The 41454-nt window shown below is 55.6% G+C and carries 33 protein-coding genes and 1 pseudogene; 19 read left to right on the forward strand and 15 right to left on the reverse strand.

The window, feature by feature from the left end; genetic code table 11:
* Window positions 1-279: 279 nt before the first annotated feature.
* The 5 genes and pseudogenes from AFL22_RS19430 to AFL22_RS24300 all read right to left on the reverse strand — a co-directional run.
* Window positions 280-1074, reverse strand: coding sequence for a hypothetical protein (locus AFL22_RS19430; RefSeq protein WP_052271965.1), 795 nt, complete (start codon window positions 1072-1074; stop codon window positions 280-282).
* A 3-nt stretch (window positions 1075-1077) separates the two neighbouring features.
* Window positions 1078-1278, reverse strand: a complete 201-nt coding sequence (locus tag AFL22_RS19435) for a hypothetical protein (RefSeq protein ID WP_031291987.1) — start codon at window positions 1276-1278, stop codon at window positions 1078-1080.
* A gap of 237 nt (window positions 1279-1515) precedes the next feature.
* Window positions 1516-1755, reverse strand: a complete 240-nt coding sequence (locus tag AFL22_RS19440) for a DinI-like family protein (RefSeq protein ID WP_052271966.1) — start codon at window positions 1753-1755, stop codon at window positions 1516-1518.
* An 8-nt stretch (window positions 1756-1763) separates the two neighbouring features.
* Complete coding sequence (locus tag AFL22_RS19445) at window positions 1764-1949, reverse strand: hypothetical protein (RefSeq protein ID WP_052271967.1); 186 nt, start codon at window positions 1947-1949, stop codon at window positions 1764-1766.
* Between the two features lie 198 nt (window positions 1950-2147).
* Window positions 2148-2899: pseudogene (locus AFL22_RS24300) on the reverse strand (replication endonuclease); the annotation flags it as partial.
* Between the two features lie 299 nt (window positions 2900-3198).
* Between AFL22_RS24300 and AFL22_RS19460 the strand changes: the two are divergent.
* Window positions 3199-3471 carry a hypothetical protein gene (locus tag AFL22_RS19460; protein ID WP_235194758.1) on the forward strand — a complete coding sequence of 91 codons (273 nt, stop codon included), beginning with the start codon at window positions 3199-3201 and terminating at the stop codon, window positions 3469-3471.
* A 118-nt stretch (window positions 3472-3589) separates the two neighbouring features.
* On the opposite strand, the gene AFL22_RS24685 is transcribed toward AFL22_RS19460, so the two are convergent.
* Window positions 3590-3745, reverse strand: coding sequence for a YnfU family zinc-binding protein (locus tag AFL22_RS24685; RefSeq protein ID WP_216844881.1), 156 nt, complete (start codon window positions 3743-3745; stop codon window positions 3590-3592).
* A 301-nt stretch (window positions 3746-4046) separates the two neighbouring features.
* Here AFL22_RS24685 and AFL22_RS19465 point away from each other — a divergent pair, with 301 nt between their 5' ends.
* Together AFL22_RS19465 and ddlA are read left to right on the forward strand one after the other, a co-directional pair.
* Entirely contained in the window at window positions 4047-12638 is an 8592-nt protein-coding gene (locus AFL22_RS19465) for a glucoamylase family protein (protein WP_241773200.1), read from the forward strand.
* A gap of 225 nt (window positions 12639-12863) precedes the next feature.
* The gene (gene ddlA, locus AFL22_RS19470) at window positions 12864-13961 is read left to right on the forward strand and encodes a D-alanine--D-alanine ligase (protein WP_052271970.1); all 1098 of its coding nucleotides are present in this window, start codon (window positions 12864-12866) and stop codon (window positions 13959-13961) included.
* 20 nt (window positions 13962-13981) lie between these two features.
* Here ddlA and AFL22_RS19475 read toward each other — a convergent pair whose 3' ends face one another.
* From AFL22_RS19475 to AFL22_RS19490, 4 genes are all read right to left on the reverse strand, one after another.
* Window positions 13982-15403: a GGDEF domain-containing protein gene (locus tag AFL22_RS19475; protein ID WP_022623912.1), complete on the reverse strand. Its 1422-nt coding sequence runs from the start codon at window positions 15401-15403 to the stop codon at window positions 13982-13984.
* 269 nt (window positions 15404-15672) lie between these two features.
* Window positions 15673-17148: a SulP family inorganic anion transporter gene (locus AFL22_RS19480; protein WP_052271971.1), complete on the reverse strand. Its 1476-nt coding sequence runs from the start codon at window positions 17146-17148 to the stop codon at window positions 15673-15675.
* On the reverse strand, window positions 17145-17780 hold the full coding sequence (locus AFL22_RS19485) for a carbonic anhydrase (protein ID WP_029519418.1): 636 nt from the start codon (window positions 17778-17780) through the stop codon (window positions 17145-17147). The genes AFL22_RS19480 and AFL22_RS19485 overlap by 4 nt, the downstream gene beginning before the upstream one ends.
* Window positions 17781-18360: 580 nt before the next feature.
* Complete coding sequence (locus AFL22_RS19490) at window positions 18361-19170, reverse strand: 5'-nucleotidase, lipoprotein e(P4) family (protein WP_052271972.1); 810 nt, start codon at window positions 19168-19170, stop codon at window positions 18361-18363.
* A 106-nt stretch (window positions 19171-19276) separates the two neighbouring features.
* Between AFL22_RS19490 and AFL22_RS19495 the strand changes: the two genes are divergently transcribed.
* Both AFL22_RS19495 and AFL22_RS19500 read left to right on the forward strand, forming a co-directional pair.
* The gene (locus AFL22_RS19495; RefSeq protein ID WP_052271973.1) at window positions 19277-19984 is read left to right on the forward strand and encodes a polyphenol oxidase family protein; all 708 of its coding nucleotides are present in this window, start codon (window positions 19277-19279) and stop codon (window positions 19982-19984) included.
* Window positions 19985-20251: 267 nt separating this feature from the next.
* On the forward strand, window positions 20252-22270 hold the full coding sequence (locus AFL22_RS19500) for an NADPH-dependent 2,4-dienoyl-CoA reductase (RefSeq protein WP_052271974.1): 2019 nt from the start codon (window positions 20252-20254) through the stop codon (window positions 22268-22270).
* On the opposite strand, the gene rlmG is transcribed toward AFL22_RS19500, so the two are convergent.
* Window positions 22271-23389, reverse strand: coding sequence for a 23S rRNA (guanine(1835)-N(2))-methyltransferase RlmG (rlmG, locus tag AFL22_RS19505; RefSeq protein ID WP_052271975.1), 1119 nt, complete (start codon window positions 23387-23389; stop codon window positions 22271-22273).
* Between the two features lie 83 nt (window positions 23390-23472).
* On the opposite strand from rlmG, the gene AFL22_RS19510 reads away from it, so the two are divergent.
* On the forward strand, window positions 23473-23976 hold the full coding sequence (locus tag AFL22_RS19510; RefSeq protein ID WP_052271976.1) for a M48 family metallopeptidase: 504 nt from the start codon (window positions 23473-23475) through the stop codon (window positions 23974-23976).
* Here AFL22_RS19510 and AFL22_RS19515 read toward each other — a convergent pair.
* A complete protein-coding gene (locus AFL22_RS19515) occupies window positions 23973-25661 on the reverse strand; it encodes a chloride channel protein (RefSeq protein WP_022623916.1) in 1689 nt (562 codons plus the stop codon). The genes AFL22_RS19510 and AFL22_RS19515 overlap by 4 nt on opposite strands.
* 146 nt (window positions 25662-25807) lie before the next feature.
* On the opposite strand from AFL22_RS19515, the gene AFL22_RS19520 reads away from it, so the two are divergent.
* The 3 genes from AFL22_RS19520 to sstT all read left to right on the forward strand — a co-directional run bounded on the left by AFL22_RS19520 (window position 25808) and on the right by sstT (window position 29486).
* The gene (locus tag AFL22_RS19520) at window positions 25808-26794 is read left to right on the forward strand and encodes a Gfo/Idh/MocA family oxidoreductase (protein ID WP_033769826.1); all 987 of its coding nucleotides are present in this window, start codon (window positions 25808-25810) and stop codon (window positions 26792-26794) included.
* A 255-nt stretch (window positions 26795-27049) separates the two neighbouring features.
* The gene (locus AFL22_RS19525; protein WP_010256559.1) at window positions 27050-28018 is read left to right on the forward strand and encodes a TerC family protein; all 969 of its coding nucleotides are present in this window, start codon (window positions 27050-27052) and stop codon (window positions 28016-28018) included.
* 235 nt (window positions 28019-28253) lie between these two features.
* A complete protein-coding gene (gene sstT / locus AFL22_RS19530; RefSeq protein ID WP_010256557.1) occupies window positions 28254-29486 on the forward strand; it encodes a serine/threonine transporter SstT in 1233 nt (410 codons plus the stop codon).
* A 295-nt stretch (window positions 29487-29781) separates the two neighbouring features.
* Here the strand turns inward: sstT and AFL22_RS19535 are convergent, their stop codons facing one another.
* From AFL22_RS19535 to uxaC, 3 genes are read right to left on the reverse strand one after another with little or no spacing between them, the layout of a single operon-like run.
* Entirely contained in the window at window positions 29782-31272 is a 1491-nt protein-coding gene (locus AFL22_RS19535) for an altronate dehydratase family protein (protein ID WP_052271977.1), read from the reverse strand.
* Between the two features lie 4 nt (window positions 31273-31276).
* On the reverse strand, window positions 31277-32725 hold the full coding sequence (locus AFL22_RS19540) for a tagaturonate reductase (RefSeq protein ID WP_052271978.1): 1449 nt from the start codon (window positions 32723-32725) through the stop codon (window positions 31277-31279).
* 2 nt (window positions 32726-32727) lie between these two features.
* Window positions 32728-34143: a glucuronate isomerase gene (uxaC, locus tag AFL22_RS19545; RefSeq protein WP_052271979.1), complete on the reverse strand. Its 1416-nt coding sequence runs from the start codon at window positions 34141-34143 to the stop codon at window positions 32728-32730.
* A 399-nt stretch (window positions 34144-34542) separates the two neighbouring features.
* Between uxaC and AFL22_RS19550 the strand changes: the two genes are divergently transcribed.
* The 10 genes from AFL22_RS19550 to AFL22_RS19595 all read left to right on the forward strand — a co-directional run bounded on the left by AFL22_RS19550 (window position 34543) and on the right by AFL22_RS19595 (window position 41315).
* Window positions 34543-35847, forward strand: a complete 1305-nt coding sequence (locus AFL22_RS19550; RefSeq protein WP_010699779.1) for an MFS transporter — start codon at window positions 34543-34545, stop codon at window positions 35845-35847.
* Window positions 35848-35933: 86 nt separating this feature from the next.
* A complete protein-coding gene (exuR, locus tag AFL22_RS19555; protein WP_022623920.1) occupies window positions 35934-36710 on the forward strand; it encodes a transcriptional regulator ExuR in 777 nt (258 codons plus the stop codon).
* 324 nt (window positions 36711-37034) lie between these two features.
* On the forward strand, window positions 37035-37709 hold the full coding sequence (locus tag AFL22_RS19560) for a DedA family protein (RefSeq protein WP_010256544.1): 675 nt from the start codon (window positions 37035-37037) through the stop codon (window positions 37707-37709).
* The gene (gene mzrA / locus AFL22_RS19565; protein WP_010256540.1) at window positions 37709-38056 is read left to right on the forward strand and encodes an EnvZ/OmpR regulon moderator MzrA; all 348 of its coding nucleotides are present in this window, start codon (window positions 37709-37711) and stop codon (window positions 38054-38056) included. Before AFL22_RS19560 ends, mzrA begins: the two co-directional genes overlap by 1 nt.
* A gap of 194 nt (window positions 38057-38250) precedes the next feature.
* Entirely contained in the window at window positions 38251-38625 is a 375-nt protein-coding gene (locus tag AFL22_RS19570; protein WP_010256536.1) for a DUF1090 domain-containing protein, read from the forward strand.
* 35 nt (window positions 38626-38660) lie between these two features.
* Window positions 38661-38966 (forward strand): YqjD family protein, encoded by a 306-nt coding sequence (locus AFL22_RS19575; RefSeq protein ID WP_010256532.1) that lies wholly within the window; start codon window positions 38661-38663, stop codon window positions 38964-38966.
* Window positions 38967-38968: 2 nt separating this feature from the next.
* Window positions 38969-39364: a phage holin family protein gene (locus AFL22_RS19580; RefSeq protein WP_010256529.1), complete on the forward strand. Its 396-nt coding sequence runs from the start codon at window positions 38969-38971 to the stop codon at window positions 39362-39364.
* Window positions 39364-39648, forward strand: coding sequence for a YqjK-like family protein (locus AFL22_RS19585; RefSeq protein ID WP_010256526.1), 285 nt, complete (start codon window positions 39364-39366; stop codon window positions 39646-39648). Before AFL22_RS19580 ends, AFL22_RS19585 begins: the two co-directional genes overlap by 1 nt.
* 202 nt (window positions 39649-39850) lie before the next feature.
* Window positions 39851-40264 carry a DoxX family protein gene (locus tag AFL22_RS19590; RefSeq protein WP_010256522.1) on the forward strand — a complete coding sequence of 138 codons (414 nt, stop codon included), beginning with the start codon at window positions 39851-39853 and terminating at the stop codon, window positions 40262-40264.
* Between the two features lie 76 nt (window positions 40265-40340).
* Window positions 40341-41315 (forward strand): glutathione S-transferase family protein, encoded by a 975-nt coding sequence (locus tag AFL22_RS19595; protein WP_052271980.1) that lies wholly within the window; start codon window positions 40341-40343, stop codon window positions 41313-41315.
* Window positions 41316-41454: the final 139 nt, after the last annotated feature.

Raw genomic sequence — 41454 nt, forward strand, 5'->3', positions numbered from 1 at the left:
GGCGAAGTGCGTGTCTTTCGCAACCCTGATATAGACAATAAATTAGAGCCTGGCTAACCGCCCGGCTGGAACCAATGTTCCCACGCTAAAGAGCTCTTGAAGTCTAATGAAGTTACTATTAGATAGCAAGCAACAAGCGCGCGCTCGTAGCCCCGCCACGCCTGCCCGCTTTATGCAGTGGTTTTCATGCACCTGCATGACATAAACAAAAGCCCGCCAGTATTGGCGGGCCGGGGCATAAACGATCCTTTTGGGATCATGCGATTTCATGCAGCATAGTCATGCACTGCCGGGATTGTCTTCCTTCGCCGGTTCAGGCGTTGAAAAATCATCGAACGACTTGTAGGTTTCAGTATCGAAAAGTGAAACCCCCTCAACCTGATCCATCGGCATTACGTGCCGAAAATGGCCAAAGTTAAGTGGCACAGAATCAGCTGTAATGTCCTGACTCAGATAAAGCTCAAAATATCTATGCTGTTCGTGATAGCGCAACGTGTCTTTATCACGGTAGCCGCTGATGTAAGGGATAATGGCAAGGTGTTGTGTATCGTGATGCTCCATACGAGGCGCTGCAACATAACCGATATAAACTTTACGTGACTTCAGGGTAACAAAAATGAGCTTCCCTTCATCAATCGCTTGGACCAGTAATGACTCGATACCATCCTGTGCTGCCATTTCCCGATACGCCTGCTGTCTGTCTTCGTCGTTCTCCAGCGCCCGCTTCGCACTGTTTCCCTGCTCAACAGCAAGCCATACAGCCATCGCCATTGAAAGAACGAAGAAAAGCGGATAAGACATGACCTTAATGTCAGTCAGCCATGAGTAATAATCAGCGTGGAGGCTGGGCCATATCATACCCAGAATGTTGACTACGGTACTAAGGAGAAGAAGTAAAACAAAAAGAGCGGTGACAACACCAAAGCCCTGAATAGCGAACTTACATCCATGCATAGCTACATAAAAGTAAGCATTCCAGCCATCACTTCGGGCTAACTTTATGCGGGATTGGTAGTGATTCTGTGTGTACCAAAACCCGCATACCAGAACAACCATAATGATCAGCGGACCCATCAACTATCCCTGTCGTTTAGCAGCCAGCTCTTCCATACGCGCACGCATTGAGTCACGCACCTGCTGATTTTTCATGTTAACCGTCGCTGAGCCGTTCAGGTCGGTGATAATTTTACCGCTTCCGGAATTACTGACATCATGACGGATAGCTTCCTGCATGATCTTACCCGGTGCGGATAACATCTTTCTAAGAAGTTCGGTCATATAACCTCCTGATGACACAAACGCCGCTGGCAGCGGCGCTTACTGTGTTTTGCTACCTAACTATAGGACAGCTGAAAATAAACATAATTCGGCGAGAGCTACTTCTTAACCTACCTGGCAGTCCCAGGCAACCGTTTTTAGTTGAAATGTTTATGACCAGACAGAGCCTAACGCCTCGCAGTGCTCGTTGTTCAACCTTGCCAGCGCCAAAAATAAATTTTGTCGCCAGCAACGTTATCAGTGCTGGTACTGCCAGCTGTCGTCTTCCCATACTGCCTGCAGGATATCCATAACATTCTTTTTATCATCATCCTGCCTGACGCCGCTCAGCACAACGCCGTTTGCAGAGCGTTTGCGGATGCGAATGCTGGTATCAGGATAAATCGGTAGAAAATTCTTATAAAGTTCGGCCTCAAGTGCTGAGAGAGTTTCCGGGCTGATTTTTTGCTCTTTGTTAATCATGATCTCGATGCGCATAACATTCTCTATTCTACAGCGTAAAAGATTTCATCATCAGAGACATTCTTACTGCTCGAGTGCGCTAACTCAGCGATGATACTCATCGCCAATTTCATATCAGATTTCTTGCAATTTGCTATAAGCGAAACCTCAGCAATGAACTGAACGCAAGCCATCTTACGGTTTATCGGTGCCAAATCTTGAGTGTCCATCTAACCCTCCCTTAACCCTAAAGGCTGTATAAGCATACAGTAGTAGATGCGTTACGAAATGTGAAATGTTTTTTCATTCAATCGGACCTAATCTGAAAATGAAATGTAAGGTTTTCAGTGGTTCCAACCTGTTATTTTGATTAGACAAAGCCTTACTTGCCCCTGACTAGCGGCTTCGCTTATAGCAACTTTGTTAGTTCAGTTCCATTGACGCCATTTATCATCTTCCTGCAGCCGTCCGTTCTTATAGAAAATGCGCATCCCCGCGGCTGAATTGAGACTGCCACCGGCCAGAAGCAGGTTTGTTTCATTCTCTTGACTGGTAAAACCTCTCACTAGCAACTCTGCAACCAGAAGCGCCCGCTGATCGTCATCAATTTGCTGCTTGTAACCCTTTTTCTGACGCGGTTTCACTACCCGGAGACGCGCCAGCAGATCCCGGCGCTGTTTTCTGGTCATATTGTCGAAGTCTGCCGGGCCATAAAGAGGCGTTTCACCCGGTTCTATAGGTTCAACAGTACCGGATTGCCCCCTGAAGAGTTCAGTTTTTCATCAGGGGGACAGTTATTGCCACGAGTCCAAGGGGCGCTGGCGCCCTGGTCGGCTGTCGCCTCCTGAACGTCAACGGCCTTACGGACCATCTTCCACTTTGTTGCATGCGTGCAGATACGGCCCGCCACTAACGGGGACCAGATGCCATAAATGCGGGTGCCGTGATCTCCGTATGGGGTCGGCTCGTCGTTAAGTTCATAGGCTGTTCTGACTATGTGATGCTTGCGCGGAACCAGTACGCCGCCCTGTTTCGTAATGTAGGTAGCAAAGCAGCCTGCATCTGCAGCGGCCAGTACCGCGTCCAGCTGCACGTTTTCAAGCACCGGCGCACCGGCTTTTTTATCGGCCTGATTTCTCAGCTCCTGACCGGCAAGCAGGCGCAGTTCCCGGTAACCTCGGCTAAGGTTACACCTCACCCTTTCCCTGATTAACCTCACACTCTCATACCCACCATTTTCCCTGTAAAAGACGCCACTCATGCTCATTCTGATAACCCGACAGATACCCCGGAGTCACTTTTTAACCCTGCAGAGGGTGTATCAGATTATTTTCATAAACCCGCTATATTTACGGATATGAACAAATGCAGTCCAGACGGGCCAATTGAAATCTGCACAACGTGTGCGCTGAGGTCAGATTCACAATGCTGCAGATTAATTTATTGAACAGAAGAGTATGAATAGATTAGAGGTTTATCATGAAAAGTTCATCGAGTGCTGAACTCTGCTGCCGGGTAATTCGTGGAAGAACCATCATGCCGCTGAAGAAAGTTGCGTTGTATCAGGTCGAATTTAAAAATGGCAGATTTGCTGTGTTACGCATTAATAACCTTCTGACGCTTCAGGAAGGCGATATTATCTCAAGAGTTAATGAAGTGTGGTCTGCAGGACCAGATATTATTCAACTTTCACCATTCGAATTTCTCGACCAGGGTGAATCACAACGTTATTTCACCGAGTACGAAAGATAATGCAGAGTTATCAGCACATTGAAATTAATGTTACGAAGATATTGCCTCAATGAGGGATAAGGTTAAACAGTATGACTTGCTGCTGCCTGGTGATCGCAACATAAAAAGACGACGGACTTTATATAACATACAATGACTTACAGTGAGGGCATAAGACTGCCTGTCCTTTATTCTTTTTAGCTACAGACTGTCTGGAAAACTTTTTACACACCGGACACTGTGTATTGGTTTCGCTGCTGTGTAGCGCGTCGAAGAGAAAGCTCAACCAGGTCATGTCGTTATCCTCTGAAATGTTGCCATTAGCGTAACACAGTGCAGGTAAATTAATTTTTTTATCTGTCGGCTCTGATGTTAAACAGGGCTAAGGTGAGGAGAAGGCAGCTGTTTATTTTTTTAACTTTATTTTATCGCCATAAGAGAACGCCAGCCGGTTAATCAGGATAGCTACGAATAACGGAAACAGGACTATAATCAATATCATCTATACCTGTTTATCACCTCCAGCCCTTCTTTTGGCTCCTTTTTTGTCATCCTTTCTTTTTTTCCGGATCCATCTGCTGCGTAAGCGCAAGGAAATGAGTGTGAAAATAAAACTGACGACGTGGTTCAGCCGGGAAAGTGAATTACCCGATGAGCATTTTCCTTTGTTCCCGACTGAAGGTATTTATCAGGCCCACCGGCCAGATATTTTTTCGGCTGAACAAATGGATAACTACGGCGAAAAATTAGCGAAAACGCATACTCTGTCGGGTGGAAAATGGTCCTACCGACTGTTGCAGCAGCTGGCAGATAATGAACTGTCATTGACGCGCAGCGCAGAGATCCTGAGTGAAGGTGATAAACGCAGCCAGACACCGGCGGCCGTCTGGATACTGGATAATTTTTACATCATTGAAGAGCAGATCCGCCTGGTCCGGCACCTGTTACCGGCCAAATTCGGTAAAGGACTGCCCATGCTGGAGGAGTCGGCTCATTACCTGCGCATCCAGGCTATCGCCGAGGAGATGATTAAGCACAGTGATGGCAGACTGGAAACCAGCGTCCTGCATCCTTTTATCGCTGCCTACCAGCGCGTTACGCCCCTGCTGCTCGGCGAACTGTGGGCCCTGCCTGCCATGTTACGTTTTGCGCTTATCAACAATCTGTCCCGGATTGCGGCTGACGTGGCCAGGGTACATCAGGAACGTAATAAAGCGGAGCAGTGGATCAGCGATATCCTCTCCACTGCCGCCGAAGATGCGTCAAAAGTTATTCTGGTCATCGCTGATATGGCCCGCCAGAACCCGCAGGTTTCCGGCGCTTTCGTTGCTGAACTTGAACGGCGCTTAAGTGGCCAGAACAATACTCTGGCGTTAACCTGGGTCGAACAACAGCTGGAAAATACCGGCCGGAAAACCTCGGAAGTCATTGAGCAGTTCAACCGGCAGCTGGCCCTGAGTCAGCTCTCTGTCAGCAACAGTATTACCGGCCTGCGGCAACTCGGCGAAATTGACTGGCAGGCTTTTGTCGAATCCGTCAGCCTGGTTGAGAAAGTCCTGCAGCAGGATCCCACCGGGACATACCCGCTGATGCATTTTGACAGTCGCGATGACTACCGCCACGTGATTGAACGTCTGGCACGGCACAGTCGCTTTGATGAACGTGAAGTCGCCCAGGCTGTGCTGACGCTGGCCAGCCAGCCTGATCTTCCCCTGCGTCAGCAGCATGTCGGCTATTACCTGCTGGATAAAGGATTTCAGCAACTGGAACAGCAGCTTGACGTTAAAGTAACGTGGCTGAACAGGAGCCGGCAGCATCTGAGCCAGACTCCTTTACTCTCCTGGTTAGGCAGCCTTTTACTGCTGACAACCGCGTTTACCGCCGAGATGCTCTACAGCACCCATCAGGCGGGCATGGCGTCATTACTCTGGTTGCTGGTGCTGCCCGCCATCATTGTCAGCAGCCAGCTAGCCTTGCAGTTGCTGAGCGAGTTAACCACCCGCAGCCGCCATCCCCTTCCCCTGCCCCGACTCGATTATTCTCTGGCGGTACCGGAGCATGACCGCACACTGGTAGTTATCCCCTGTTTACTCAGCAGCAATGAGGGAACAGACGCCCTGTTGCGCTCTCTGGAAATCTGCTATCTCGGTAACGCCTTAACGAATATCAGTTTTGCGTTACTGACCGACTTTACCGATAGCGCCGAACAGGATCATCATCATGACGCCGCGCTTATCCGTTACGCCGTGCTGAAAACGGAAGCGCTGAATCGGCGCTACAGCGGGGGTAAATCGGACATTGCGCTCTTCTCCCTGTTACACCGTGACCGCACCCATAATATTTCTCAGGGCGTCTGGATGGGGTATGAACGCAAGCGCGGTAAGATCCATGCCCTGAATCGCTGGCTTCAGGGTGAAGAAAACGCCTTCAGCGTCACGGTAGGTGCCACGCAGACGCAGCTGCACAGCGTTAAATATGTGATTACTCTCGACAGCGACACAATACTGCCGCGTGAGACTGCGCATAAGCTGATTGGCGTCATGGCCCACCCACTCAATGCACCGGTGTTCGACGATGTCAAAAATCGGGTAGTTGAAGGCTATGCCATCCTGCAGCCTCGTCTGGCTGAAGAGATACCGGTTAACGGTCAGAGCCGCTATGCCCGGCTGTGCAGCAGCATTCCGGGGAATGATGCTTACTCCTCACTCTCATCCGATATTTATCAGGATCTGTTTGGTGAAGGCTCATTTGTCGGCAAGGGTATTTACGATGTCGCTGCCTTTAGCCGGGCGATACGCAATACCTGTCCGGAAAATCTGGTGCTGAGCCATGACCTGCTTGAGGGGTGCTATGCCCGCTCCGGTGTGGTCAGTAACGTCGTCCTGTATGAACAATATCCGGATAGTTATCTGAGCGATGTTGCCCGACGATTTCGCTGGGTGCGGGGCGACTGGCAGCTCCTTAACTGGCTACGGTTGCAGGTGCGGCAGGAAGATTGCAGTCGTCAAAAGAACCCGCTCAGTGCGCTTTCCCGCTGGAAATTAACAGACAACCTGCGCCGCAGCCTGGTGGCGCCTGCCCTGCTGATGCTGGTGTTTATGCTGTGCACGATAGTACCGAACCCGGCATTCTGGGTCGGATGCATCATGCTCTTTCTGCTGCTTCCGGGACTGCCAGCGTTGGTAATCGACGGGGTGACGAAAAGTAAAAAGCGTGCCTGGCGGCAGCATTTATCCATGCTGGTCACCGATGCCTTTAACCGCCTCTCCCGCGCTGGCCTGGCGCTGGCCATCCTGCCTCACGAGAGTTACTGGTCGCTGAAGGCGATTATCGTAACCTTATGGCGCCTGACTATCAGCCACCGCTTTCTGAACGAGTGGAAAAGCGCTTCATCACAGAAACCTGTCGAGCCTGATGTGCGCCATTTCTACCGCCGCATGTGGATTAATCCGGTAGCAGGCGCGGCTCTGGTATTCCTGACCAGCCTGAGCATGCCGTTGATGACGCATGTCGCACTGGCGCTCGCTTTATTGTGGGCGGTCGCCCCCGCGTTACTGAGCCGCATGAGCCAGCCTAAACGCGCTCAGCCAGGCAGCCTTTCAGCGGAACAGCGCATCTTTTTGCGTCGCACCGCGCGTAGAACCTGGGCCTGGTTTAACGAATTTGCCAGCAGTGATAACAACCATTTGCCGCCGGATAATCTGCAGGAGATTCCGGAGTCGCGGGTGGCCCACCGGACCTCACCGACCAACATTGGCCTGTCGCTGCTGGCAAACCTGACGGCCTGGGATTTTGGTTATATCAGCCAGAATCGGGTCATCAGCCGGACGCTCGACACCCTCGATACCCTTGATCGAATGGAGCATTTCAGAGGACATCTTTATAACTGGTATGACACCCAGACGTTAAAACCGCTGAACCCACGCTACGTCTCAACGGTAGACAGCGGTAATATGGCGGCTCACCTTGTGACCCTTCAGGCTGGCCTGGCGCAGTGGAAATACCAGCCGGTGATGTCTCTCCCCTGTATCCTGGAAGGTCTCTCCGATACCTTCTCACTGCTTAAAGACCAACTGAGCGACACCCGCAGCGACATTGTGGAACAAATCGCAGCTAAGCTAAGCCTGATGCAGCGCGCTTCACCCGCCGATTTTCACGCCGGGATGCAGGCTCTGCTGGCATTAAGCGTGGTAGCAGAACAGGCTTATCTTCCGACAACGCGGTTAAACTGGCCGGCGCTTTTCCACCAGCAGCTGGTCGATTTCACTCAGGAGTGGGCCCTCCTTTTCAGCTGGGTTACCCCGGATGCGCCACTGCCTGCCGACATTCCGTCATTGCTGTGGCTCGCTGAGTTGAACCTGAACCGCCCCGGGCTCCCGGAAAAACAGGCAGAGACTGCGATATGGGCCGCCCGCGAACGGATGGCTGCCCTGCTGGAGCTGGACAGCCGCCTCAGCGATCACGCCAGTATGGACTTCCGCTTTCTCTATTATCCGGCCACATCTTTACTCAGCGTGGGCTATAACATGGACAGCGGTCTGCTGGACGCCAGCAAATATGACCTTTTCCCTTCAGAAGTCCGCCTGACGCACTACTTTGCTATCTCCACCAGCCAGCTTCCGGCCAAGAGCTGGTTTGTACTGGGTCGCTTATTTACTCAGCTGAATAACCAGCCCGCCGTGATGTCATGGAGCGGCTCAATGTTTGAATACCTGATGCCGCACCTGGTCATGCCGGTTTACCCCGACACGCTACTGGAAAAGATGGCGTTATCGGCGGTCAGGCAACAGATTGTCTCGGGTAACAGCACCAATACGCCCTGGGGCGTTTCGGAATCGGGTTACGCTGCGTTTGACGTCAATCATAACTACCAGTATCGGGCATTTGGTACGCCGGAACTGGGTCTGAAACGCGGCCTGAATGACAATCATGTTGTTGCGCCCTATGCGACGCTGCTGGCGCTGATGGTGCTGCCGCAGGAGGCGACAGCTAATCTGATAAGACTTAAAAAAATGGGTGCCAGCGGTGACTACGGTTATTACGAAGCGCTGGATTTCACAGCGGATCGACTGGCTCCCGGTCAGCCATTTGCGATCGTCAAATCGTATATGGCCCATCACCAGGCAATGGGATTGCTTGCGCTCTCTCACCAGCTGCTGGATGCGCCCATGGTCGCGCGCTTTATGTCCAGCGCACTGTTTCAGTCTTCGCGTTTGCTGCTTCAGGAAAAAGTGCCTGATGATATTGAGCTCTATACCCCACGCCGCAGTTTTGTCGAAAACAGTGACCCTAAACAGCAGCGCAGCATTCCCGACCAGCGTGAATTCAGTGGTTCAGATCCGCGTCAGCCACAACTTCAGCTGCTTTCCAATGCAGATTATCATCTGATGGTGACGCACGCGGGGACAGGCTACAGCCAGTGGAAGGGGCTGGCACTCACCCGCTGGCGTGCGGATAGCACCAGCAACAACTACGGAACGTTCTGTTACGTTACCGATCAGCAATCCGCCGAAGTGATTGCTCACAGCTATCAGCCGACCTGCTGCGAGCGTCCGCATTATAAAACCCGTTTCAATGATGCCGGGATTGAGTTTGACGCTTCAAGCACCACCTTCAGCATTCACACGCATATCGTGGTCTCCCCGGAAGATGATGTGGAGATCAGACGCATCACGGTCACTAACCGTTCCCGTCAGACCCGCCCGTTTGATATCACCAGCTACACCGAAGTGGTACTGGCACCAGCAGCCAGCGATATGGCCCACCCTGCGTTCAGTAATCTGTTCGTCCAGACTGAGATCGTTGACAGGCTGGAAGCGATTCTGGCTCACCGTCGGCCACGTGAAGAGAAAGAAGTGACGGCATGGATGTTTCACGCGATGGCGATACATGGCAATACCGGCCGCCAGACCTCTTTTGAAACCGACCGGGCTCGTTTTCTCGGGCGCGGCAGGACGCCAGCCGATGCTCAGGCGCTGATGCCGGGCAGTGAATTAACGGGTCAGCAGGGAGCGGTGTTAGATCCCGTGTTATCAATTCGCCAGTCAGTGACGTTAAAAGCGGGAGAGGCCGTCACCATCGATATGCTTTACGGTGTGACACTTCAGCGTGACACCACTATTGCGCTGATTGAGAAGTACCGTAACCACATCAGCGCCGATCGGGTGTTTGAACTGGCGTGGTCCCACAGTCAGGTCGCCTTGCGTCAGTTGAATATCCGCACCGAAGATACCAGCCTGTTTAATCAGCTGGCCAGTGCCGTACTGTTTTCCAGCGCCGAAATGCGTGGCGAATCAGACGCGCTGATGCAGAACCGGCTGGGCCAGGAGTCATTGTGGCGCCATGCGATTTCGGGTGATCTGCCGATTCTTTTGGTTCGGATAGAAAACATTAATCAACTCGACCTGGTCACCACGCTCATTCAGGCGCACCAGTACTGGCGACAAAAAGGACTGACGGTCGATCTGCTCATCCTGAACAGCGACCAGGGCGGGTACCAGCAGAACCTGTTCAATCAGCTCACGACCCTGATCCCTGCCGGAGATGAACGGCAGCAGGCGGACAAACCTGGCGGCATATTTATCCGCAAAAGCGAAAGTTTTTCCGCTGACGATCTGCAACTGTTGCTGAGCGTCGTGGCGGTCGTGCTGGAAGGCCGGAACGGCAGCCTCGCCGATCAGCTCAGCACGCTGTTAAAACCGGTGCGCACCCCGCCTGCATTTGCGTTTCCATCGATCAGTAAGACGCCGCCGCCTGCAGCCGTCACCTTTTCGCCGGAGCGGTTGCAGTTTTTTAATGGCACCGGTGGCTTCAACGAAGACGGCAGCGAATATCACATCATTCTTTCCGGCCAGCAGCAGACGCCTGCGCCGTGGTGCAATGTGCTGGCCAACAGCCAGTTGGGCACCGTCATTTCCGAGAGTGGCCAGGGCTATAGCTGGTATGAAAACGCGCATGAATATCGTCTGACGCCCTGGCACAACGATCCCGTCAGTGACAGCTCTGGCGAAGCGCTTTATCTGCGTGATGAAGAGACGGGTGATGTCTGGTCGCCCACGCCGCTTCCGGTTCGCGGCAAGGGGGATTATCTGACCCGTCATGGCTTCGGTTACAGCACGTTTGAACACACGGAGTATGGCATCAGCAGCTCGTTAACGGTGTTCGTGGCAGAGGAGGCGCCGGTCAGACTTTCCCTGCTGACGCTGAGTAACCTCTCTGGCAAAACGCGTAATCTTTCGATTACCGGATACGTCGAATGGGTTCTGGGTGAGCTGGCGAGCCGCTCCGCAAGGCATGTGGTGACGTCCCCTGCCGCTATCGCCACAGGCAGCGCGGTTCTGGCCAGAAACTTTTATAACAGCACGGGCTCTGCGCGGACCGCTTTTTTTGCCGTCACAGGTACCCGGATTGCGCACAGCGGCAACCGGCTTGAGTGTCTGGGTCGTAACGGCACCACACGGCAGCCCGCGATGATGAATGTTCGTGGTCTGTCAGGTAACACCGGGGCAGGAATGGATCCCTGCGCCGCGCTGCAGACGCTGACGACACTGATTGACGGCGACAGCCGCAGCTTTGTTTTTGCCCTCGGCGTGGGGGAAGATGAGGGTGCAGTGACCGCGCTGATGCAGCAGTTCCTCTCCACCGGGGAGGCACAGAACGAGCTGGCCAGGGTTAAACAGCACTGGCACCAGCTACTGACTAAAGTGCAAATCCAGACACCGGCAACGGAGGTCGATTTACTGGCAAACGGCTGGCTGCTTTACCAGACGCTGGCCAGCCGTTTGCTGGCGCGCAGCGGATATTACCAATCCGGTGGTGCCTTTGGTTTCCGCGATCAGTTACAGGATACGCTGGCGCTGACCCACGCTGCCCCGCAGCGGCTGCGCGATCAGCTGTTGTTGTGTGCATCCCGCCAGTTTATTGAGGGAGATGTACAGCACTGGTGGCATCCGCCTGCTGGCCGTGGCGTCAGAACCCGCTGCTCCGACGACTACCTGTGGCTGCCCTATGCGCTGTGCCGCTATGTGCAGGCAACCGATGATATGGCGCTGCTGTCACAGCCCGTCAGCTACCTTGAAGGTCGCCTGCTGGCAGAGGACGAAGAGTCTGTCTATGAGCTTCCGGGCGTCAGTAAGATTAATGAACCGCTATGGCAGCACTGCGTTCGCGCGGTTAACCACGCCCTTAATTACGGTCAGCACGGCCTTCCGCTGATGGGCTCCGGGGACTGGAACGATGGTATGAGTACCGTCGGGATTGCCGGCAAGGGTGAAAGCGTCTGGCTCGGCTTCTTCCTCTATACGGTTCTGGACCGCTTTGCCGCGCTGGCTTTGCGGTTCGGCGATACCGATACCGCCCGCCACTGTCAGGAGCACGCGCAGACGCTCAAAACCGCGCTTAACCATGCGGCCTGGGATGGCGAATGGTATCTGCGCGGCTTTTTTGACAGTGGCCAGACGCTCGGTTCACATGCTGACAGTGAGTGCCGGATAGACGCCATTGCCCAGAGCTGGTCGGTACTCTCTGGCGCAGGCGAGGACGCCAGATGCCGGTCAGCGATGGAGGCGCTTTATCAGCATCTGGTTGATAAGGATAACCGGCTGATTAAATTGCTCACTCCGCCTTTCGATGGTGCAGGGCCAAATCCGGGCTACATTCGCGGTTATTTACCGGGTGTCAGGGAAAATGGCGGTCAGTACACCCATGGGGCTCTGTGGGCGATTATGGCCTTTGCGGCGATGGGTGAAACAGAGCGCGCCTGGTCCCTGCTCTCTATGATTAATCCGGTTAATCATAGTGGCAATCAACAGGATATGGCGATCTACAAAGCGGAGCCTTATGTGATGGCTGCGGATGTGTATGCGGCCGAAGGCCACAGCGGGCGGGGTGGCTGGACCTGGTATACCGGTTCGTCAGGCTGGACCTATCAGCTTATCAGTGAGAGTCTGCTTGGGATAACCCGGCGCGGCAACGCGCTGTCTGTCCGGCCACAGCTTCCCGCTGACTGGTCAGAGATAAAAATTGTCTACCGTGATGGGGAAGGGATCTACAACATCCGGGTCACTCGCGGTGACAGCATTTATCAGCTGTGGCTGGATGGCAAACGGTGTGACGGTGACGAAATAGCGCTGGAAAGCCATCGCCAGGAACATCAGGTTGAAGTCTGGCTGGGCTCTGCGTCAGATTAAGTTAAACCCGACAACCCTTCTGCATCAGCTTAAAGAGGAGATTCAGTGACCTTTGCGAGCGGGCCGTTGAGCTGCCACCCGCGTCAGCACGGGCAGCTCAACGGCAGCGTTCTGTTGAATGGCGAGGGTTAATCGCCTGCTCACAATTATCTGTCGCCCTGCCCTGTTTTCCCTCGCGAAGCCCATGCTATCTTGTGGTTTTGATTTTTTCAGTGGGCAAAATTGATGACAAAGTTGCGGGTAGGGATCGTGTTTGGCGGGAAATCGGCTGAGCATGAGGTGTCGTTACAGTCGGCCAAAAATATCCTTGAGGCGATCGACAAAACCAGGTTTGACGTGGTGCTGCTGGGCATTGATAAGCAGGGACACTGGCGTCTTAACGATGCTTCAAACTTCTTACTGAACGCTGAAAATCCGGCGCTGATCGCGCTGAATCACGCCGCTGAAGATGTGGCGCTGGTGCCCGGCACGACTCAGCAGCAGATTATCACCCGTCATAACGCCCATCCACTGTCGCAGATCGACGTTATCTTCCCTATCGTGCACGGTACGCTGGGTGAAGATGGCTCCCTGCAGGGCCTGTTGCGTATGGCCTCGTTACCTTTTGTCGGTTCCGACGTGCTGGGCTCTGCGGTCAGCATGGATAAAGATTTTACCAAACGCCTGCTGCGCGACGCCGGCCTCAACGTCGCGCCGTGGGTGAGCGTCACCCAGGCCCAGCGTGCACAGCTGGACGCCAGCGCAGTCATTGCCCGCTTTGGCCTGCCGCTGTTTATCAAACCCGCCAACCAGGGTTCATCGGTGGGCGTCAGCAAAGTGGACAGCATTGAAGAATTTGATGCCGCGCTGGCGCTGGCCTTCTCCTTTGACCGCAAGGTGCTGATTGAGCAGGGTATCAAAGGTCGCGAGATCGAGTGTGCGGTGCTGGGCAACGATGCCCCCGAAGCCAGTCCCTGCGGTGAAGTGGTGGTGCATGACGCCTTCTACTCGTATGACACCAAATATATCTCTGAGAGCGGTGCGCAGACGGTGGTCCCGGCAGCCATTTCACCGGAAACCAGCGATGCAATACGTGAGGTCGCCATCAAGGCCTTTACCGCGCTGGAGTGCTTTGGCATGGCGCGCGTCGATGTATTTTTAACTGCCGATGGCGAAATTATCGTCAACGAAGTGAATACCCTGCCCGGCTTCACCAATATCAGCATGTATCCGAAACTGTGGCAGGCAGCCGGCCTCAGCTATCAGGATCTGAGCAGTCGCCTGATCGACCTGGCGATTGAACGCCACCAGCAGGCCAGTACCCTGAAAAGCAGCGTCAGCTGACAGAACCCGGCGGCGTGGCGTTATGCCACGTCGCTGGTGATGGCACGGTAGTTAACCGGCGAGGTCTGATTGCGGCCATTGCGTTTCGACAGATAGAGGTTTTTATCGGCTGCGGAAATCAGCCGGTTGATGACGCGGTGCCACTCCGTCGCCTCACCGGCACTGCCATGCGCCAGCCCCAGACTGACAGTGACCGTGGCCGTACTGCCCTGCAGCCAGAATTTCTCTTTCGCCATCTTCTGCCGGATGCTCTCAGCAAGAAAGTAGAGCTTTTCCGGATTCTGGTCGAACAGCACCACCGCAAACTCTTCGCCGCCAAAACGGCAGATGCGCCCCTCTTTACCCACAACGCGCTGCATACGGCGGGCGATCTCTTCCAGCACGCTGTCACCCGCATCATGACCAAAATTGTCGTTAATCGCTTTGAAGTAGTCGACATCCAGCAGGATCACGCCCGCCCGGCGGTCCGGGAAGATCGGCTCAGCACGCAGACTTTCATAGAGGCCGGAACGCGACAGTAGCCGGGTCAGGAAGTCATAGTTGGCGCGCAGCGCCAGACGCTGGTTGAGCTGGCGAATCGCATCCATGCTCACCGCCACAATCAGCGGGCTGATCGCAATGGTCGCCACGCCCAGCCGTGCCGAGGTCAGATGGGTGATCGGCAGCATATTGTCATCGCCCTGGATATTCATCACGCCGTGCGAAACCAGAATGATTTCGCTAATGCCGGTGAGCAAAATCACCAGACTGGTGAGCGGCATCGGCAGCACGATGGCGCACCAGACCAGCGCCGGAACCGGGAACGTCAGGCTGCCTGCGCCGCCCATCATCGCGCCAATCATCAGCGAAAAAATCACGGCGACAACCGGTGCCAGCTTGCGCATCTGCATAAACTGCCGGGGCGACAGCGACGCCCAGTCGCGCGTCAGCAAAAAGGGCAGCAGCATCAGCCCGGTTGAGAACTGTTCGCTGAACCATTCGCCCCAGGCCGTCACCAGCCCGCTGTTAAAATCGGCCTGCTGCGCCAGCGCCCCCCAGCTGGCGCAGGCCAGTCCGGCCAGCAGACAGGCCGGAAAAATGCGCAGCACGCTGGTTATACGCTCGCTGCCGGAGTCGTGCTGAAGATGTTTTACCAGCAGCGTCACCGCCACCAGCACAAACAGAAGATTCGCCATGTTGAGGGTAAAAGCAGAGAGCGCCCAGCCTGAAAAAACGATGTCGTTAAACACCATCGCAGCAAAGGTAGCCAGGTAATAGCGGGTCTGATGCAGAAAAGGATTCCGGACGATCACGCCAGTGACGATCGCGTTGACCGGCCAGAACAGCGACAGCTCCTGTGGAAAGCGCAGGTGTCCGCCGATAAAGCAAAACAGCAACGTGATTAAAAACAGTGAAAATGCGTTCTTCTTAACGTTGTGCTCTTCAAACAGCTGTATGCGCATACATCCGGACCTTGTCACAGAGAGGCTGGCTGTCCACGCCAGCCTGGACAGGCGCGTGGTGTCAGAATGATTAAATCCTGAATATCCTCAATGTCATCCGGCGATAAAACCGCGTTTCATGGGCTAACTCAGAAAAGTTACCGTTTTGAGGCTAAACCCATCAGATGACAGCAAAAACTGGGGCTCTATTATGCATCGTAAATAAAAAAATCGGATATCCGAGATATCCGATTTTTGCTGTTCTGACGACTTTACCGTTGCGCTAAACGCTATTTTACGGCAACCGGCCACTGACTCAGGCGAATGCCGCGTTTGTCGGCGTTATCGCCAAAATCTTTCAGCACCGCTTTAACGTCGGGATCGATATATTCCGCATTGTCGTTATCGACGATGACTACGCTGTTCTCCGGGATCTCATCCAGCAATCCCTGCAGCTTTGGATTGTGCATAAAGGTCAGGTTCTGCTGAAAGCGCAGCACGTAGTGGTCGTCATAGCGGGTGAGCTGCAGCGCGTTGCGATGGCTCTTATAGATGCTATAGAGGATCTGCGTGGCGATGCCGATACCAATCCCGACCAGCATGCCCAGCGTGATAATACCGACGATGGTGGCCAGAAACGGCACGTACTGCTGCGCGCCCATCCGGAACTGCTCAATAAACAGTTTGGGTGTCGCCAGCTTGTAGCCGGTATAGAGCAGCACGGCAGCGAGGCTGGCCAGCGGAATGGCGTTCAGCATCTCACTGAACCACATACCGCAAATCAGCAGCAGCACACCGTGAATGAAGATCGACAGTTTGGTCTGCGCGCCCGCACTGACGTTAACCGAACTGCGCACGATCACCGCCGTTATCGGCATCGCGCCAAGAAAACCGGCCGCCAGGTTACCGATGCCCTGCGCGAACATCTCTTTGTTGGGCGACGGCGCGGGCGTCTGAGGACGCAGTTTTTTCAGCGCCTCCTGACTCAGCAGCGTTTCCAGACTGGCGACCAGGGCTAAGGTCACCGCAACGACCCAGACCTGCGGATTCTGCCAGGCCATCCAGTCGGGCGTTTCCAGCTCTGCTACCAGCGCGGAAATGCTGTCAAAAGCGGGCAACGAAATGCGCGCCAGACCGCTGGTCATCTCCGGGAACAGCCGTCCACCCAAGACGGTAGCAAGGCAGCCTATCAGCACGGCAATCAGCGGCCCAGGGATCCATGCCAGCGCTTTGATCCGCTTCACCGGTGCGGTGGTCCAGAGACATAAAATGGCCAGGCCGACACCCGCTACCGCTACCGCAGGCAGCGAGAAGGTCATCTCACCGGTCACCAGTGAAACCAGCTCCGCATCGCCCGCGGCACCCAGCGCCACCGGGATCTGCTGCATGATCAGCAGCAAACCGATCGCCGCCAGCATCCCTTTAATGACGCTGCCCGGCACCAGCGAAATAAACCGTCCGGCACGCAGCAGACCAAACAGGCATTGCAGTGCTCCGGCGATAATCAGCGCGGTGAGAAAGGCGGAAAAACTGCCCAGAGACGCCATTGAGGCGACGACGATGGTGACCAGGCCTGCCGCCGGGCCGCTGACGGCAAACCGGGACGGACTCAGTGATGTGACCACCAGGCCGCCAATCACACCGGTCAGCAGACCGGCAAACGGCGGTAATCCGCTGGCCTGTGCGATGCCAAGACAGAGCGGTAAGGCGACCAGAAACACCACCAGACCCGCAGGAATGTCGCGACGCAGGGTATCGAGGTTCATAATGAAGGTTCCTCTGCAGATTGATGAATCAGCTCTTTAAGATGGCCGGAGCGCAGGTCATACACACAACCAAACACCTCCAGTTCCTGGCCCGATTGCCAGATTTGCCGGACCGGTTCAGATTTCACCAGTCTGGCGAATTGCGCCTTAACGTTGGCCTCAACCAGCCGATCGAGCTGTTCACCCGGCTCCGCGTCTGAAGGGGGGCTTTCCGCCAGGCCATGCTGAATGTCATGACGCAACGTCTGAATGCGTCTCGCCAGCGCGCTCTCCTGCCCGTCCAGCACGCTGCCCGGCAGATTCTGCGCGGCTTCCACCCCACCGCAGCCATAGTGGCCGCTTAATACAATGCGTTTTACACCGAGAAAGAAGAGCGCGTATTGCAGCACGCTCAGTAAATTGTCATCGTCCTCAATCACCATGTTGGCGATATTACGATGCACAAAGAGTTCGCCAGGATGGGAGCCGGTTAAGACTTCTGCCGGAACGCGACTATCAGAACAACCTATCCAGAGTGAGTGCGGCTTTTGCTGATGAAGGAATTTTTTAAAGTAGTCTGGATTACGCTGGCGGCGCTGTAATGCCCAACTGCGATTTTTCGCTAATAAGGGTTTAAGTGTCGTCACAATCATCTTCTCTCTACTATCGGGATGTCGCATCCTGGCTAACCACAAAGTGTATCGGCTCACAAATAAAGCGTGAGCCGCCAGGTAAATAAGAACTGAGTCACAGAAAAAGGTTATAGCCGCTAACCATTACCAATGCACGAGCAATATTTCACAGCACTTTAACATCATGCTATTTGTCAATCTGGCGTCAGTAAGAGTCAGGGGTAAGTAAATTTAATTAAGCAGCAGAGAAGTGAAATAATTAGCGGAAACCATTTTAAGATCAGTAATATCAATAGATTAAAATATAAAAGATAATAAACTAAAGTTATTGCTGACAAAAAAATACAATCATTAACCAAGGGGATATTCACTGCCATACCAACCGGCCTGCTTTTTACCAGGAATACTCTTAATTAAAAAATTAACCATTAGCACGATCAACCGGCTTAATTGCTGATAGCCAGTCAGATATGCCTGATTTTAGATAAGAATGAAGCAAGAGATAATTAATTTAATTTGCAGCAAAATAGTGACGGGAGAAAGTAAATCAGGACCATGTTTTAACAGAGCCTGACACGGTCAGGCTCTTTTTCTTGACGAATTATTTACCGTTCCAGCTTTGCAAGCGCGATTCCCGCACAGACAGCTGCTGTTCCGGTGTCAGTTTATTGTAGTTTTCCGCCATTCCGCTCTCCCAGTCGCCGTAGAGCGGATTCGGCAGCACGATGAACTGCGTTCCAAACTGCTGATGGTTAAGATTCACAAAATCACGACGCGTCTGATTACCCTGATGCCAGGTCGCGCCACCAAAATCGTTGAGGTTATCGCCAACGTAGAGCACCACGTTATAGCCGGCATTTTTAATGGCATCGAAACGTGCCTGCTTATTGGAGCTGTCAGTATTCAGACGTACCGTTTTATCGCTGACGTTGGGGAAACCGAGCCGCTGCATGTTAGCGACCGTGGCCGCGTAATCTTTCTGATCGCGGTTCGACACATAGAACAGCGTGCCGCCATTCTGTGTGACATGACGCGCAAACTCTATCGCGCCCGGCACCGCTTTCGCCTGCCGCGCCTGTGTCCAGGCTGACCAGGTTTTGCTGCTGAACGGCTGGCCGTTCTTCGCCTGCCACGCGCTGTAGGCACTGTTATCCAGCATCGTCTCATCCAGATCGACAATCACCGCTTTGGGTTTGCCAGTCAGCGAGGGGGCCTGATCAAACGCCATACGCGCGGTATTAAATGCCTGCCAGGTCAGCGCCTGATATTCACCAGACTGCTGGAACCAGTTTACCGCCAGCACCGATTGCTGGCCGAGTTGCTGTTGCGCGGTCTGATGTGTCGACGAGGCGCAGCCGGTAAGCAGCAGCGCGACCAGTCCGGATGCAGCCAGTTTTGCGGAGGTTTTCATCATTTCATCCTTAAGGTGAGAAAGGTCTGAGGAGAAGCTTCAAAAATGTAGCAGTTAACGTAAGCTGTGGGCAGCCCAACGCACGCTGTTATAACAGGAGATTCCTATGGCCGTGATCCCGCGCTCGCCATTGCTCGATTCGCTGGAGTGGCTCGAATATGCGTTTCAGCCAGCCGGTGAGCCACCACCCGCTGATGCAGCCTATGGACATCAGCGCCACAGCGCGACCGTGGTCACCGATATCGAGAACATCCCACCCAAAAGCTGCGAGTCTGACGGCGTGATCGGCAGCGGGACGCGCCCGGTGGCGGTCTACACCGCCGACTGCCTGCCAGTGCTGTTCGCCGATCGCCAGCAGCGGATCGTGGCCGCGGTTCATGCCGGACTCAAAGGTACGCTGGCGGGTGTGCTGACCCGCGCGGTTGAAAAACTGTGCGAGCAGGGCTGCGAGCCGCAGAACCTGATGGTGGCGATCGGTCCGGCGATGGGCCCCTGCTGTTATGAACTGGCCGAACCGCAGCTGGCGGAGATTGCGCAGAACCCGGCATTGGCCAGCGGGCTGCGCTGGCACCAGAACCAGCCGGTTAATCCTCTGGCGCAACGTCCACAGGCCGCTGCCCGCCAGCAGGGTGTCTGGTTCGATCTGCCTGCGCTGGCAACGCATTTACTGGTGCAGGCGGGTGTGCCGGCTGCGCAGATCGATAACGTCAATGTCTGCACCTACTGCATGGCCGAAAGCGGTTCAAGCTACCGCTTCAATACCCACCACGGCAGCGGCTATCACTCCCGCTATTCGTGGATCCGTCGACGTTAATGGGTTTTCTGGCACCGCGCTGACAGCATGTAGCGGAACCTGAACAGCGACGGGCGCTGACGCCTGTCGCGAAGCTACGCGGGCCACGGATGACGGTCTTAACCTCTTTGCGCAAGGCACGGGCGACCTCCGCCCACTCTTTGTTACTCACCTCACTCCCCTGCCGTTGTTTATGATTTCACTCACACCCTGACATTCTTTCACTTTTTTTTAACGCAGAAGTGGCTAGAGTGAACTCATCCGACCACTTTACCGTGAGTGACTATCATGTCCGTCAATCCTGACTATCCTGCGCTGTTTACGCCGCTGGACCTTGGCTTTACCCGACTGAAAAACCGCTTTCTGATGGGGTCAATGCACACCGGACTGGAAGAGCATCCGGATGGCGCAGCCCGGCTGGCGGCTTTTTACGGCGAGCGGGCGCGTGAAGGCGTCGCGCTGATCGTCACCGGCGGCATCGCCCCCAATGCCCAGGGTGTCACCACCGCGCATGGCGCGATGCTCACCGACGAGACGCAATGTGACTGGCACCGGCAGATTACGGAGGCGGTACATCAGCATCAGGGCAAAATCGCCCTGCAGATCCTGCATACCGGTCGTTACAGCTATCAGCCCGATCTGGTTGCGCCCTCGGCACGCCAGGCGCCAATTAACCCGTTTACGCCACAGGCGATGAGCGAGGCGGCGATTGAACAGACCATTGATGACTTTGCCCGCTGCGCCCGACTGGCACAGCAGGCGGGCTACGATGGCGTGGAGATCATGGGTTCCGAAGGCTACCTGATTAATCAGTTTCTGGTGAAGCACACCAATCAGCGCACCGATCGCTGGGGTGGCGACTTCCGGCAGCGGATGCAATTCGCACTGGCGATTACCCGCGCCGTTCGCGCCGCGACCGGTGACGCCTTTATCATCATCTTCCGGTTGTCGATGCTCGACCTGATCGAAGAGGGCAGTACGCTGGAGGAGACGCTGTTGCTGGCGGGCGAGCTGGAGCAGTGCGGCGTCACGCTGTTTAATACCGGTATTGGCTGGCATGAGGCGCGCATCCCGACCATCGCCACCTGCGTGCCGCGCGCGGCCTTTGCGTGGGTGACGCAGCGCCTGCGTGAACAGGTGAAGGTGCCGGTCATCGCAACCAATCGCATCAACCATCCCGCCGTCGCCGAGCAGCTGTTGCAGTCCGGCTGCGCCGATATGGTGTCGATGGCGCGCCCTTTTCTCGCCGATCCCGCCTTTGTCACTAAAGCACAGCGTGGTGAACCGGACAGCATCAACACCTGCATTGCCTGTAATCAGGCCTGCCTCGATCAGGTGTTCGCCGGTAAAATCACCTCCTGCCTGGTCAATCCGCGCGCCTGCCATGAGTCGCTTATGCCGGTCATCGCCAGCACCGCCCCGCGCAGGCTGGCCGTAGTGGGCGCCGGTCCGGCCGGCATGGCGTTTGCGCTGCAGGCGGCGCAGCGCGGCCATCAGGTAACCCTCTATGAGGCCGCGCCGGAGATAGGCGGCCAGTTCAATCTTGCACGGCTGATCCCTGGCAAATCAGAGTTCAGCGAAACGCTGCGCTATTTCCGGCATGAGCTGGCGGCCGCAGGCGTGACGGTTCAGACAGGCAGTCGGGTGACGGCGGATCAGTTGAGTGACGCCGATGAAGTGGTGCTGGCGACCGGCATTCAGCCGCGTACGCCCGATATTCCGGGCATCGACCACCCCAGCGTGCTGAGCTATCTGGAGGTGCTGCGCGATAAGCGCCCGGTAGGTAAACGGGTAGCGATTATCGGCGCAGGCGGTATTGGCTTTGATGTGGCGGAGTATCTGTCACAGCCATCCCATGACGAAGATCTGGCGGCGTTTTATGCCGAATGGGGCATCGACCACAGCCTGACGCAGCGTGGCGGCGTGATGAAACCCGAGCCGCCTGCTGCGTTACGGCAAATCTGGCTGCTGCAACGCCGATCGGGAAAACCGGGTGCCGGGCTGGCAAAGACCACCGGCTGGATCCATCGCGCCAGTCTGCAGGCGCAGGGCGTTGAGATGTGGGGCGGCGTTGAGTATCTGGCGATTGATGACAGCGGCCTGCATCTGCGGCGCAACGGCGAAACGCTGTTGCTGGAGGTCGATAATGTGATTATCTGTGCCGGACAGGAGCCGCAGCGCGAACTGGAAGCCGCGCTGCGTGCAAAAGGACAGAGGGTGACAGTCATCGGCGGTGCAGATGTGGCGCAGGAGCTGGATGCGCGCCGTGCGATTGCGCAGGCGACGCAGCTGGCATTAACCGTCTGACTAGCGCATTTTCACCGCGCGCAGCACCACGAACTTCTGGTTAGAGGCGATCAGCGTACAGTTACCAAACAGCTTCTTCAGCTTGTGGTGATAATCGAGGTGGCGGTTGCCGACAATACGCAACTCGCCGCCATACTGAAGGCAGCGTTTGGCATCGCGGAACATCTGCCATGCCAGGTGATCGGTCACCGCGTGCTGCTGGTGGAACGGCGGGTTGCACAGCACCGCGTGCAGCCGATCTGACGGATAGCCACTCAGCACGTTGTTCACCAGGAACTGACAGCGTGACAGATCCTCTGGACGGTTCACTTCCACGTTAAGCTTGCTGGAAGCGACCGCCATGTAAGACTCATCAAGGAAATGCACCTCGGCCTGCGGGTTCTGCTCCAGCGCCACCAGTCCCACCACGCCGTTACCACAGCCGAGATCGACAATCTCGCCCTCAATGTTTTCCGGCAGATGCTGCACAAAGAGCCGTGCGCCGATATCCAGCGAAGCGCGCGAGAAGACGTTGGCGTAGTTGTGAATCTGATAAGGGGTACCATCCAGCGGCCAGACCAGCGTCGGCGTGGCCTCACGCAGTTCAGGCTTGCTGAACTGGCTGTAGATCAGACGCGCTTTTTTCCACGCCAGTGAGGTTCTGGTTTCACCAATGATCTGTTCGAACAGCTGCAGGGTAGAGTTATGGATCTCTTTGGCGCGCGCCGCCGCCAGAATCACCGTATCAGGCGTGACGACTTCGCGAATGGCGCGCAGCTGGTGCTCCAGCAGCGCCAGGGTTTTAGGCACCTTAATCAGCACAGCCGCAGGTGAAGCAGGCAGTTCCGCCAGGCTATCAACAAAGTGAACGTCGCTGTCATCCAGCCCATTAAAGGTCAGGTTCTGACGGGCGGCCTGCTGGCTCAGCCAGGAGTCGCTGACGTGCCAGACGGTACGCGAATTCAGGGCGCAGGTTAAGGCCCCGAAACTGTCGTTGAAGACCAGCACCGGCCCCTCTGGCAGCGCCTGCTGTAACAGATATTCATCAGCCGCATCCCAGGCTTGTAATGGACTTTCGTCACGCATCTGCGGGAAGCGATGCAGGATCAGTGTGCGATCGTTCAGTTCAAGTTGGCTCATGAATTCTCCGGCGTGGTACACTTTGGTTGATTTTCGCCCCAAAATCGGGGGCGCAGTATACTGTCTTTCGCCTGGAATCCCTAATGTCCTCACTGATCTACCTTCAGGGTTATCCTGCCCCCCTTCTTGAGCAGGTTCAGTCGCTGATCGCCCATCAGCGCTTAGGTGCGTTCCTGCAGGAACGTTATCCCGACACCCACGCCGTGATGAGTGATAAAGCGCTGTATGACTACACGCAGGCGCTGAAAAATCGCTATATGCGCAATGCGCCGCCGATCAGCAAAGTGATGTGGGATAACAAGATTAAGGTGATGAAGCATGCACTCGGGCTGCACACTGCCATCTCGCGGATTCAGGGCGGTAAGCTTAAGGCGAAAGCGGAAATCCGTATCTCGACCTTTTTCCGCCTCGCGCCAGAGCCGTTTCTGCGGATGATCGTGGTGCATGAGCTGGCACACCTTAAAGAGAAAGATCACGATAAGGCGTTCTACCAGCTCTGCTGCCATATGGAGCCGGATTATCACCAGCTCGAATTTGATGCGCGACTGTGGATGACGGACCAGGCGATGCGCGGCAACGCGGCTTAAAGAAACTCCTGCGCTTTCTGAATCAGACTGGTTTTGGTCAGCGCCCCCAGAAAGCGCCGTTCCTGCGGATTGTTGAGCACCGGCAACCGCTCCAGCGTCACCGCCGCAAAGGCTTCCCATCCCTCACGCATACTCTGATTCTGATACACCACCGGGAAATCCTGATCCATCACGCACTGCACCGGTGAGTCGAGGGTGATCTCCTGGGCCAGCACCCGGCGCGAAATTTCATGAATCGAGACCACACCGAGGAAAGCGCCCGCGGCGTTGATCACATAAACATAGCGTTCACGCTTCAGGGAGCTGACCGCCAGCGCCTGCCCCACCGACTCCTCCGGCTGCAACGCCGCACCTGCAATAATCAGCTCAGCAATGCGCATGTTATCGAAATCATATTTCGCTTCTGAACGGCTGAAGTGATGACTTACGACCGGATAAGTACTGGCGGATTGCAGGCGATAGACCACCATCGACGCCAGCACGGTAGCGATCATCAGCGGAAACAGCAGGCTGCTGTTGAGCGTCATCTCCAGCACCATCAGCATCGCCATCAACGGCGCCTGACTGACCGCCGCCAGCACCGCCGCCATACCAATCGCGGCATAGAGCAGCACATTGCCGAGCGGCAGATGCAACGCCGCCCCCACCGTCGCGATGATCACCCCCAGCAGCGCGCCAATCAGCAGCGAAGGGGTAAAGAGTCCGCCGACGGCGTTCGAGCCTACCGACAGGCTGGTAGCAAGGGTTTTCAGCACCAGCAGCAGCAGCAGACCCGGCAGCAGGTAGTGCCCTGCCATCACTTTGACGATCACCTCGTAGCCGTTGCCGAGGATATCAGTGGAGATCAGCGCCAGTAAGCCGACCGCAAAACCGCCCGCCCCGAGGCGCAGCGGCAGGGAGGCGACCCGGCTGAACAGCACTTTGCTGCGGGCGATGCATTTAATCACGATCCAGCCCGCCAGACCGGCGCACAGACCAATCACCACCGTCATCAGCAGGCTGCTGAGATCCATGGCGAAGTTCGCGTCTGCCAGCGGATAGAGCGCGCTGCGAAAACCCAGCGTCCACATGGTCATCACCGCCGTGGCGGCAGCGATGATCAGGGGGATCAGCCGCTGCAACGCAGAAATGCCGAAGGCGATTTCCGCCACAAAAATCGCCGACGCCAGTGGCGCATGGTAAACCGACGCGAGGCCCGCCGCCGCGGCCATCGCCACCACGTCACTGTTTTTCAGGTTAAGTGAGGCCGGTAACAGGCGACCAATCGCACTGCCGCACAGTGCCGAGAGCTGCACCATCGGCCCCTCTTTACCTATCGAGGCGCCGCTGCCGATACTGGCAATCGACGATAAGGCGCGGAACAGTGAGGTCCGGGTCGGCACCGCATCGAGCCGGGCGTTGATCACTTCAAGGTAATCCGTTTTCACCGTCTGCTGCTGCTCGATGGCAACGGCATAACGCAGAAAATAGCCCGCCAGTACGCCGCCCGCCCCCACCAGCAGCGGCCAGAAGATCCACGGCCAGAGATGCAGGGATTCGGTTATTTCGCCACTGCGGGCAAACAGCAGATGGTTGATCAGTTCAATCACGCCGCGGAAAGCCAGCGTCACCAGCGACGCCGCACACCCGACCGGAATGGCGATCAGAAGTGTGGTCCAGTTTAATGCGTGCTTACTTGCTTTCACCTGCGCTCCCTGGTTGGTACATAAACATCATCGCTTCCGCATATTATTGGAATGCGGATCGCAGGATCAATCCCTGCCCGCCCGGCACCATTGCACAGCGTGGGTGAGATGTTACTCTGCCGCTTTACAGCTGCTGGAGAGATGACGTGATTCGTTTTGCCATTGTGGGAACAAACTGGATTACACGCCAGTTTATTGATGCCGCTCATGAAACCGGAGCGATGAAGCTCTGTGCGGTCTATTCACGCAGTCAGCAGCAGGCTGAGGCCTTTATCGCCGATTATCCCTGCAAACAGACCTTTACCTCACTGGAAGCGCTGGCCGCCAGCCCGGAGATCGATGCGGTCTATCTGGCCAGCCCCAACGCCCTGCACTGCCAGCAGGCGCTGCTGTTTATGTCGCACGGCAAGCATGTGATTTGCGAAAAACCGCTGGCCTCTAACCTGGCAGAAGTGGAACAGATGATCGCCTGCGCCCGTGAGCATCAGGTGGTGCTGTTTGAGGCGTTTAAAACTGCCAGCCTGCCTAATTTCCTGCGGCTGCAGCAGGCACTGCCTGACGTGGGTAAACTGCGAAAAGCGCTGCTGAATTACTGCCAGTACTCCTCACGCTACCCGCGCTATCTCAACGGTGAGAACCCCAATACCTTTGATCCGCGCTGGTCGAATGGCTCAATTATGGATATCGGTTATTACTGCCTGGCCTCGGCAGTGACGCTGTGGGGCGAGCCAGATCGCGTGCAGGCCAGGGCGACTTTGCTTGCGAGCGGCGTGGACGCGCACGGCGTGGTGGTGCTGAGTTACGGTGATTTCGATGTGACGATTCTGCATTCGAAGGTGAGTGATTCCAGCCTGCCCAGCGAGATTCAGGGTGAAGCGGGCGCGCTGGTGATAGAGAAGTTATCGGAGTGCCAGCAGCTGACTTTTGTGCCGCGGGGCGCGGAAAAGCAGACGCTGAGTCAGCCGCAGCATATCAACACCATGCTGTATGAGGCCGCCGCTTTTGCCCGGCTGGTTGAGCAGCGCCAGGTGGACCACCCTTCGCTTGAGGTTTCGCGGATTACTGCATCGCTGCTGACTGAGATACGCCGCCAGACCGGCGTGATCTTCCCGGCCGACCAGGCTGCTGTGTAAATATTTCTAAATATGTCTGAGAGGTGTTGCTTCCTGTGCGGCTAAACCGTAACTTACCCTCCTGCAAAGGGGAGTAACTTGTAAGCTGATTGATCGTCATTACGATGCGAAAGCATCCGGTCATCAGGCAACCCGGAATCAATTTCTGTGTTGTAAGTGAGACCTTGCCGGAAGGCGAGGTTTGCTTACACAAAAATAAGCGGCTGACGTCTTCTGACTTCAGCCGTTTTTTTATTTTTCGGACAGGATACGAATATGCAAACTGTGGGTACGCCTTTACTGTGGGGCAGCTTTGCGGTTGTGGTGCTTATCATGCTGGCTATCGACCTGCTGTTGCAGGGACGCCGTGGCGCGCAGACCATGTCTTTCAAACAGGCGGCCGTCTGGTCGCTGATCTGGGTTTCAGTCTCACTGCTGTTCAGCGCCGCCTTCTGGTGGTATCTGGAGGGCAGCGCGGGACGTGAAGTCGCTAACACGCAGACGCTCGCCTTCCTGACCGGTTACGTGCTGGAAAAAGCGCTGGCGGTGGATAACGTCTTCGTCTGGCTGATGCTGTTCAGTTACTTCTCTATTCCGGCCAATCTGCAGCGCCGGGTGCTGATCTATGGGGTATTAGGCGCTATCGTGCTGCGTACCATCATGATCTTCGCCGGTAGCTGGCTGGTCACGCAGTTCAGCTGGATCCTCTATGTGTTCGGTGCCTTCCTGCTGTTCACCGGTGTGAAAATGGCGCTGGCGAAAGAGGATGACAGCGCGGTGGGCGAAAAACCTGTGGTGCGCTGGCTGCGTAAGCATCTGCGCATGACTGACGATCTCGACGGCGAGAAGTTCTTCACCCGCAAAAACGGCGTGCTGTTTGCGACGCCACTGCTGCTGGTGCTGATCATGGTAGAAATCAGCGACGTGATCTTTGCGGTCGACAGTATCCCGGCGATCTTCGCCGTGACCACTGACCCGTTTATCGTACTGACCTCAAACCTGTTCGCTATCCTGGGTTTGCGTGCCATGTACTTCCTGCTGGCAAACGTGGCGGAACGGTTCTCGATGCTGAAGTATGGCCTGGCGATTGTGCTGGTGTTCATCGGCTTTAAGATGCTGATTGTCGACATCTACCATATCCCGGTCGGTATCTCGCTGGGTGTGGTCGGTGCCATTCTGGCATCAACCCTGCTGATTAATGCCTGGGTTAACCGCAAAAGAGACCAGAAAAAGCTCGCACCATAATTACCTGCAGGGGCAGCCGATGCCCCTGTTTTATTTTGTGGCAGCCTGTCACGCCATTTCATCCCTCTGTCACACTTCCACTATCCAGCATAATAAAAATCTGACCTGCTCCACAGTGACAGAACTTTCTCTTTTCACGTCCGATCTTTTCCTTATACTCCGCCGGGCAAACCGTTTTAGCCGATGCAAAACATCGCGTCTGAAACTACATCCGCGACAAAATATAGAAAATATTATGCAGAAAACTCTCTCCGCACGTCTGGGCACGCTGCTCGCCGGAAGCCTGGTGAAGCAAATCATGATTGGGCTGATCGCCGGTGTGGCGCTCGCCTGGATTTCACACGATGCCGCTATCGCGGTCGGTCTGCTGGGTGAACTGTTTGTCAGTGCGCTGAAAGCAGTCGCGCCATTGCTGGTACTGATGCTGGTGATCGCCTCGATTGCCAACCACCAGCAGGGCCAGAAGAGCAATATCCGGCCGATTATTATGCTTTATCTGCTGAGCACCTTTTTCGCGGCGGTGGTCGCGGTGGTCTTCAGCCATCTGATCCCGCAGACGCTGACGCTGGCGGTGGGCACCACGGAAATCACACCACCATCCGGCATTACCGAAGTGCTACGCGGACTGCTGATGAGCATGGTGTCGAATCCAATCACGGCCCTGATGAACGCCAACTACATCGGCATTCTGGTGTGGGCAATTGGTCTCGGGCTGGCGTTCCGTCATAGCAGTGACACTACCCGCGCCTTTCTCAATGATGCCTCTCATGCGGTGACCTGGCTGGTACGCTGCGTGATTCGCTGCGCGCCGATTGGTATTTTCGGTCTGGTGGCCTCGATCCTCGCGTCCACCGGCTTTGGCGCGCTGTGGCAATATGCGCATCTGCTGGCGCTACTGATCGGCTGTATGCTGCTGATGGCGCTGGTGGTGAACCCGCTGCTGGTGTTCTATAAAATCCGTCGCAACCCCTATCCACTGGTCTTCACCTGCCTGCGCGAAAGCGGCGTGACCGCCTTCTTTACCCGCAGTTCTGCCGCCAACATTCCGGTGAATATGGCGCTGGCGAAACGTCTGGATCTGGATGAGGATACCTATTCGGTGTCGATTCCGCTGGGCGCAACCATCAGTATGGCGGGGGCATCGATTACCATTACCGTGCTGACGCTGGCGGCGGTGCATACGCTGGGGATCAGCATTGATGTGCCGACGGCGATTCTGCTGAGTCTGGTGGCGTCACTCTGTGCCTGTGGTGCATCTGGCGTGGCGGGCGGTTCGCTGCTGCTGATCCCGGTGGCCTGTAACATGTTCGGCATTCCGAATGATCTGGCAATGCAGGTGGTGGCGGTCGGCTTTATTATCGGCGTCCTGCAGGATTCGGCGGAAACCGCACTGAACTCTTCAACCGATATTCTGTTTACCGCCGCCGTCTGTCAGGCTGAAGCGGAGCGCGAAACCAGCCGGGCCTGATTCAGTTAACATAAAAAAGGCGACCCGTATGAATAATTACGGATTGCTTAAGACTGCTGCTATGCCCACATCAGGGTTAATCCAGCCGCGACGGATAAACTCAACGCGCAGGGAACACGGGCAGAAGAGGAAAGCGTCCCGCGCCAGGGATGGCGCGGGCCGAGCGTGTCATGGATGACGGCCTTTGCGACTTTCCGATCTGACCGTGTTCCCTTCGCAGGCTCGGTCTCACCGCCACAGAGCTGGACTTTATCAACGATCTCAAGCGACCCGCACTTTAGCGGGTCGTTTTTGTTTAAAGCGTCACACCACTTTTGAAAATCGCCAGCTCGCGGAAATCGTTCTTCTCGTTGTTGGTCGGCTGACCGCTGGCAATCGCCACAATGCTGTCGACAAAGTCTTCCAGCATCGCATCCATACTCATTCCCTCGATCAACCGTCCGGCATTAAAGTCGATCCAGTGCGGTTTCTTCTCCGCCAGCGGCGTATTGGTGGCCAGCTTCACCGTCGGCACAAAACCGCCATAAGGTGTGCCGCGTCCGGTACTGAACAGCACCATGTGGCAACCAGCTCCCGCTAGCGCACTGGTGGCGACCGCATCATTGCCCGGCGCACTCAGCAGATTCAGCCCCGGCGTTTTTAACCGTTCGCCATACTTCAGCACATCGACCACCTGGCTCTGCCCCGCTTTCTGGGTACAGCCCAGCGACTTCTCCTCCAGCGTGGTGATACCGCCCGCTTTGTTGCCTGGTGACGGGTTTTCGTAGATCGGCTGCTGGTGATCGATAAAATACTGTTTGAAATCGTTGATCATCGCCACCGTTTTGCTGAAGGTCTCCTCGTCGCGACAGCGACTCATCAGAATCCGTTCTGCGCCAAACATTTCCGGTACTTCGGTCAGTACGGTCGTGCCGCCATTGGCGATCATCTGGTCCGAGAAACGTCCCAGCAACGGATTGGCGGTGATGCCAGACAAACCATCTGAACCGCCGCACTCCAGACCAAACTTCAGCTCGCTGAGTTTGCCCGGCTCGCGCTGGTCGTGACGCATTTTTTCATACAATGCGTGCAGCCGCTCCAGCCCGGCTTCCACCTCATCGTCATGCTGCTGGCACACCATAAACTCGACCCGGTCGCTTTCAAACGCGCCGAGGGTGTCACGGAAGGCATCAACCTGATTGTTTTCGCAGCCGAGACCAATCACCAGCACCGCGCCAGCATTAGGATGGCGCACCATGTTCTGCAGCATGGTGCGGGTGTTTTCGTGATCCTGCCCCAGCTGCGAACAACCGAAGGTATGGCTGAACAGGAACGCGCCATCGATATCTTCTGCCTCCTGCGTCTCTTTCAAGAAACGCTGCAGGATCTGACGCGCAATGCCGTTGACGCAGCCGACGGTTGGCAGGATCCACAGCTCATTGCGGATGCCGACCTCGCCGTTAGCACGACGGTAGATCTGCACCTCACGGTCACCCGGCTGCTGCGGCAGCGTCATAAACTCGGGCTGATACGCATACTGATCCAGATCGCTGAGATTGGTGCGGGCGTTCTGCGAATGGATTAACTCACCGGCGGCCACAGGCTGCGTGGCATGGGCAATCGGCAGCCCATATTTGATCACCAGCTCATCCTGCGCGATAGGCTGCAGGGCAAATTTATGCCCGCGTCCGACCGCCTGTTGCACCGCCACACTCAGTGGCGGCAGCTCTATCATGGCGCCCGCGTCTAAATCACGTAACGCCACGGCGACATTGTCGCGGGGATCAATTTTAATTGCGTCTTGCATAGCGTTATCTCAGTTGGCTCAGCGCCTCACGCATTCCGTGGGCGATGATATTTTGCAGGTGTTGGGTGACAGCCGCAGCCAGTCCGGGCTGACGGGTTAAATCTTCACCCCAGTGTTGCGCGTCGCTGAGTACGCCGTTCACCAGCTGTTGCGGTGACAGCTGATCCGCATCAAGTGCTTTCCAGGCGTCGGCGTAGCGCTGTAACCACTGCGGCTCGTCCTGCAATGGCCAGCTTTTGCCGGCTGACTCGCCGCGATAAAAAGCGATCAGCGCGGCCAGCGCAAAAGTGATGTGTGTCGGCCACTCGCCGGTTTGCTGATGCGCGGCAAGGAGTGGGGTCAGCAGACGGGTGCGGAATTTGGTCATGCCATTAAGGGCAATCGACAGCAGCGCGTGGCGAATAAACGGATTGCGGAAACGACGCTGTACCGCATCGGCAAACGCGTGCAGTTCATCGGCAGGCAGGTCCAGCGTCGGGATCACTTCGTGACGCAGCAGGTTATCCACAAATCCGGCGATAGCCGGATCGGCCATCGCCTCTCCTACGCTCTCAATACCGGCCAGAAACGCGACCGGCACCATTGCAGTGTGCGCGCCATTGAGAATGGCCACTTTCTGCGCTTTATAGGGCGCAATGTCATCCACATGCCGAACCTGCGGCGACAGCGCCGCCAGCTTCAGTTCATTAAACAGCGCCGACGGCCCCTGAATCACAAACTGATAGTAGACTTCGCCCGCCACCAGATAGCGATCTTCATAACCCAGCTCGCGTTGCAGCGGCTCGCTTTCCGCCGGGAAGCCGGTGACGATGCGGTCGACCAGGGTGTTATAGAACGCGCAGTGCTGATGAACCCAGGTTTTAAATTCGGAGGGCAGATGCCACTGATCGGCGTAGCGCAGCACCAGATCGCGCAGCGTGTCGCCGTTATGGTCAATCAGCTCGCACGGCACCACCAGCCAGCCCCGGTCGCTGGCGCCGTTGAAGTGGGAATAGCGCGCCCACAGCAGCTGCGTCAGTTTGCCGGGGAAACTGCTGGCGGGCTGATCGGTGAGCTGATCCGTGCCGACAAAGGCGATGCCCGCTTCGGTGGTATTGGAGAAGACCATGCGCAGATCAGGATTACGGGCCAGCGCCATAAATTCGCCGAACTGCTGCCAGGGCTGGATTTCACGGTTGAGGCTGCGGATCAGCCGGGTTTCGCTGACCTGCTCGCCCTGATCGTTCAGCCCGCGGATCAGCGTGGTATAGAGACCATCCTGCTGATTCAGGCTGTCGCTGACTTCACGGTTGCGCGGCCGCACCACCACGATCCCGGCATCGGTGCCCTGATGTTCATTCAGCCAGTCGATCTGCCAGTCAATAAAGGCGCGCAGGAAGTTGCCTTCGCCGAACTGGATCACCCGGTCGCGATAGACGGCGCCCGGAAAGTCGTGACGGTTTAGCCTTTTCATTATCAGGCTCCCAGCTCGATGCCGAAGTAATCGCGGGCATTGTTGAAGCAGATGTTCTGTACCATCTGACCTAACAGTGCTTCATCGGCTGGCGCTTCACCCTGCTCCACCCAGCGGCCTATCATCTGGCACAGCAAGCGGCGGAAATATTCGTGGCGGGTGTAGGAGAGGAAGCTGCGGCTATCGGTCAGCATGCCGACGAAACGGCTCAGCAGACCAATCTGCGCCAGCTGTGTCATCTGACGCTGCATACCATCCAGCTGATCGTTGAACCACCAGGCTGAACCAAACTGCATTTTGCCCGCCTGACCTTCGCCCTGAAAGTTGCCCGCCATAGTGGCCAGCACTTCGTTGTCGCGCGGGTTCAGGCAGTAGAGAATGGTTTTAGGCAGCGCATTATTAAGATTCTGCGCGCCCAGCAGGCGTGCCAGCGGTTCGGCCAGCGGCTGGTCGTTGATCGAATCGAAGCCGACATCAGGCCCCAGCAGCTGGTACTGGCGCGGATTGGTGTTGCGTAGTGCGCCAATGTGATACTGCTGCACCCAGCCACGGCGGGCATATTCGCTGCCCAGCCAGACCAGCACCGCCGTTTTAAACTGTGCCGTTTCCTGCGGGTTGGGCGCGGCACCGCTGCGGCGACGCGCCAGAATCGCATCCAGCGTGGCGTCATCCGCCTCGGCGTAGCAGACCACATCCAGTGCGTGATCGGAGACTTTACAGCCGTGCGCCGCGAAGTGATCCAGCCGCTGATGCAGTGCGCTACGCAGATCGTCAAAACGCTGCACGCTGATGTCCGTCAGCTGCTCCAGCGTCTCGATCCACGGCAGGAAGGTTTCCGCTTCGATATTAAACGCTTTGTCCGGACGCCAGCTCGGCAGCACTTTAACGCTGAAGCTGGCATCGTCTGCCAGCGCGCGGTGATGGCGCAGGTCATCCAGCGGATCGTCAGTGGTGCCCACCATCTTCACCTTCATCTGCTGCATGATGCCGCGCGTGGTAAAGCTATCCTGCGCCAGCAGTTCATTGCAGCGATGCCAGATGCTGTCAGCCGTTTTCTCAGAAAGCAGCGTATCGGTAATACCGAAAGGCCGGCGTAACTCCAGGTGGGTCCAGTGATAGAGCGGGTTGCCGATAGTTTGCGGCACGGTGCGCGCCCAGGCGTCAAATTTTTCACGATCGCTGGCGTTACCGGTACAGAACGCCTCAGCCACACCGTTGGCGCGCATGGCCCGCCACTTATAGTGATCGCCCTTCAGCCAGATGTCATAAAGGTTGGCGAAGCGATAATTTTCGGCAATCTGCTGCGGCGGCAAGTGGCAGTGATAGTCGAAAATCGGCTGATCCTTTGCATAGTCGTGATAGAGACGACGGGCGAATTCGGTATCCAGCAAAAAATCTTCGGTCATGAAACGTGACATACATGCTTCCTCATCGACTGAACCACTGATGGCCCAAAGTTATCATACCAATTTTAGTCCGTTACGGATTTATTTGCGATCCTGCTCGCATAAACGGCGGTGGCTGGCTGCCGTTATGGACGTTTTTGTCGCCCGTATCGCGCTAAATGGCTGTCATTACGCAGGTTTCCAGTATCCCACAGTGCAGAAAGGTTTTTTGTGATGGCTCTCAACTTTTAAAGTTGTATAACAAGTTAGGCTCTCGCCCCATCGTGAGGTCGTTAGCGACTCACAAATGGCAAGGTCATAACAGGGTTGCTCATACAGAACCTGCGGGCGTGAGCAGAGCTGCATCACGTGCTGTCCCGCTCCAGATAACAACAGCGGCAAGACCGCATACAGAACTGGAAGAGGTAGAGGATGCGTAAGATCAAAGGGTTACGCTGGTACATGATTGGACTGGTGACGCTCGGTACGGTGTTGGGGTATCTGACCCGTAACACCATTGCCGTGGCGGCCCCGACATTAATGTCAGAGCTGCATATCACCACGCAGCAGTACTCCTACATAATTGCGGCCTATTCAGCCTGCTACACGCTGATGCAACCGGTGGCAGGTTATGTACTGGATCTGCTCGGCACCAAAGTCGGCTACGCGGTGTTTGCTATTATGTGGGCGATTTTCTGTGCCGCTACGGCGATGGCGGGCAGCTGGGGCGGACTGGCGCTGGCACGTGGCGCAGTCGGTGCGGCTGAAGCGGCGATGATCCCGGCCGGACTGAAAGCGAGCAGCGAATGGTTCCCGGCTAAAGAGCGTTCGGTCGCCGTGGGCTACTTTAACGTGGGTTCGTCTATCGGTGCGATGCTGGCTCCGCCGCTGGTGGTCTGGGCGATCGTGGCGCACAGCTGGCAGATGGCATTTATCATGACCGGTGTGCTGAGCATGGCCTGGGCACTCAGCTGGCTGGTGTTTTACAAGCACCCGAAACAGCAGAAGAAGCTGAGCGATGAAGAGCGCGACTACATTATCTCCGGCCAGGAAGCGCAGCATCAGACCGGCAACACCCGCAAAATGTCAGCACTGGAGATTATCCGTAACCGCCAGTTCTGGGGTATTGCCCTGCCGCGCTTTCTGGCAGAACCGGCATGGGGAACGTTCAACGCCTGGATTCCGCTGTTTATGTTTAAGGTTTACGGCTTCAATCTGAAAGAGATTGCGATGTTCGCCTGGATGCCGATGCTGTTCGCGGACTTCGGCTGCATCCTCGGTGGCTATCTGCCGCCGCTGTTTCAGCGCTGGTTCGGCGTTAACCTGATCGTCTCCCGCAAGATGGTCGTGACGATGGGTGCGGTGTTAATGATTGCGCCGGGCACCATCGGCCTGTTCACCAGCCCCTACGTCGCCATTGGTCTGCTGTGCATCGGCGGGTTTGCGCATCAGGCCCTCTCTGGCGCGCTAATCACCCTCTCCTCAGACGTTTTCGGCCGCAATGAAGTTGCCACGGCTAACGGCCTGACCGGCATGGCAGCCTGGACCGCCAGCACCATGTTTGCGCTGGTGGTCGGTGCACTGGCTGATACGCTGGGCTTCAGCCCGCTGTTTGCCGCGCTGGCGGTGTTTGATCTGCTGGGTGCCGTCGTTATCTGGACGGTTCTGAAAAATAAACCCATTTCAGAGCTGAATGCTGAAGCCGTTATTCCGCAGGCCAGCGCTGTTCGCAGTTAATCTGCCGGGCTGGCGCAAGCCAGCCCATTTCCTCGCACCTCCTGAAGTGGTATAACAACTTATCTGTCTGCTACCAGGATTGTGCTATGGACTTCACTGAATCCCGTCGACTTTATCAACAGCTGGCCAGCGAGCTGAAAAGCCGCATTGAAACCGGGATCTATCCGGTGGGTGACAAACTGCCTGCTGAGCGCCTGATTGCCGAAGAGATGGAAGTGAGCCGCACCGTCGTACGTGAAGCGATCATCATGCTGGAAGTTGAAGGCTATGTTGAGGTCCGCAAAGGCTCGGGCATCCACGTCATTGCCAGCCAGCAGCAGAACCGCATCGCTTCCACCAGCAGTCAGCTGGAGTTCGCCACGTTTGGCCCCTTCGAACTGCTCCAGGCTCGTCAGCTGATTGAGAGTAATGTGGCCGAGTTCGCTGCGACGCAGGTAACGCGTCAGGACATTATCGACCTGATGGCGATTCAGGAAAAAGCCCGCCAGGAGGATCACTTCCGCGACTCCGAGTGGGATATGCAGTTTCATGTACGTATCGCGCAATCCACCCAGAACAGTGCCTTAGCCGCCATCGTTGAAAAAATGTGGCTGCATCGCCTGCACAATCCCTACTGGCTCAAACTTCACGAACACATCGACCAGCGCAGCATTCTCAGCTGGTGCGACGACCACGATCAGATTCTTAAAGCTCTGATGCGCAAAGATCCCGCCGCCAGCAAACTGGCGATGTGGCAACATCTGGAAAATACTAAACAGATGCTGTTTAACGCGACGGCGGATGATTTTGAATTTAACGTGGATCGATACATGTTTGGTGAGAATCCGGTCATCCTGCCTGATGGGTCCAATAACGCCCGCTAAAAGTGCCTGAAAATGCCCTGAGATGGTCAGTTAATCTGCAATAGTGTCAGGTCATGTAAAGCTCCTTTTTACACGCCGTTTCACAAGGTAAAACTCCTGTTCGCCAGAGAGTTTTCCTGTCTCAGACAGGCGATTTTTGTTACAGTTATCGCCCTTTTATTACCCTTTGCGACTGGGGGTTATAAAGTCGCTGATTTAACAATCAATTCTGGAAGGATCCGGAAAATCCCGCCCAGGCTGCGCTCCTAAAATTTATAACGAAATGCCGGTCTGCGTTTAAGTCCCTGTGGGACATGTTTAACAATGATGTTCAGGAATGAATTGATGGATATTTTGCAATCGTTGCTGCATGCCCTCTGGCAGCAGGACTACGAAACCCTCTCCGATCCCACGCTGGTATGGGCCATTTACGGCGTGCTGTTTATGATTTTGTTTTTAGAAAATGGCCTTCTTCCCGCTGCATTTCTGCCGGGTGACAGTCTGCTGATTCTGGTCGGCGTACTGATTGCTAAAGGCACCATGAGCTTCCCTCTGACGATTCTGGTGTTAACGACCGGTGCCAGTCTTGGCTGCTGGGTAAGCTACTTACAGGGCCGCTGGCTGGGTAACACGCCCACGGTACAGAAATGGCTCTCCCATCTTCCCGCCCAGTATCATCTGCGCGCGCACAGCATGTTCCATCGTCACGGCTTATCTGCCCTGCTGATTGGTCGCTTTATCGCGTTTGTGCGTACTCTGCTGCCTACCATCGCCGGATTATCAGGCCTCAGTAATGCCCGCTTTCAGTTCTTCAACTGGGTAAGTGCGTTCCTGTGGGTGGTGATTCTGACCGTTATCGGCTTCGCGCTGGGTAAAACCCCGATTTTCCGTCGTTATGAAGATGAGATGATGTTCTTCCTGATGATGCTGCCGCTGGTGCTGCTGGTGTTTGGTCTGGTGGGATCGCTGGTGGTCATATGGCGTAAGCGTCAGGCGAATCAGAACGGGAAAGCCGAGTAATGAAACTGCTGCAGGCTATTCCTAAACGGTGGTTACCGTGGTTGATCGCTGGCGTCTTTGCGCTGGTCGCGCTTTGTGTGGTCCCCGGTCTGATGAAGCACGAGACGGTGGTGCAGATTCGGGTTTCCCATGCTGGCGCCACCCTGCCCGATGGTTTTTATCTCTACCAGCAATTAAGTGCGCAGGGTATTCGTATCAAAAGCATTACGCCTGCGGGTGATGCACTGATTATCCATTTTGATAGCGAAGAGCAGAGCCTGGCGGCCCAGAAGGTGTTACGCCGTCTGCTGCCACAGGGCTTTATTGTGGCGCAGCACGATCACTCTCAGCACCTCTCACTGGCGTAATCCCCCGACTCCCCTCTCCTTTTCAGACCGTCGCGCCATCGCTCGGCGGTCTGAAAGGCGCTCTATCTCCCGGTCTTCTTTGAACTTTTTACTATGGGTGTCTATGCTTAAGCGAGAGTCGATTCTTAGCACCCGCAGCCATATGATTACGCGGGTGATGACGGATCAGGTCGCAATGGAAGGGTCCAGGACCAATGAAATATCAAGTATTACTGGGAGTCGCGCTGTTTTCGCTGTCGGGATCGCTGCTGGCGGCAGAATCGCTGTGTGAGCAGAAAGAGCAGGATATTCAGCGTGAAATCGGGATGGCGCAGAAGCATAACAACCAGCGCCGGGTTAACGGTCTGGAGCGCGCGCTGACCGAAGTCCGGGCCGATTGCAGCGACAAAAAGCTCGAGGCCGCCCATCTGGAAAGAATTAACGCTCAGAAGCAGAAAGTTGCTGAGCGTGAGCACGCACTCAGGGAAGAGCGTGAAGAGGGCCATGACAAGGAGAAGATTGCTAAGCGACAACAAAAACTGGATGAAGCGCGCCGGGAGCTGAAAAAGTTACAGGCGGAGCCCTATTAATCGGAACTAACCAACTGATGTTAAAGGAGTATTTTATGTCTAAAGACACATCATCGGAACATTTGCGTGCTGAACTGAAAAACCTGGCCGATACCCTGGAAGAGGTGCTGAGCAGCAGCACTGAAAAATCCAAAGGCGAGCTGGATAAACTTCGCAATAAAGCGCGTGTGGCGCTGGATAGCTCACGTGAACGTCTGGGCGAATCAAGCGAGCGCATTGCTGCGACCACCCGCGAAGCGGCGCAAAAAGCCGAAGGCTACGTGCGTGAAAATCCATGGCATGGTGTGGGTATCGGTGCAGCGATTGGCGTCGCACTGGGCATGCTCATTTCGCGTCGATAATTATGGCTGACTCACAGCATAACCACGGCCCGGCTAAAGGGGTCATTAACATCGGCCAGCGCATTGTTACCACGCTGGTTGGCATGGTCGAGACACGCGTTCGTCTGGCAGTGGTGGAACTGGAGCACGAGAAAGCTAACCTGATTCAGCTGCTGTTGATGGTTGGCCTGACAATGCTGTTCACTGCATTTGGTCTGATGAGCCTGATGGTTCTGATTATCTGGGCAGTGGATGCGCAGTACCGTCTGATGGCCATTGGCATCACGACCGGCACGCTGCTATTGCTGGCGGTTATTCTGGGGCTCTGGACGCTTCACAAATCACGTCAGTCCACGCTGTTGCGCCACACGCGCAAGGAGCTGGAAACAGACCGGGATTTACTTGAGGACCAGCGCTGATGAGCCGCCGCGAGCGTGAAGAACGCATCCATGAACTGCTTAAGCATGTGCAGCAGCAGCGGCTGGATTTAAGCGCTGCGCGGCGTGACTGGCTGGAAGGCACCGCCCATTACGATCGCGGCTGGTTCACCTTCCTCAGCTTGCGCCGCTACCTGGCCATTGGCAGCAGTGCGCTGGCTATCTACTCCGTTCGCAGTCCCAACATGCTGTTACGCTGGGTAAAACGGGGATTCGGCGCCTGGAGTACCTGGCGCATGATCAAGTCCGCTCTGCCACCGCGTTAATTTTGCTAAAAGCCGGTCCTGAAAAGGCCGGCTTTTCTTCATCAGAATTTCTGAAAAACACTGACAGTATATCTCGCTTACAACCTTTCCACTCCGCGACTATCATCTCCAGCTATCAACCCAATGAACGCAATACTGCTTTCAGCGGGCATAAACCTTGCGGGCAGCTTGCCCTGCATCCCTGATAGCGCTGGAGTAAATGATGAAAAAATTCGAAGACGTTGGTTTGTTACTGGCTCGCATCCTGATGCCAATCCTGTTCATTACGGCTGGCTGGGGCAAAATCACCGGTTATGCAGGTACTCAGCAATATATGGAAGCAATGGGCGTCCCGGGCTTTATGCTGCCGCTGGTTATCCTGCTGGAGTTTGGCGGCGGTCTGGCTATCCTGTTTGGTTTCCTGACACGTTTCACTGCCCTGTTTACTGCAGGCTTCACCATCCTGACCGCGTTTCTGTTCCACAGTAACTTTGCCGAAGGCGTGAACCAGCTGATGTTCATGAAGAACCTCTCTATCGCCGGTGGTTTCCTGGTGTTAGGTCTGGTGGGTCCAGGTGCGTACAGCATTGATCGCCTGATCAGCAAAAGAAAAACACAGCCAGCGATTGCGCGCTAATCTCACATAAAGCGTAATGCCACATATACTTAGCAGGGCGGGGACATTTCCCCGCCCTGTTTGCATTGGAGCCATTATGGGACAGTTAATTGACGGTGTCTGGCATGACACCTGGTACGACACCAAATCTACCGGCGGACGCTTCAAGCGTTCAGAGTCGGCTTTCCGCAACTGGGTTACCGCGGATGGCAGTGCTGGCCCGGTGGGTAAAGCGGGATTTGTCGCCGAACGCGACCGCTATCATCTTTATGTCTCGCTGGCCTGCCCCTGGGCGCACCGCACGCTGCTGATGCGTCAGCTGAAGGGCCTGGATAGCATGATCGATGTCTCCGTGGTGCATCCGCTGATGCTGGAGAATGGCTGGACGTTCGATGATAGTTTTCAGGATGCGACCGGCGATAAGCTCTACCAGAATGAGTTCCTCTATCAGCTCTATCTGCACGCCGATCCGCAATACAGTGGCCGCGTAACCGTGCCGGTATTGTGGGACAAGCAGCAGAACACCATCGTCAGCAATGAGTCTGCCGATATCATCCGCATGTTCAACAGTGCGTTTGATGCTGTCGGTGCCCGTGCCGGGGATTATTATCCTGTTGCTCTGCACGAAAAGATTGATGAACTGAATAGCTGGATCTACGACACCGTGAACAACGGCGTTTACAAAGCAGGCTTTGCCACTTCTCAGTCCGCTTACGACGAGGCAGTCACTGCGCTGTTCCATTCGCTGTCGCGTCTGGAGCAGATTTTAGGCCAGCATCGCTATCTTACTGGCGATCAACTGACCGAAGCGGATCTGCGGTTGTGGACCACACTGGTGCGATTTGATCCGGTCTATGTGACCCACTTTAAATGCGATCGCCATCGCATCAGTGACTACAGAAACCTGAGTGGTTTCCTGCGTGATATCTATCAGATGCCTGGTATCGCAGAGACGGTTAATCTGCCGCATATTCGTCATCACTACTATTGCAGCCACAAGACCATCAATCCGAATGGCGTCATTTCGCTGGGCCCGGCGTTTGACTGGGACGAGCCGCACGGCCGCGATTAAGCTGCCTGCATATCGCGCAGGGAGCAGATACAATCTGACCGCAATGACAATCTAAACGCGAAGGGAACAGGGTCAGAAGAGGAAAGCGTCCCGCGCCAGGGATGGCGCGGGCCGAGCATGTCAGCTACCGTCTTGATAG

The sequence above is a fragment of the Pantoea sp. CFSAN033090 genome (assembly GCF_001264395.1).
Lineage (GTDB): Bacteria > Pseudomonadota > Gammaproteobacteria > Enterobacterales > Enterobacteriaceae > Pantoea > Pantoea agglomerans.

Coding starts and splice junctions, on each gene's coding strand:
- AFL22_RS19575 (WP_010256532.1), top strand. CDS start 38,661: ATGTCTAAAGACACATCATCGGAACATTTGCGTGCTGAACTGAAAAAC.
- AFL22_RS19535 (WP_052271977.1), bottom strand. CDS start 31,272: ATGCAAGACGCAATTAAAATTGATCCCCGCGACAATGTCGCCGTGGCG.
- AFL22_RS19430 (WP_052271965.1), bottom strand. CDS start 1,074: ATGGGTCCGCTGATCATTATGGTTGTTCTGGTATGCGGGTTTTGGTAC.
- AFL22_RS19510 (WP_052271976.1), top strand. CDS start 23,473: ATGTCCTCACTGATCTACCTTCAGGGTTATCCTGCCCCCCTTCTTGAG.
- AFL22_RS19540 (WP_052271978.1), bottom strand. CDS start 32,725: ATGAAAAGGCTAAACCGTCACGACTTTCCGGGCGCCGTCTATCGCGAC.
- AFL22_RS19435 (WP_031291987.1), bottom strand. CDS start 1,278: ATGACCGAACTTCTTAGAAAGATGTTATCCGCACCGGGTAAGATCATG.
- exuR (WP_022623920.1), top strand. CDS start 35,934: ATGGACTTCACTGAATCCCGTCGACTTTATCAACAGCTGGCCAGCGAG.
- AFL22_RS19460 (WP_235194758.1), top strand. CDS start 3,199: ATGAAAAGTTCATCGAGTGCTGAACTCTGCTGCCGGGTAATTCGTGGA.
- mzrA (WP_010256540.1), top strand. CDS start 37,709: ATGAAACTGCTGCAGGCTATTCCTAAACGGTGGTTACCGTGGTTGATC.
- AFL22_RS19525 (WP_010256559.1), top strand. CDS start 27,050: ATGCAAACTGTGGGTACGCCTTTACTGTGGGGCAGCTTTGCGGTTGTG.
- ddlA (WP_052271970.1), top strand. CDS start 12,864: ATGACAAAGTTGCGGGTAGGGATCGTGTTTGGCGGGAAATCGGCTGAG.
- AFL22_RS19590 (WP_010256522.1), top strand. CDS start 39,851: ATGAAAAAATTCGAAGACGTTGGTTTGTTACTGGCTCGCATCCTGATG.
- AFL22_RS19560 (WP_010256544.1), top strand. CDS start 37,035: ATGGATATTTTGCAATCGTTGCTGCATGCCCTCTGGCAGCAGGACTAC.
- AFL22_RS19595 (WP_052271980.1), top strand. CDS start 40,341: ATGGGACAGTTAATTGACGGTGTCTGGCATGACACCTGGTACGACACC.
- AFL22_RS19490 (WP_052271972.1), bottom strand. CDS start 19,170: ATGAAAACCTCCGCAAAACTGGCTGCATCCGGACTGGTCGCGCTGCTG.
- AFL22_RS19580 (WP_010256529.1), top strand. CDS start 38,969: ATGGCTGACTCACAGCATAACCACGGCCCGGCTAAAGGGGTCATTAAC.
- AFL22_RS19465 (WP_241773200.1), top strand. CDS start 4,047: ATGAGTGTGAAAATAAAACTGACGACGTGGTTCAGCCGGGAAAGTGAA.
- AFL22_RS19500 (WP_052271974.1), top strand. CDS start 20,252: ATGTCCGTCAATCCTGACTATCCTGCGCTGTTTACGCCGCTGGACCTT.
- AFL22_RS19480 (WP_052271971.1), bottom strand. CDS start 17,148: ATGAACCTCGATACCCTGCGTCGCGACATTCCTGCGGGTCTGGTGGTG.
- AFL22_RS19550 (WP_010699779.1), top strand. CDS start 34,543: ATGCGTAAGATCAAAGGGTTACGCTGGTACATGATTGGACTGGTGACG.
- AFL22_RS24685 (WP_216844881.1), bottom strand. CDS start 3,745: ATGACCTGGTTGAGCTTTCTCTTCGACGCGCTACACAGCAGCGAAACC.
- AFL22_RS19585 (WP_010256526.1), top strand. CDS start 39,364: ATGAGCCGCCGCGAGCGTGAAGAACGCATCCATGAACTGCTTAAGCAT.
- AFL22_RS19445 (WP_052271967.1), bottom strand. CDS start 1,949: ATGGACACTCAAGATTTGGCACCGATAAACCGTAAGATGGCTTGCGTT.
- AFL22_RS19485 (WP_029519418.1), bottom strand. CDS start 17,780: ATGATTGTGACGACACTTAAACCCTTATTAGCGAAAAATCGCAGTTGG.
- rlmG (WP_052271975.1), bottom strand. CDS start 23,389: ATGAGCCAACTTGAACTGAACGATCGCACACTGATCCTGCATCGCTTC.
- AFL22_RS19475 (WP_022623912.1), bottom strand. CDS start 15,403: ATGCGCATACAGCTGTTTGAAGAGCACAACGTTAAGAAGAACGCATTT.
- sstT (WP_010256557.1), top strand. CDS start 28,254: ATGCAGAAAACTCTCTCCGCACGTCTGGGCACGCTGCTCGCCGGAAGC.
- uxaC (WP_052271979.1), bottom strand. CDS start 34,143: ATGTCACGTTTCATGACCGAAGATTTTTTGCTGGATACCGAATTCGCC.
- AFL22_RS19440 (WP_052271966.1), bottom strand. CDS start 1,755: ATGCGCATCGAGATCATGATTAACAAAGAGCAAAAAATCAGCCCGGAA.
- AFL22_RS19570 (WP_010256536.1), top strand. CDS start 38,251: ATGAAATATCAAGTATTACTGGGAGTCGCGCTGTTTTCGCTGTCGGGA.
- AFL22_RS19495 (WP_052271973.1), top strand. CDS start 19,277: ATGGCCGTGATCCCGCGCTCGCCATTGCTCGATTCGCTGGAGTGGCTC.